The organism is Microbulbifer regidiadema (SeqCode) (assembly GCF_052467605.1).
The window spans coordinates 861,907-919,577 of record NZ_CP174316.1 but is presented as its reverse complement, the minus strand read 5'-3'; the positions used below and the strand labels follow the sequence as shown (position 1 = coordinate 919,577).

At 49.3% G+C, this 57,671-nt stretch carries 46 protein-coding genes (2 of these 46 only partly in view); 32 read left to right on the top strand and 14 right to left on the bottom strand.

What is annotated here, in order from left to right:
- The 6 genes from ACJJIF_RS04695 to ACJJIF_RS04670 form a co-directional block, all read left to right on the top strand.
- Positions 1-890: the 3' portion of an anthrax toxin-like adenylyl cyclase domain-containing protein gene (locus ACJJIF_RS04695; RefSeq protein ID WP_444931088.1), read on the top strand. It extends 361 nt beyond the left edge of the window; 890 of the gene's 1,251 nt are visible here — the last part of the coding sequence; its start codon lies off the left edge, out of view; the stop codon is at positions 888-890.
- A 269-nt stretch (positions 891-1,159) separates the two neighbouring features.
- Positions 1,160-1,612: a MerC domain-containing protein gene (locus ACJJIF_RS04690; RefSeq protein ID WP_444931087.1), complete on the top strand. Its 453-nt coding sequence runs from the start codon at positions 1,160-1,162 to the stop codon at positions 1,610-1,612.
- 332 nt (positions 1,613-1,944) lie between these two features.
- A complete protein-coding gene (locus tag ACJJIF_RS04685; protein WP_444931086.1) occupies positions 1,945-2,412 on the top strand; it encodes a Fur family transcriptional regulator in 468 nt (155 codons plus the stop codon).
- Positions 2,412-3,449, top strand: coding sequence for a CobW family GTP-binding protein (locus ACJJIF_RS04680; protein ID WP_444931085.1), 1,038 nt, complete (start codon positions 2,412-2,414; stop codon positions 3,447-3,449). The genes ACJJIF_RS04685 and ACJJIF_RS04680 overlap by 1 nt, the downstream gene beginning before the upstream one ends.
- 125 nt (positions 3,450-3,574) lie before the next feature.
- Positions 3,575-5,938, top strand: a complete 2,364-nt coding sequence (locus ACJJIF_RS04675; RefSeq protein WP_444931084.1) for a M1 family metallopeptidase — start codon at positions 3,575-3,577, stop codon at positions 5,936-5,938.
- Positions 5,939-6,049: 111 nt separating this feature from the next.
- The gene (locus ACJJIF_RS04670) at positions 6,050-6,535 is read left to right on the top strand and encodes a DUF6702 family protein (RefSeq protein ID WP_444931083.1); all 486 of its coding nucleotides are present in this window, start codon (positions 6,050-6,052) and stop codon (positions 6,533-6,535) included.
- A 72-nt stretch (positions 6,536-6,607) separates the two neighbouring features.
- Here the strand turns inward: ACJJIF_RS04670 and ACJJIF_RS04665 are convergent, their stop codons facing one another.
- Entirely contained in the window at positions 6,608-7,330 is a 723-nt protein-coding gene (locus ACJJIF_RS04665) for a DUF1826 domain-containing protein (protein ID WP_444931082.1), read from the bottom strand.
- A gap of 626 nt (positions 7,331-7,956) precedes the next feature.
- Between ACJJIF_RS04665 and ACJJIF_RS04660 the strand changes: the two genes are divergently transcribed.
- The 3 genes from ACJJIF_RS04660 to ACJJIF_RS04650 all read left to right on the top strand — a co-directional run bounded on the left by ACJJIF_RS04660 (position 7,957) and on the right by ACJJIF_RS04650 (position 12,291).
- Positions 7,957-10,182 carry a S46 family peptidase gene (locus tag ACJJIF_RS04660; RefSeq protein WP_444931081.1) on the top strand — a complete coding sequence of 742 codons (2,226 nt, stop codon included), beginning with the start codon at positions 7,957-7,959 and terminating at the stop codon, positions 10,180-10,182.
- Positions 10,183-10,532: 350 nt separating this feature from the next.
- Entirely contained in the window at positions 10,533-11,630 is a 1,098-nt protein-coding gene (locus tag ACJJIF_RS04655) for an IS630 family transposase (protein ID WP_444928468.1), read from the top strand.
- A gap of 55 nt (positions 11,631-11,685) precedes the next feature.
- Positions 11,686-12,291 (top strand): cytochrome b, encoded by a 606-nt coding sequence (locus ACJJIF_RS04650; RefSeq protein WP_444931080.1) that lies wholly within the window; start codon positions 11,686-11,688, stop codon positions 12,289-12,291.
- A 266-nt stretch (positions 12,292-12,557) separates the two neighbouring features.
- Here the strand turns inward: ACJJIF_RS04650 and arsJ are convergent, their stop codons facing one another.
- The 4 genes from arsJ to xthA form a co-directional block, all read right to left on the bottom strand.
- Positions 12,558-13,805: an organoarsenical effux MFS transporter ArsJ gene (gene arsJ, locus ACJJIF_RS04645; RefSeq protein ID WP_444931079.1), complete on the bottom strand. Its 1,248-nt coding sequence runs from the start codon at positions 13,803-13,805 to the stop codon at positions 12,558-12,560.
- Positions 13,806-13,841: 36 nt separating this feature from the next.
- Complete coding sequence (locus tag ACJJIF_RS04640; RefSeq protein ID WP_444931078.1) at positions 13,842-14,846, bottom strand: ArsJ-associated glyceraldehyde-3-phosphate dehydrogenase; 1,005 nt, start codon at positions 14,844-14,846, stop codon at positions 13,842-13,844.
- 85 nt (positions 14,847-14,931) lie between these two features.
- Positions 14,932-15,276 (bottom strand): metalloregulator ArsR/SmtB family transcription factor, encoded by a 345-nt coding sequence (locus ACJJIF_RS04635; RefSeq protein ID WP_444931077.1) that lies wholly within the window; start codon positions 15,274-15,276, stop codon positions 14,932-14,934.
- A gap of 143 nt (positions 15,277-15,419) precedes the next feature.
- Positions 15,420-16,235, bottom strand: coding sequence for an exodeoxyribonuclease III (xthA, locus tag ACJJIF_RS04630; RefSeq protein WP_444931076.1), 816 nt, complete (start codon positions 16,233-16,235; stop codon positions 15,420-15,422).
- 665 nt (positions 16,236-16,900) lie between these two features.
- On the opposite strand from xthA, the gene ACJJIF_RS04625 reads away from it, so the two are divergent.
- On the top strand, positions 16,901-17,707 hold the full coding sequence (locus tag ACJJIF_RS04625; protein WP_444931075.1) for an LbetaH domain-containing protein: 807 nt from the start codon (positions 16,901-16,903) through the stop codon (positions 17,705-17,707).
- 167 nt (positions 17,708-17,874) lie between these two features.
- On the opposite strand, the gene ACJJIF_RS04620 is transcribed toward ACJJIF_RS04625, so the two are convergent.
- Positions 17,875-19,974: a carboxy terminal-processing peptidase gene (locus ACJJIF_RS04620; protein WP_444931074.1), complete on the bottom strand. Its 2,100-nt coding sequence runs from the start codon at positions 19,972-19,974 to the stop codon at positions 17,875-17,877.
- Positions 19,975-20,622: 648 nt separating this feature from the next.
- Between ACJJIF_RS04620 and ACJJIF_RS04615 the strand changes: the two genes are divergently transcribed.
- Both ACJJIF_RS04615 and ACJJIF_RS04610 read left to right on the top strand, forming a co-directional pair.
- The gene (locus ACJJIF_RS04615) at positions 20,623-21,186 is read left to right on the top strand and encodes a thioredoxin family protein (RefSeq protein ID WP_444931073.1); all 564 of its coding nucleotides are present in this window, start codon (positions 20,623-20,625) and stop codon (positions 21,184-21,186) included.
- 361 nt (positions 21,187-21,547) lie between these two features.
- A complete protein-coding gene (locus tag ACJJIF_RS04610; RefSeq protein ID WP_444931072.1) occupies positions 21,548-22,822 on the top strand; it encodes a hypothetical protein in 1,275 nt (424 codons plus the stop codon).
- Here the strand turns inward: ACJJIF_RS04610 and ACJJIF_RS04605 are convergent.
- Positions 22,819-23,481, bottom strand: a complete 663-nt coding sequence (locus ACJJIF_RS04605) for a TetR family transcriptional regulator (RefSeq protein WP_444931071.1) — start codon at positions 23,479-23,481, stop codon at positions 22,819-22,821. The genes ACJJIF_RS04610 and ACJJIF_RS04605 overlap by 4 nt on opposite strands.
- 272 nt (positions 23,482-23,753) lie before the next feature.
- Here ACJJIF_RS04605 and ACJJIF_RS04600 point away from each other — a divergent pair, with 272 nt between their 5' ends.
- The 9 genes from ACJJIF_RS04600 to ACJJIF_RS04560 all read left to right on the top strand — a co-directional run bounded on the left by ACJJIF_RS04600 (position 23,754) and on the right by ACJJIF_RS04560 (position 37,026).
- Positions 23,754-24,938: an efflux RND transporter periplasmic adaptor subunit gene (locus ACJJIF_RS04600; RefSeq protein ID WP_444931070.1), complete on the top strand. Its 1,185-nt coding sequence runs from the start codon at positions 23,754-23,756 to the stop codon at positions 24,936-24,938.
- Positions 24,939-24,949: 11 nt separating this feature from the next.
- Positions 24,950-28,132, top strand: coding sequence for an efflux RND transporter permease subunit (locus ACJJIF_RS04595; protein ID WP_444931069.1), 3,183 nt, complete (start codon positions 24,950-24,952; stop codon positions 28,130-28,132).
- A gap of 744 nt (positions 28,133-28,876) precedes the next feature.
- On the top strand, positions 28,877-29,722 hold the full coding sequence (locus ACJJIF_RS04590) for a hypothetical protein (protein WP_444931068.1): 846 nt from the start codon (positions 28,877-28,879) through the stop codon (positions 29,720-29,722).
- 31 nt (positions 29,723-29,753) lie between these two features.
- The gene (locus ACJJIF_RS04585) at positions 29,754-30,599 is read left to right on the top strand and encodes a hypothetical protein (RefSeq protein ID WP_444931067.1); all 846 of its coding nucleotides are present in this window, start codon (positions 29,754-29,756) and stop codon (positions 30,597-30,599) included.
- Positions 30,600-30,630: 31 nt separating this feature from the next.
- Positions 30,631-31,476, top strand: a complete 846-nt coding sequence (locus ACJJIF_RS04580) for a hypothetical protein (RefSeq protein WP_444931066.1) — start codon at positions 30,631-30,633, stop codon at positions 31,474-31,476.
- A gap of 350 nt (positions 31,477-31,826) precedes the next feature.
- Positions 31,827-32,600: a hypothetical protein gene (locus tag ACJJIF_RS04575; protein WP_444931065.1), complete on the top strand. Its 774-nt coding sequence runs from the start codon at positions 31,827-31,829 to the stop codon at positions 32,598-32,600.
- Between the two features lie 181 nt (positions 32,601-32,781).
- A complete protein-coding gene (locus tag ACJJIF_RS04570) occupies positions 32,782-35,217 on the top strand; it encodes a hypothetical protein (protein ID WP_444931064.1) in 2,436 nt (811 codons plus the stop codon).
- A 657-nt stretch (positions 35,218-35,874) separates the two neighbouring features.
- Positions 35,875-36,423: a cytochrome b gene (locus ACJJIF_RS04565; RefSeq protein WP_444931063.1), complete on the top strand. Its 549-nt coding sequence runs from the start codon at positions 35,875-35,877 to the stop codon at positions 36,421-36,423.
- A 159-nt stretch (positions 36,424-36,582) separates the two neighbouring features.
- A complete protein-coding gene (locus ACJJIF_RS04560) occupies positions 36,583-37,026 on the top strand; it encodes a hypothetical protein (protein ID WP_444931062.1) in 444 nt (147 codons plus the stop codon).
- Between the two features lie 152 nt (positions 37,027-37,178).
- Here ACJJIF_RS04560 and ACJJIF_RS04555 read toward each other — a convergent pair whose 3' ends face one another.
- Entirely contained in the window at positions 37,179-37,772 is a 594-nt protein-coding gene (locus tag ACJJIF_RS04555; RefSeq protein ID WP_444931061.1) for an FMN-dependent NADH-azoreductase, read from the bottom strand.
- A gap of 101 nt (positions 37,773-37,873) precedes the next feature.
- Here ACJJIF_RS04555 and ACJJIF_RS04550 point away from each other — a divergent pair, with 101 nt between their 5' ends.
- Both ACJJIF_RS04550 and ACJJIF_RS04545 read left to right on the top strand, forming a co-directional pair.
- Entirely contained in the window at positions 37,874-38,806 is a 933-nt protein-coding gene (locus ACJJIF_RS04550; protein ID WP_444931060.1) for a LysR family transcriptional regulator, read from the top strand.
- A gap of 209 nt (positions 38,807-39,015) precedes the next feature.
- Positions 39,016-39,843 carry an alpha/beta hydrolase gene (locus ACJJIF_RS04545; RefSeq protein WP_444931059.1) on the top strand — a complete coding sequence of 276 codons (828 nt, stop codon included), beginning with the start codon at positions 39,016-39,018 and terminating at the stop codon, positions 39,841-39,843.
- A 125-nt stretch (positions 39,844-39,968) separates the two neighbouring features.
- Here the strand turns inward: ACJJIF_RS04545 and ACJJIF_RS04540 are convergent, their stop codons facing one another.
- A complete protein-coding gene (locus tag ACJJIF_RS04540; protein WP_444931058.1) occupies positions 39,969-40,697 on the bottom strand; it encodes an SDR family oxidoreductase in 729 nt (242 codons plus the stop codon).
- A gap of 465 nt (positions 40,698-41,162) precedes the next feature.
- On the opposite strand from ACJJIF_RS04540, the gene ACJJIF_RS04535 reads away from it, so the two are divergent.
- Together ACJJIF_RS04535 and ACJJIF_RS04530 are read left to right on the top strand one after the other, a co-directional pair.
- Entirely contained in the window at positions 41,163-42,362 is a 1,200-nt protein-coding gene (locus ACJJIF_RS04535) for a M12 family metallo-peptidase (RefSeq protein WP_444931057.1), read from the top strand.
- A gap of 266 nt (positions 42,363-42,628) precedes the next feature.
- Positions 42,629-43,555 carry a metallophosphoesterase gene (locus ACJJIF_RS04530; protein WP_444931056.1) on the top strand — a complete coding sequence of 309 codons (927 nt, stop codon included), beginning with the start codon at positions 42,629-42,631 and terminating at the stop codon, positions 43,553-43,555.
- A gap of 136 nt (positions 43,556-43,691) precedes the next feature.
- On the opposite strand, the gene ACJJIF_RS04525 is transcribed toward ACJJIF_RS04530, so the two are convergent.
- From ACJJIF_RS04525 to ACJJIF_RS04515, 3 genes are all read right to left on the bottom strand, one after another.
- The gene (locus ACJJIF_RS04525) at positions 43,692-44,531 is read right to left on the bottom strand and encodes a mechanosensitive ion channel family protein (RefSeq protein ID WP_444931055.1); all 840 of its coding nucleotides are present in this window, start codon (positions 44,529-44,531) and stop codon (positions 43,692-43,694) included.
- 570 nt (positions 44,532-45,101) lie between these two features.
- Complete coding sequence (locus ACJJIF_RS04520; RefSeq protein ID WP_444931054.1) at positions 45,102-45,305, bottom strand: hypothetical protein; 204 nt, start codon at positions 45,303-45,305, stop codon at positions 45,102-45,104.
- 795 nt (positions 45,306-46,100) lie between these two features.
- Complete coding sequence (locus ACJJIF_RS04515; protein ID WP_444931053.1) at positions 46,101-47,108, bottom strand: tyrosine-type recombinase/integrase; 1,008 nt, start codon at positions 47,106-47,108, stop codon at positions 46,101-46,103.
- A gap of 193 nt (positions 47,109-47,301) precedes the next feature.
- Here ACJJIF_RS04515 and ACJJIF_RS04510 point away from each other — a divergent pair, with 193 nt between their 5' ends.
- Positions 47,302-48,360 carry a DNA-binding protein gene (locus tag ACJJIF_RS04510; protein WP_444931052.1) on the top strand — a complete coding sequence of 353 codons (1,059 nt, stop codon included), beginning with the start codon at positions 47,302-47,304 and terminating at the stop codon, positions 48,358-48,360.
- Positions 48,361-48,806: 446 nt separating this feature from the next.
- On the top strand, positions 48,807-50,501 hold the full coding sequence (locus tag ACJJIF_RS04505; RefSeq protein ID WP_444931051.1) for a BCCT family transporter: 1,695 nt from the start codon (positions 48,807-48,809) through the stop codon (positions 50,499-50,501).
- A gap of 144 nt (positions 50,502-50,645) precedes the next feature.
- Here the strand turns inward: ACJJIF_RS04505 and ACJJIF_RS04500 are convergent, their stop codons facing one another.
- Complete coding sequence (locus ACJJIF_RS04500; protein WP_444931050.1) at positions 50,646-51,686, bottom strand: methyltransferase; 1,041 nt, start codon at positions 51,684-51,686, stop codon at positions 50,646-50,648.
- 459 nt (positions 51,687-52,145) lie between these two features.
- On the opposite strand from ACJJIF_RS04500, the gene ACJJIF_RS04495 reads away from it, so the two are divergent.
- Positions 52,146-52,895, top strand: a complete 750-nt coding sequence (locus tag ACJJIF_RS04495) for an outer membrane beta-barrel protein (RefSeq protein ID WP_444931049.1) — start codon at positions 52,146-52,148, stop codon at positions 52,893-52,895.
- A gap of 121 nt (positions 52,896-53,016) precedes the next feature.
- Here ACJJIF_RS04495 and ACJJIF_RS04490 read toward each other — a convergent pair whose 3' ends face one another.
- On the bottom strand, positions 53,017-54,627 hold the full coding sequence (locus tag ACJJIF_RS04490; protein ID WP_444931048.1) for a (2,3-dihydroxybenzoyl)adenylate synthase: 1,611 nt from the start codon (positions 54,625-54,627) through the stop codon (positions 53,017-53,019).
- A 121-nt stretch (positions 54,628-54,748) separates the two neighbouring features.
- On the opposite strand from ACJJIF_RS04490, the gene ACJJIF_RS04485 reads away from it, so the two are divergent.
- The 4 genes from ACJJIF_RS04485 to ACJJIF_RS04470 form a co-directional block, all read left to right on the top strand.
- Positions 54,749-55,495, top strand: a complete 747-nt coding sequence (locus ACJJIF_RS04485) for a thioesterase II family protein (protein WP_444931047.1) — start codon at positions 54,749-54,751, stop codon at positions 55,493-55,495.
- 276 nt (positions 55,496-55,771) lie between these two features.
- Entirely contained in the window at positions 55,772-56,101 is a 330-nt protein-coding gene (locus tag ACJJIF_RS04480) for an isochorismate lyase (RefSeq protein ID WP_444931046.1), read from the top strand.
- Positions 56,098-57,513, top strand: a complete 1,416-nt coding sequence (locus tag ACJJIF_RS04475) for an isochorismate synthase (RefSeq protein ID WP_444931045.1) — start codon at positions 56,098-56,100, stop codon at positions 57,511-57,513. Before ACJJIF_RS04480 ends, ACJJIF_RS04475 begins: the two co-directional genes overlap by 4 nt.
- On the top strand, positions 57,491-57,671 hold the 5' portion of the coding sequence (locus tag ACJJIF_RS04470) for a non-ribosomal peptide synthetase (protein ID WP_444931044.1). It continues 6,443 nt past the right edge of the window; 181 of the gene's 6,624 nt are visible here — the first part of the coding sequence; it begins with the start codon at positions 57,491-57,493; its stop codon lies beyond the right edge, outside the window. The genes ACJJIF_RS04475 and ACJJIF_RS04470 overlap by 23 nt, the downstream gene beginning before the upstream one ends.

Sequence of the window (57,671 nt, the reverse complement as noted above, 5' to 3'; positions counted from 1 at the left end):
GGGTTGACTGGCTTATTCAGAGTGGAACGATCAATGTTACAAGAAAAACTCCAGATCGCTACGAAGGTGTAGCCAGCCATCTTAGCGGTATTACTTTTCATTATTCGCTTATCAGAGTGAATACATGTTTAGGAGATATGTGGGGTGTTTATATCGATAAGGAAAAGAGTCGGCAGGCGGGTTTTGTCCAGGAGCGCGGCAATATCGTTGTGCAGTATGACACCAAATACAAGGATATGTACGAACCTCTACTGGCGATGACCAATCCTGTGGAGCATCGCCATTTTCGCAATGAGCATCCGCTTAATGCGATTACTGGAGACTATGACTTATTTGCTATTTGGGCATTTAAGCAGGGGGCAAACAAATTTGATAGATATGGTGATGATCGCCGTGTTCTTGGTACTGCACAAGCTTGGTCACAGCGACAGCGTATCGAAACCCAACTGGAGAGAAATTTTACCACTCGGAGGCAAGGTACCAAGTTAGGCAATATCACTAACCGTATTTATGAAGTAAGCCAGACACTCAACGCCATTATTGGCAATGTGCGCAGTCCAGGGGGCGGGGCGGGCCAGTGGGGGCCATTCCCCAGAAGAAACGTACTGTGGCACAGCGATGAAGCCGCGCGTCCCTTTGTGAATGATGTGGACCTGCCTCTTATTGCATTTACTCCGGCACGCAGTGAAATAATCATCCAAAATTTGCAGGCTTTTAGAGAACTTATCGCAATGTGTACCATACATGGCGTCAAAGTCACTTTGGCTGAGGGCTGGGCAATGCCCCCCACCCATAACAAGCCCGATCGCCTTGGGCAGGGGTATAGCGCTCTTGTACCCCGCGATTGGCCCTTTGGGCAGAGACTGGTCCCACCTTGGTACAATGCTTAGTTGGCCGGCTAAGTGAAGTGAGGAGGGTTGGAAGAGGGGGCCCTTGTCTTCGCTTGCTGCAATTGCACTCTAGTATTTCCCGGCGGCCCTTCGGATCAAAGGAGAGTTCTGCGGTGGGCCCTAGTCGCGGGTGCCGCAGACCGATAGGGTCACCACTGATCTCGTAATAACCGTAACTACCCACTTAGCCTGCGGTGGGCACTCCCAGCAGCTCCTGCTTATTGTTCCGCAGCATTTCGTGAACCTTTAGTCATTTCAGTTAAACTGACTTGAATTCCTCTGTTTATGATATAACATATCTTAAGATTGATTGGAGCCTGCTTGGCCACCTTGAATACTCGAAGGTTAAAAGGGTTATTGTGAGAGATACTTTAGGAATTTTGGCTTCTGGACTTTGCCTGCTGCACTGTCTTCTAACGCCTTTGCTGCCGATTTTGGGTGGCGTGGGGATATTGGGCGCGTTGCAGGAGGACCAGTTTCTGCATCTACTTCTGCTTATACCAGTGGTGATCTTGGCCTTGACCAGCTTCCCGGCCTCCTGCCTACGCCACCAGCGCTATGCGGTAATGATTGTGGGATTCTCTGGGGCATTGCTATTGGTTGGCGCGCTTTACGTGGAGGGAATTTGGGAGCTGATTGCTAGCATTCTTGGTGCTGGTCTATTAATTGTTGCCCACTGGGTAAACCAGCGTTTGATATATCGGATCGCTCTTATCGACTAGGAGGGGCAATGCCGTTCAGCGGAACCCTACTGGTTGCGTTTGGCGGCCTAGTCACTAGAGGTATGGTGAGTCATGCTTGCGGTGAGGCCATGCACAGTTGGTCAGGCCTAATACCTGTAGCCCTCAAGGTCCGCAGAGAGGCTGCCTAATTACCCAGAGACTCCCTGGTTATGACTTCAAATGTGATAATCTGGCACGCTTCAACAGCGTCATTGTTACCCTGTTTGAGAGGCTTCCCGGTATTTATGGGGCGGCAATGCAGTGGATCAGCTCCGGCGATTGGAGTTGAGTTGCCTACTGTTAAAGATAACGAATTGCAAATGAAATAGGCTATGAAAGCATCCCAAATCAAACAGACACTGAGTGTGGCAGAACAAACCTGTCGCAGCTCAGGGGCTCGCCTCACGGAAAAGCGCAAGAATGTTCTTACCGTTTTGCTGCGCTCAAACACCCCGCTCTCTGCCTACGAAATAGCGGAGCACTACAATAGTGCTTTTGGTGACTCAATTCCCGCCATGTCAGTCTACCGAATGTTGGACTTTCTGGCCGCAGAGAACTTGGTTCACAAACTCAATTCAGAAAACAAGTACCTGGCCTGTGCGCATATTGCCTGTGACCACAGCCACCAAACACCGCAGTTTTTAATTTGCAACCGCTGTAGCAAAGTGCGGGAAATCGGTATCAAGCCGGAAGTTATCACCGCGCTGCGCGATACGGTTGAGAGTGCCGGATACCATCTCCAGACATCTCAGTTGGAGTTGGATTGTGTCTGTGATGAATGCAGCCGGGATGCAGCTTAGTGGCAGAGCATCAGTTGATACGCGGGGTGGCCGCCAACGTTATTACCGGTTTTCTGGGCGTTGGCAAGACGACAGCGATCCGCCACCTTCTGGAGGCTAAGCCTGAGAATGAGCGCTGGGCAGTACTGGTAAATGAGTTTGGAGAAGTGGGCGTTGACGGCGCACTTTTTGAACCGGATCAGGAGGGTAGCGTATATATCCGAGAGGTACCCGGCGGTTGTATGTGTTGTGCGGCCGGCTTACCAATGCAGGTTGCTTTAAACCAGTTACTGGTTAAAGCCAGGCCCCATCGATTATTGATCGAGCCCACAGGCCTGGGGCACCCCAGAGAGGTATTGGCAGCGCTGTCTGATGCTGTGCGCAGTGGTGTTTTGGACCTTCGCGGTACGCTTACTTTGGTCGATGCCCGCTGCATTGAGGACGACCGCTACTTGCGCAGTGAGACTTTTCGGCAGCAATTAGAGGTTGCTGACTTGGTGGTGGCTAATAAGTCTGACCTCTATGGCCCTGAGGACTTGCAAAACCTTCAGCGTTTTCTCGCATTCTTAGGTGAAGATACAGAAAAACCGCTGCAAGTGGTGGAGCAGGGGCGTATAGAGTTGGATTGGCTCCAGCTCCCCTGTAGCTTCCAAGTTTCTTCAGGAAGTGAGCACCACCACTCAGCTACTAAGGCGGTGGATGAAGTTGAGCTGTTGCCGGAGTGTGGTTATCTCCGTTCGGAGAATAGCGGAGAGGGTTACTACAGCTGTGGTTGGCGTTTTAGCCCTGAATTTGTATTTGACTATGATGCGCTCTTTTCACTGTTCAGCGGCGTTGAAGCTGAGCGAATCAAGGGGGTATTTATTACCGAGCAAGGTGTTTTCGGATTTAACAAGGCCGATCAAGTGCTCACCGTACTGGAGCTGGATGACACACTGGAAAGCCGTGTGGAGGTGATTAACCCGGCACCTTTACACTGGGAGGAGATGGAAAGGTCCTGGCTCCATGCCCTGGCAGATAATCCAGATGCCGAAACGAAAGCTTTTTATGAACCCTAAATAGCGGTTAGGCCTAAAACTTATCACAAACACTGGTAGAGACCCTGATCGCTCTTCTTGCGACCGAGCTCCTTTAGGAGCTCTCAGACAAAAAAGCCTTAAAGTTGTAACCCTGAAGTAACCCAATGACTATGAAACTACTTGGCCGCTTAGCAGTGGCGTTTCTTGCTGTATCCGGCATTTCGGATACCTTTGCCGCAGACCCCCTCAATGTTACCGGAGATAAGTTCCGCCAGCTGGAGGAGTTGTTGCCGACGCCTAATAGTTATCGTACGGCTTCGGGTGCTCCGGGTCATGCCTACTGGCAGCAGCAGGCGGATTACGATATCAAGGTTTCACTGGATGATAGCAAGCAACGGATAACTGCTTCAGAGACCATTACTTATACCAATAACTCGCCGGATACTCTGCGTTATTTGTGGGTGCAGCTGGATCAAAACCGCTTCAAGCCGGACTCCTCAGGCAATCTGGCGATGCCGGTTGATCTGGAAGCTATTGCTCCAGACACGATTCCATTTAAGAGCTTTCGCCGTGCTGTCGCCTCCAGTGAATTTCCCGGTGGATACCAGATCACCAAAGTCGCCGACTCTCAGGGAAGGGAGCTTCGCCATACTATTGTCGATACCGGTATGCGAATTGACCTGCCCCAGCCACTGGCCTCAGGCTCCAGTGTGAGCTTTCGGATTGACTGGGCTTACAAGGTGATTGAACAGAAAGCACTGGGCGGTCGTTCAGGCTATGAGTATTTTGAGCGCGACGATAACTATTTATACGAGATCGCTCAATGGTTCCCCCGTATGGCTGTCTATAACGATGTTAGCGGCTGGCAAAACAAGCAGTTTCTGGGGCGCGGCGAATTTGCGTTGGAATTCGGAAACTACCGCGTTGCTATCGAGGTGCCGGCGGACCATATCGTTGCCGCTACCGGGGTACTTCAGAATCCGAAGGATGTGTTGTCCTCCAAGCAGCGTGAGCGTTTGAAAAAGGCCCGCACTGCGAGTAGGCCAGTGATGATTGTTACTAAGGATGAGGCCCTGGAAAACGAAAAAAGCCGTTCCTCTAAACGCAAAACCTGGGTTTTTGAAGCGGAAAATGTCCGTGACTTCTCCTGGGCATCTTCGCGTAAGTTCTTGTGGGATGCGCAGGGTTACAAGAAGGGCGGAACTGATACTATGGCGATGTCCTTTTACCCGGAAGAGGGTACTCCGCTATGGGATAAGTACTCGACAGAGTCCATTATCCATACAATTGATGTCTACAACCGTTACAGTTTTGACTACCCCTACCCGGTATCCATTTCAGTCAACGGCCCTGTAGGGGGGATGGAATACCCCATGATCACCTTTAATGGCCCGCGACCGGAAATCGATGAGGCGGACCGCAGCAAGCGCACTTACTCCCGTCGCACCAAGTATGGACTTATCTCGGTTATCATCCATGAGGTGGGGCACAACTACTATCCGATGATTATCAATTCTGATGAACGTCAGTGGACCTGGATGGATGAAGGCCTAAACACCTTTGTACAGTTCCTGGCCGAACAGGAGTGGGAGGAAAAGTATCCATCTCGCCGTGGTGATGCACGAAAAATTGTCGAATACATGAAGAGTGAGAACCAAGTTCCGATTATGACGAACTCGGAATCAGTGCTTCAACTTGGTAACAATGCCTACGGCAAACCGGCAGCTGCGCTGAATATCCTGCGCGAGTCTATTATGGGACGTGAACTGTTTGATTTCGCTTTCCGGGAATACGCTCAGCGCTGGAAGTTCAAGCGCCCTATGCCAGCAGATTTTTTCCGCACTATGGAAGACGCGTCGGGTATGGATCTGGATTGGTTCTGGCGCGGCTGGTTCTACACCACGGATAACGTTGATATCAGCCTTGATGCCGTACACCACTATACAGTCGGTACAAAAAACCCTGATGTGGAAGGACCCTGGAAGCGTGCCCAGCATGAGCAGGAACCCGAGACTATTACTGTTATTGAAAATCGCGCGAAAAAGTTAACCCGCATCGTCGATGGTAAACCGGAGCTGGAAGATTTCTATAACCAGCACGATATGTTCGATGTCTCCAATGAGGATCGCAATAGCTACCAAGTTAAGCTGGCGGCACTGGATGATTGGGAAAAAGACTTACTTAAAGTTGAGAGTAATGTCTACGTGCTAGATTTTAGCAATATTGGCGGTCTGGTAATGCCCCTGTTTTTGCGACTTGAGTATGAAGATGGCAGTGTTGAGGATCTGCGCATCCCCGCTGAAATCTGGACTCGCAATGCCAAAAAGACTTCCAAGATGCTGGTAAGGGATAAGAGTAAAGTGCTCAAATCCGTAGTACTCGACCCCCACTGGGAGACAGCGGATGTCAATGTGGAGAATAACTTCTACCCACGTCGTATTATCAAATCGCGCCTGGAGCTGTTTAAGAACGAGAAGCAGCGCAACTTGATGAAGGACTGGGATGTAGAGCTTAAAGAGGCAGATTAAGTCTTGAAGAAGAGTGCAGCTCGCTGACAATTAGCGTGGGGGGCTGCACTTTGTGCTTTTGCCCCTCCCAAATATTCACCTGAAACACTCATAGTGTATTGGTAGTAGTTGATGAAAGTTTTATTTTCTTTGTTACTGACAGTAACGACCCTGGTATTTGCCTTACAGGCAAATGCACATCGCTATCATTTTGGTTTGACAGACCTTTCCGTAAACGAACGCACCCAAAGATTGGAAATTTCCCATCGTTTTTTTGTTGCCGATATTGAGAAGGCTCTGTCACTAAGTGCCAGTAAAGAATTGAGTGAGGCTCAAAAGCAGATGGAACACTATGTCAATTCAAGGTTCCAGCTCAGTCAGGAAGGCGATAGTGTGCTGAAGCCCAATTGGGTGGGCATGGAGGCTGATGTTCACGATATCTGGATATATCAGGAAGTGCCTTTGGCTGCTATTGTCAGTAAGAATTTGACGGTTAAGCAGTCAATGTTGATGGAGGTTGAGCGGGACCAAGTGAACACTGTCAATGTCAATAATGGCAGGGAAACCCAAAGCTATACCTTAAAGCCAGGAGAGAGTAGGGTCGAGTTCAGTTTATAAATTGGAAATTTATCGAAAGCGCGTAACCCCCCGTCCTTTAGGGCGGGGAGAATGTCAAATCCGGGGAGCCGGTTAGCCTTCGGCTGATCCAAAATCAAACGTGAGCAATAGTCGCAGTTGGCCGGACTCGACACTGGGCGAACGATGGATTAAGCCACCCCCTTCATTGCCTTCCCAAAGTTCGCCCTTGAGTAGAGCAACTGAGCCGTACGCCAGGCGATTGATGGAAGTTGCGGGGAATTCCTGCTGGGTCTTTAAATCGAGGTTGTCAGGGTCAATAGAGCCTGGTGCCAACCACTCGGTCCCAGCACCCAAATAAGTAGTAATCAGACGGCAGGGCACTCGGTCTACATGAAATTTGGGGCACATTGCACCGCTTAGGGTTGTTAACCGAATACCGATTCCACTTAACTCAAACAGGAAACTGAACATATCTGCCAGTAACTGAATATCAGCACGTAGATATGGATAGGGCTCAAGCTCTGGTAAGGCTTCAGCGAGATGATTTATCTTGGTAGTGGGTAATAGAATTCGGCGATTGGGGGGTATACGACTGCTCAAGAGAGACTGACAGTCATTAGCTATATCAGCGGATAGCTCTCTTTGCCAGATAGCCATATTGATATCGGCCTGGAAAATATCGGCGAAAACTTCTCCGCTATCCGCTGATATGGCCCGGCGGGTATTTGGTTGGTTTAGCGCGGATACGCCTTTGTCTGTGCGAATCAGCTCAGCATTGTTTACTTGTGCAGCAAGTGGCTTATAGCTTCTTTCGGTAGAGTAATTAAAACTCAAAACACTCTCCTTTTAGGTAATTTCGGCTAGTTCAGCCTTCTTCTTGGGGGTTTTACCTGTATTGCTTTCAATTTTCCGGGTAGAGCGGTAGCGCTACCCCTCATTGGCCGGTTCTCTTTCCTTTTGAGATATGATGCAACATATCATATTTGGCCTGCTGAAACTAGGCAATCTCCTGGCACTGAAGGGTAAGAGTGAGCTTGAAAGCAGAATCGCCAGGGTAATTTGGATAGCAAAATGGGGGTGGAAGGCCAGTGCCCACCGACACTAAGTTAGTCGGTACTACTTTGATGGGATGCAAAACAGCTTATCGCAGATTTCTTTCTTGCCGTCGACATAATCTATCTCTGCTCAAATTTGTTCGACTAAAAATGATACGGTATAACAATTGGGTTTTGATGGCTTACCCCATTTAGGTGGAAGAGACAGGGAAATATTGCCAATGATTAGCGGACTTGAAGTGGGGCCGTAGATTCGTGTCAGTTTAAAGCCAGGATTGGTGTGTTACCCTGTTGGTTTGCCGTGTTTACAGATAAATTTTCGGTGAATATGCTGTAAAAAGACAGGCTCAGTGCCGAGATGCATCCAATACTGAGCCGTTGTTAGGAAAATACTGTTGAGTAAATATGAAAATAAAAAAATCTATTGTTTACAGGTTCGCAACCACTGCATTACTTGCAGGAGTTAGTTACTCCAGCCTTGCTACTGGGAAAGAGAGTATTTCGACCGAGGGAATGTGGCAGCCGCACCAGTTGCCTGAGCTAGCCCAGGAGCTTCGCGGATATGGTCTTGAGCTAGATCCAGCCAGTATGACCAAGCTCACTGAATTCCCAATGAATGCAGTGATCAGTTTGGGGGGCTGTTCGGCCTCCTTTGTCTCTCCCAAAGGGCTGGTGATTACCAATCACCACTGCGCCTATGGCTCAATTTCTTATAACTCGACAGAATCCAAGGATTTACTGGCTGAAGGTTTCCTGGCCGGGGACTTATCTGAAGAGTTGCCCGCTGCACCGGGCTCCCGTGTCTATGTCACCGTGGCAATGAATGAAGTAACGGATAAGATCAACGGCCGTTTGACTGATGATATGGATGGTGCTGCACGTTTTGCCGCTATCGAAGACGCGGAGAAGGCACTGGTTTCCGAGTGTGAGAAAGATCCAGGGCACCGCTGTGAAGTCTATAGCTACTACGGCGGCTTGAACTACTACCTGGTTAAGCAGCTGGAAATTCGCGATGTACGTTTAGTCCATGCGCCGGCGTCCTCGATCGGAAAGTTCGGTGGTGATATTGATAACTGGATGTGGCCTCGCCATACCGGCGACTATGCTTTCTATCGAGCCTATGTTGGCAAAGATGGCAAACCGGCTGATTACTCCAAAGATAATGTTCCCTACGAGCCTAAATACTATCTGCCCGTAGCGGCAAAAGGCCCAGAGGAAGGTGATTTTGTGATGGTTGCCGGTTATCCGGGCCGCACAAACCGTTATCGCACGGCACAAGAAGTGGAAAGCAATTTCAATTGGTACTACCCAAATATGCAGCGGGTATTGCGAGAATGGTCCGAAACGATTGGTAGCGCTACCGCAGATAATAAAGATGCAGAGTTGAAGTATGCCAGTCTTGTGGCAGGCTTGAATAATTACTCTAAAAACTTTACCGGCATGATGGAAGGATACCGCCGCAGCGACCTGTTGCAGCGTAAGCAAAAGCTGGAAAAAGATTTGCAGGTGTGGGTGAATTCAGACAAGACCCGCCAGAAAAAATACCAATCGACGATCGATGACCTTGAAGCGCTGGTTGTTGAGCAAGAGTCAACTCGTGAACAGGACCTAGCTATCAATTACATGGATCGTTCTGCCATGTTGGGCGCTGCACGCAAGTTGTATCGCCTAGCAAAAGAGAACGAAAAACCTGATACCGAGCGCAAGCCGGGTTATCAGGAGCGCGATATGACTCGGTTTGCCGAGGGTATGCGTCGTATTGAACGCAGTTACGACCCATCGGTAGATAAGCAGATTTGGCTCTACTTCCTGGAGCGCTACCAGGCACTTCCGAAGGCACAGCGTGTAGCCAGCTTTGACCGTTTCTTAAATCTCGATAAAGGCAATACTGATTTAGCGGCAATGCTCGACAAGATGTATAAGGAAACAGAGCTTTCCGATGTCGAGGTGCGTGAAGCGTGGATCGGTAAAAAGCCTGAAGATTTCAAAGAGAGCAAAGATCCGTTTATCCAGTTGGCAGTGGCTATGTACGACGACATGCTTGCGCGAGAAGAGCACGAGGAGTCCATGAAAGGACGCTTTGCTCAGCTCCGCCCACAGTATATGGAGTTGCTGATCGACTATTACCATTCACTGGGCAAGCCGGTCTATCCCGATGCGAATAGTTCTCTTCGTGTGACCTATGGGCTGGTTAAAGGCTACCAGCCACCAGCTGGTACGATTAAAGAGGCTGCCGATGGCAATGACGGTAAGAACAGATTTGTACCTTTTACAACTTTGCGTGGTATTAAGGCGAAGTATACCGGTGAGGCTCCATTTGATGCCCCTAAAGGATTGATGGAGGCTATCGACAAGAAAAATTCTGGCCGCTACTACGATAAGCAGCTGGACTCAGTGCCGGTTAATTTCTTGAGTACTGTAGACATCACCGGCGGCAACTCCGGTTCTCCGACAATGAATGGTCGCGGTGAATTGGTGGGTGTTGTATTTGATGGTACCTACGATAGTATCAATGCTGATTGGGACTTCACCGATAATACTCGGGCTATCCATGTGGACATCGCTTATATTCTCTGGGTAATGGAGAATGTTGATGGTGCTGGCTATCTGGTTCGAGAGATGGGGCAGTAGTTAGGGTGTTCTATACGCTGGGAGCTGGCAATAGCTGAACAGCGCAAATAAGTATCCCCGGGGAGCAGGCCTCTCCGGGGATATTTGTCTTTATACGGGCGAATGCCCCTGGCCTTTATGCAGCTAACTGCAATTCTGAATTCTTTATCCTGTAGTCGTGCTCTGAGTAAAACCGCCATAATTTTTCGTTCAATGCGAAGCATTGAATCAAGAACCGCAGAGATACTAGGAAGTTATTCAAAGGCTCCCTAGTTATTGCTGGCAGGCAGATGGGCGGCGAACTAGTGTAGTGTATTAAATATATTGCTGATATATAATGTGAGCTTAATTTAGCGATTAAGTGAAGACCAATGCCAGCTCAAGTTGAAATCAATTTATCACCGGAAGAAAAAAAGCAGTTAGAAAAGAATATAAAAAGTCGAAAAATATCGGTGAGATTGGCTGAGCGGTCAAAGATTATTTTGCTCGCTGCCAAGCAGGTTCCCAACTACCAAATTGCGAAAAAGTTAAGCATTGATGTCAATACGGTGGGCCGATGGCGCAATCGTTTTGCAGAAAAGCGTCTGGCAGGTATAGAGAAGGATTTGCCCAGGGGGGCTAATCATGGCGGTAAGAATTCAGAAGAGCAGGCAAAACTCCGCTCGAAAATTATCAAGATGACGACAGGAAGTAAGCCAAAGGATGGGACACACTGGACAACGCGAGGCATGGCGAAAGTCTTAGGAATTAACCACTCTTTTGTCAGCAGGGTATGGCAGGAAGTGGGCCTTAAGCCTCATCTAACCGAAAAGTTCAAGGTGAGTAACGATCCTGCTTTTGAAGAAAAATTACGCGATGTTGTTGGCTTGTATATGTCACCGCCAGAAAATGCTGTTGTCTTTTGTGTGGATGAAAAAAGCTCGATTCAGGCCCTGGATCGGACACAGCCTGGACTACCCATGAAACCGGGGCGGTGTGGCACTATGACCCATGATTATAAACGTCACGGGACAAGCACTCTTTTTGCCGCCCTTAATACGCTGACTGGTGAGGTCATAGGTGAGTGTAGAAAGCGCCATCGTCATCAGGAGTTCTTAGGCTTTTTAAAGACCGTAGAAAAGCAAACACCTAAAGAACAGGATCTTCATCTTATCGTCGATAATTACGCGACTCACAAGCATGAAAATGTAAAGCGCTGGCTCAAGAGAAACAAACGAGTTCATCTTCATTTTATTCCGACCAGTTCATCCTGGCTAAATCTGGTAGAAAGATTTTTTGGATTACTCACAGAGAAGCAGTTGCGCCGAGGGGCATTCACCTCAGTCAAGGAGTTGGAAACGGCTATCGTGAAATTTATTGAAACACATAATGAAGCCAAGAAAGCTTTTGTGTGGACGAAATCTGCTGAGGAAATTTTATTGAAAGTGGAGCGTGCACGCCAAGCACTCTCAAATCAGCAATCTATTTAATACGGTACACTAGAATGCAGGTCATTGAATAATTTGCCTGACAGGGGGTATTGGAATGAGTCTTAGGAACCAGCCGGATAGTTATGGTTCTATAGCCAAATGGCTGCATTGGTTAACGGCCCTGTTATTCTTGGGCGCCTATGTTTCAGTATACTATCGGCATTGGTTTACTCAGGAAGAGACACCGGCGAACTGGACTGCCTTGCAGCTACATCTTTCCATCGGCATCACTATCGGAGTGCTTGTCATTCTTAGGATTGTTTGGCGCCTGACCAACCCAGTACCACGACCAGAGCCCGGGACGCCTCTGGAACACTTTGCGGCTCACGCCGGTCATTTCCTTCTCTACCTCATTATGATCATTGCCCCACTGACCGGCTATATCGGCACCGGTGCGGATACGGACTATTTTTTTCTGTTCGAGATTCCCAAGTTTGAGAGTACCCAAGCTTTTGTTGCAATAGTGCAGGAGCAGATGGGGCTAACGTTTGAAGAGTTTGAGAAGCCAGTCGACTTTATTCATAAAAAGGTTCTGGGAGAGTGGGTGGTGTGGATCTTGGTTTTGGGGCATGCCATGGCCGCCCTCTACCATCACTACGTGAAAAAAGATCGAACTTTACTTAAGATGACAGTGACTTCAAAGTCAAAAAAAAGAGAATAAATTTTGGCAGAAATTGTTGGCAAATAGTCATTGAGCGCCAAATCCAGACCTTTTACTCTCCAGTTTTGCAGGCTACCAGCAGCAGTTGGACTTGAGGTGAGAGTTATATGAGGTATTTGGCCCTTGCTTTGCCGCTATTTCTAATGGGGTGTATACCCGACTCCAAATTTTATCGAATCGCACAAGTTGAGATGACATCGCCGCTCGTCTGCCAGCAGTTGCTGGCAGACGAGCTGCAAATTGCTACAGAATTATTCAGAGGCTCCCTAGCTGCGACTTAAGCGGATGGCCTTCCGATCCCTGGTCTTATGCCTGGGTAGGGCCAGAGAAATAAGGGCAGTTAGCAGGAGAAATCCGCTGGAAATCAGCAGGCAAGCCACCAATCCCATTGTTTGAAATACCCATCCTGAAAGCAGTGTCCCCAGCAAGCGTCCAGCCGCATTTGCCATATAGTAGAAGCCGACATCCATAGAGACACCGTCTTCCCGTGCATAAGCGACAATCAAATAGCTATGCAGGGAGGAGTTTACAGCGAAGAGTACGGCAAAGAGCAAAAGCCCCCCCAAGACCGCAATCTGCGCGTCCATCCCTTTGTGTAGCGCGACTGCTATCGCGGCGGGCGCAATAGCAAGTACGGCTGCCCAGAGGAATGCAGCTCGGCCGTCTGGTGGTAGGGCTGAGCCTATTGAGGTGATTTTGGGGGCCTGAGTTTGCACAATACCGTAACCGATCACCCATAATGCCAAGAAGGCACCTACTTGCCAGTGACTCCAGCCGAATTGGCTGGCCAGGAAAATGGGCAGGGCGATAACAAACCAGACATCCCGGGAAGCAAACAGGAGTAGGCGTGCGGCCGATAGGATATTGACCGCAGGGCTCTTGGAAAAAATATCCCTAAAGCGGCTCTTTGCTTTAGCCTTGCCCAAGTCCTGCTTGAGGTATTTGAGGCTCAATAGCCAAACACCCCCAAGAGCGGCGGCCATTGTGGCAATTGCGCCATGAAAATCCAGTAAAGCGAGTAGGGCTCCACCAAGGAAAAAGCCCAGACCCTTTAAGGCGTTTTTCGAGCCGGTAAGCAGTGCGACCCATCGATACAAGGTACCACTGGCCCCGTCGGGTACCAGCAGCTTGATTGAGCTTTTCGCACTCATTTTATTTAAATCTTTGGCGATACCGGATAGGGCTTGGGCGGCCATGACCAGTGGGACGCTAAGATACTGACTGGGTACCAGCAGCATGGAAAGGGCTGCGACCTGTAAGGCCAATCCCAGATTCATGGTCCGATTGAGTCCAAATCGGGCCCCGAGCCAACCGCCGATAAGATTGGTGACGACACCAAAGAATTCGTAGAAAAGGAAGAGTAGGGCAATTTGTAAAGGACTGTAGCCGAGCTCGTGAAAGTGCAGCAGCACCAGCATGCGCAGGGCGCCGTCAGTCAGGGTAAACGCCCAGTAATTGCCCGTTACCAATAGGTATTGGCGCACCGGCGACGATAAGTTGTGAAGAAACTGCATGATCGTGTTCTGTATACTGCTACTCACTTGGGCTGCTTAGCCCATGGTGCCAATCATTCGGGCTAATTCTGCCGTGCGGTTGGCGTAGCCCCACTCATTGTCATACCAGGCATAAACTTTGACCTGGGTGCCGTTGACGACCATCGTGGAGAGGGCATCAATAACACTGGACCTGGGGTCGGTTTTGTAATCTACAGAAACGAGGGGCCTCTCTTCGTAGCCGAGGATATTTTTTAGTTCGCCCTCTGCCGCTTCTTTGAATAGCTGATTTACGGCCTCAGCGGAGGTGGCTGTTTCCACTTCAAAGACGCAGTCTGTCAGTGACGCATTGGCGAGCGGGACACGAACCGCGTGGCCGTTGAGGCGACCGGAAAGCTCGGGAAAGATAGTGGCAATCGCCGTAGCCGACCCCGTTGTTGTTGGGATCAGACTGGCTCCGCAGGCACGGGCTCTGCGCAGGTCTGCGTGGGGTGCATCAAGGATAGTCTGGGTGTTGGTGATATCGTGAATTGTAGTGATTGAGCCATGGCGAATACCCAGGTTTTCGTGAATCACCTTAACTACTGGGGCAAGGCAGTTGGTGGTACAGGAAGCGGCGGTAATAATCCGGTGCTGATCCGGCTGGTAAATATGCTGGTTTACCCCAAGGACAATATTGGGTACACCGGCTTCCTTAACCGGTGCAGAGACCAGTACTTTCTTTACGCCTTGATCGAGATAGGGCTGGAGCAGTTCGGTAGTTTTCATTTTCCCCGAAGCTTCTACCACCAGGTCACAGTTGCGCCAATCCGTATCTGCAATGGCAGTATTACGGCTATAGGCCATCGTTTTGCCATCAATTTGGATTGTATCGTCAACGGCTTTGGCCTCTCTATGCCAGCGCCCGTGGACAGAGTCGAAGTTGAGTAGGTGGGCGAGTGTGGCGGCATCGCCGGCGGGGTCATTGATCTGGATAAACTCCACTTCCGGCCAGTCCCAGGCCGCTCGCAATACCAGGCGGCCGATACGGCCAAAGCCGTTAATCCCAATTTTGATCGTCATTGTTACTTGTACTCCGTTTCCCTTTCGGTATATATGAAAAATCATATATGTTGAGTTAAATTGAATCTGTGATCGGCGGTAAATCTCAGCAGCACAGACTTGTGCGCTCAGGCCGGTCTCCCATTTGAATCAGGTTGTTAAGATCTTCGGTAATAAAATGCTGGTTGGCCTGCAAGGTGTCGAACAGTACAGATTTTGCCCAGGCACTCAGGTCTGGGTTAATTCGGTAAAATACCCACTGCCCCTGGCGGCGATCCTGAAGTAGATCAGAACTCCTTAGCAGCGCAAGGTGCCGGGAAATCTTGGGTTGGCTTAACTCGAGGGCTGTCGTTAATTCACACACGCAGAGCTCCTCCTCATGAGCGATAAGCAGCAAGGTGCGCAGGCGCGTATCATCGGCTAGGCATTTGTAAAACTGTACTGGGTTCATACCGCTCTTCTACGTCTATCCACCGTGGACAACTCCCTGCCCGAGTTAGGCCGAGCATCCACTTTCGCCCGCAATTATATATGGAAAACCATATATTCACATCCCTAAAAAAGCCCACTGGAGTAGTGGGCTTTAACGCCTGTTTAGAGCTTAAATTCGGCCCAAACCGGGGCATGGTCAGAGGGTCGCTCCATAGCGCGGATATCATAATCCACACCGGTGGCTACGCACTTTTCCAATAGCGGGTTGGTGGCGAGGATCAGGTCGATGCGCAGGCCGCGTCTGGGCTCGCGATCAAATCCACGGCTGCGGTAGTCAAACCAGCTGAATACGTCATCTGTTTCCGGGTTTTGTGCGCGGAAGGTGTCGGTGAGCCCCCAGCTTTCAATTTTTTGCAGCCATTCGCGCTCTTCTGGGAGAAAGCTGCATTTGCCGTCGCGCAACCAGCGCTTGCGATTGGGTTCGCCAATACCGATATCCTGGTCGCTGGGGGAGATATTCATATCGCCGATCACCAGTACCGGGGCTTCCGGTTTGCAGGTGGTTTGCAGATAGCTATCCAGATCGGCGTAGTACTTCTGCTTGGCGGGGAACTTCACCGGGTGCTCACGACTTTCACCCTGGGGGAAATAGCCGTTGATAACCGTGAGGGGTTCGGGGCCGCCGATATCAAACTTGCCAGCAACCATGCGGCGCTGGGCATCGCTGGGCTCACCGGGAAAGCCGTATTCACGGTCAATAAATGGCAGGCGTGAGAGCAGGGCAACACCGTAGTGTGTTTTTTGGCCAAAATAAATCAGCTCATAGCCCAGATCTTTAATCGCATCTACTGGGAAATCCTCGTCGGTAACCTTGGTTTCCTGTAAGCCGATAATGTCGGGTTGGTGGCTGTCCACCAAGGCCTGCATCTGGTGCAGACGGGTGCGGATACTGTTGACGTTAAAGGAAACTACTTTCATTGCTTCTGATCGGTCCTGTATGGTCGTGTTCACTAGACTCATTTAAAGTCAGTGTTATGTTTTTATTTGCTGTTTAGTGTCGCTACTGCCGGTTGCTGTCATGTTGTTTTCAGGTAGCCAAGAGGGCGAAATTGACTTCTTCAGTAAGGTATAAGTATGCCATAATTTGCTCGATACTTTGATTTCTAAGTATTCTTTGCAGTTGCGCGATCCGACAAACACTTTCCTGAGCCTGAACGCTGTCTTGTGGCCAAATACTCCCGGATATCTCGCCAAGATGGTAAAACTACCAAGTGAGGTGAAGTATGACAACTATCTTGAAAAATACCGGGGACAAGCTGGAGTTCAAGAAAGGTGCTGTAGCACTTGTCTCTGACAAGGATATTTGAGGCTGTAGGGCCATTGTCAACAGCTTGCGACGTTGGATAAAGGGGGGGAGTGGAGTAAGGTTGGGTGCAGGTGAGCGCGCTGAATTGGATTGATTCCGGTGTGAAAACAAGTAGTTGAGGGTGGAGAGGGAAATCCTAAAAAGGACCAACGCCTTGAAGCTTTTAAAATTGGGCGCTATCGAGTCCGCAAGCTAATGAAAAGCTAGGCTTGACGGCAAAACGTAAGAAGTATTTTACGTTGATGGCAGATGACAAACACCAAATATGGATATGTATATGAGTTTAAGCGACTTGATTGGTGAGCTTTTTAATTCAGATATTAATGATTTCTTTTTTAATACCAAGCATGTTTCTAGCATAAGGAAGATCGATGATGCTGTTGTATCGAGATATGTAAGGTTTACAACTCAATCTAACAGTTCTGACATTGATGTGTACACAACAAATCCAAATTTCAAAGTTGAATCATTAAGAAAAATCAAGGTTACCAACCCTACCAATACTCACCGGCTCCCTTGTAGAATAATAATCTGTTCAAATGTGGCGAGTTCTTGTGATTTGCTGGTTAATGGAGAGCCGCACAACATAGTGTTGTGCACGCCAGCTGTCAAATTAAGTCTTAAATTGAATAAAAGCTGCAACATTATTGTTGGACAAGGTACAACATCCGGAAATATAGCCATACATGGAGGTTTGTTCTCTTTATCTATAAAGAAAGATTGTCTCTTTTCAGACGGGATAAATTTTCAAATGAGAGATCAGCACCCTTTGTTTGATATCAAAACTGGACAAAATATAAATGATCATGACGCTTGGGGGGAGGTTAGTGTTGGGATACATTCGTGGATTGGGAGGAATGTTACAATCTTAAAGAATTCATCAATTGCGGATGGTGGGGTTGTTGGGACCAGCTCAGTTTTAACTAAAGATATAGTGCCTTTTTCAGTTTTTGCTGGTGTTCCAGCAAAATTAAAGAAAAGTGACGCAATTTGGCTTAGGTTTAATAAAATAAGCGCTGTAGAGAAGAAGATTTTTTCAGAGCTTGGAGAAAAGCATGATGTTGATTTTAGTAAGTTTTTATAAGAGCTAAAAAGTTTTGGAGAGTATTAAGGTGACCCCAAAACAGTAGATACAATCGGTGCTTTAGTGAAAGGTTGATAATACCAAAAAGATAAAAAGGCCGGGCTAGCCCGGCCTAAAAATTAGTTCGCGGACTGGGTGCATGCCGCGCACCCAGTACCTATCAATATTTAGAAATTGGCAACTTGGGGCGGGGCCTTGCTGGCCTTAGTGGCCAGGCCGATAAAGTCCGCCATTATATAGCCCGCTTCATTCAAAATAGGATCTTTTTCCAACTTGATTTCTACAGGGCCACCAACGCTGGCGACTTCCTCAGATTCGCTCTCCTCGTATGCCTCAAAGTTTTCGTAAACTTCCAGACCTTTAGCCTTGCGGCGACGATTTTCCATATCCAGCAGACGCTGATTAACAGATTTACGCTCTTGCTCGCGAGTTGATTCATTTAGGGAGACAAATTTTTTGTCTGCCCGCTCGGAATCAAACTTGAACTGGTCGCGCAGGAAGACGAAATCCGGGTCTACTTCTGTGCGCTTGGCATGCTTGTTGATCAAGCTTGGAATCAGCAATTTCAGGTTGAAGTACTTCGCGTGAGGTACTGCGTGGATACGATCCCAGGGTAGGGCGGTATCGTAGGCGCTCTCACCTACGTTCTCGGCATCGATCAGCTGTGGCATATCGATATCCGGCTTCACCCCTGCGTGCTGGGTGCTGTCACCGGAAACCCGGTAGAACTTGGATTGGGTGATTTTCAGCTGACCTTCCTTCAGTGGTGCCATCGTTTGCACGGTACCCTTACCGAAAGACTGGTTGCCTACCACCAGGCCACGATTGTAATCCTGGATTGCGCCGGCAAAGATCTCAGACGCAGAGGCCGATAGGCGGTTGATCAGCACCATCAGCGGCCCACGGTACATGGCGCGGGAGCGCGAGCGATTGTGGCGAGAAATTTGCTCGTTAGCGTGGCGAATCTGTACTACCGGACCCTGATCGATAAACAGATCGGTAAGCATTGTGGCTTCTTGCAGCGAACCGCCACCATTGTTGCGCAGATCCAGGATAATGCCATCGACATTTTCCTCTTTCAGCTCACTCAGCAGGCGAGCTACGTCCCGGGTGGTGCTTTTGTAGTTGGGGTCGCGACGGCGGTAGGCATCGAAATCGATATAGAAGGTCGGCAAGTTAATTACCCCGATCTTGTAGCTCTTGCTACCGTCGGAGAATTCAAATACCGCTTTCTTCGCCGCCTGATCTTCCAGCTTCACTTTACTGCGTTTGATCAGGATGGTCTTGTGGGTGCCGTCACCGCCTGTGGGAATGGTTTCGAGGCGCACATAGGTGCCCGCCTTGCCGCGAATCAGGTCTACGACGTCATCCAGGCGCCAGCCTACAACGTCGACCATTTCGCCTTCCTTATCCTGGCCAACACCTACAATTTTGTCGTTGGGTTTGATCTTGCCAGTGCGATCGGCAGGGCCGCCATGGACCAAGCGTGCAACTTTGGTGTACTCCTCATCCGCTTGCAGCACTGCACCGATCCCCTCCAGCGAGAGGGACATGCTCATATTAAAGTTTTCCAATGAGCGCGGTGACAGGTAGTTACTGTGTGGATCGTAGAGGCGAGTCAATGAGTTCATATAGAGTTCGAACACATCGTCACTCTTTTGCTGTTCAAGACGCTTCTTCTGGCCTTTGTAGCGGCGCACGAGCAGATCTTGGATTTCCTCATCAGTTTTGCCGGTAAGGCGAAGATTGAGGATGCTGCTCTTTAGGCGCTTGCGCCATAGCTCATCGGCAGCACTGATAGAGGTGGGCCACTGACTCTCTTCCCGGTCCAGCTCTAGGGTCTCATCCCGAGAGAAGTCAAACGCGGGAAGGCCTTTCTCCAGTTGGGACAGAATACTGTCGAGGCGATCCCCCATCCGCAGGCGGAAGCGGTTGTAGATACTGAATCCTGCGGTGACGTCACCAGCGCGAAGCTGATCATCCATCGTCGCCTGCCACTCGCGGAATTCGTTGATGTCAGAGGCGAGGAAGTAACTTTTGGTGGGGTCGAGTGCATCGATATACTCGCTCCATAAGTCCTCGGACATTTCATCGCCGATTTTAATTTTGTTGTAGTGCAGCATTTCCAACTTGCTGACTATTTCCTGTGCGGTACTACCCTGACCCTCTTCGGGGGCCAGTCGCTCTGGTTCTGCCAGAGCACTTGTGGAAAGAAGGCCAATGACCAATAAGCCGGAAAAGTAAGCGGCGATCCGATTGGTAAGCATAGGGAGTCTCTTTATACGTCCTACTTCATAGGCACCGAGCCCTTATGGCTTGGCGACTTATAGCTTAGGACAAGTATAAAGGCTGAAAGCTCCAAAGGGCATGAAATACATCTAATCAGAGATGAACCTTTCCCTTATTGCTGGGATTTAGCAAAATATCTTTTCTTCCTGGTCTGTTTCTTAGGGGTTTTTTCTGGTTTTTACAACTTTACTATGCATGGCCATCACTGTAGTTGTGTCACCTTGAAGGTAAAAAAACGTTAAATGCGAGCATTTTGACCTGATGGTCAGAACCATTTTGTGACTTTTGTAGCTTTTGAGGTCACAAGGGGCTGTGATCGAGTGCCGGTATGGGCGGGTCTTATAGAGCCTTCACACAGGCCTACGGGGGAAACTTTCTGGGCGCAGTCAAACCTTAGTCCGAGCAGGGGGCTCAAGTCATCAGTGTTATTGCCGGACCAATCAAGACAGATATGGCTGATGCAGCAGGCATGGGTGAGTCCCGCTTGATGGTATTTTGAAAGCGCTCAAAACCGGTGACTTCTCTGTTTACCTGGACGATATGGCGAAAGGCGTTGCGAAGATTTACGGCCCCTTTGCCAAAGCTGTACTTGAGGTCGATGCCTAAATTGAAGAGAGGACTTGGTAATGTTACTTGACACCCCACTGTGCGATTTCGGTTGGAAGGCGCCCGACTTCACTTTGAAAGATCCTGGCGGCAAGCGCTATCGGATGTCAGATCACCTGGGCGATAAAGGGCTCTTGATCGCATTTATTTGCAATCACTGTCCTTACGTTCAAGCGATAGCTGACCGTCTTGCAGAGGATGCTCGGGATTTGCAACGGGAAGGCATTAATGTTTTGGCTGTTATGTCGAATGACTATAGAGACTATAAGATCGATAGTCCTCCTTATATGGTGAAATTTGCCCGTGATCATGGATTTACTTTCCCCTATTTGGTCGATGAGGATCAGTCTGTAGGGCGGGGGTACAAGGCGGTCTGCACACCGGATTTCTTTGGACTCAACAAAAACGGCGAGCTTCAATATCGCGGTCGAATTGATGATGCAGATATGGGCAGCCCTATTGGGCGTACCAGGGAACTCGTCAACGCAATGAGGGAGATTGCAGAGACCGGGCAGGGTCCGAGAAAACAACAGGCAAGTATAGGGTGCTCTATTAAGTGGAGCGGCAGCTACGCCCAGTATTGATCTGCATACATCTTCCACCGCAACAGACTGAAGTTACTACTTATCTAATAAATTACATTATGTATATCTCGCAACTCATTGATATGTAAGTATTTTTTATTTGTTAAAGTGATTTGTAACCCACCCCCTGTGTCAGGATAGTTGCCGCCTTTGGACTTGCACGAGAGGGGGTTATCTCTGTGCCTGATCTCCGTGAGTTCGAGCATCATCTGGTTGTGGGGTGTAGCTCAACCGTGCCGCAAATGAGTTGCCCAATTTCGTGCCTGAGCTGAACTTCAAAGTGAACCGGAGCCTGAGAAGTTGACAGGATGGCAGCCTTTGCTTAAGTGGTGATAATTCAATTTTTGCTCCGGGGCAGGCTATGACTAAAGCGGTAGAGGTAGACATTCTGGTGCTGGGTGGTGGCATTCAGTCGGTCTCACTGTTGCGCGAGCTATCGACAGAGTTTTCTGTGGTCGCGATAGACCAGGGGTTGGACGACGCCGAGTCATTACATTTCCATGGTTACTTTTCGTCCGGTTGGAATGCCGCACACCCAAGTGCGGCAAAGGCTTACCGGCAGGCAGCACAATCTTGGCGCGCACAATTGGAGAGTGATGGTGTTAATAGTCGTGTGACGGACTTCTACGCCGCGCTTCCCAGGGAGTTTTTGGACGTTGTACAACCCAATTGGGCTGCGGCGGGCATTTCTGTTGAGGAGGTGCCAATACCCGCTCCGCTGATTACAACTAGCCTGCCATCCCATCAGTGCTTTCGGTTTGACGATGACCTTATGTTTGATGGTGCTGAAGCCTATCGGCGTTTTAGTGCCCCGGTAAATGAGCAGATCGCGAAGGGATATGTTCGCAGAATCAATAAAGAGGAGGGGGAGATCATTGAGGTCTCTGCGGATATCGGAGACACCTCTCACCGGATAAAGCCCAAGCTAGTGCTTTCAGCTTGTGGGGCGGGTAATGCCGCAATACTGGGGGGGCTGGGGGTGCCCAATCAAATTGTGCAGGATGCTCAAATTGTTCGCCCCCTGCATATGTTGCTGGCAAAGGGGACCAGTGTGCCTCCAGTTTCGGCATTCCTGATGGACCTGGTTGTGGCCTATCACCCGCTGGAAACGGGGGAGGGGCTTTGGATACTCACCTTAAACCCGCAACAGCCCAGATTTCGCCCCGGTGTCATTGATATGAGGGTGCCCCCGCCGGTAGAGAGAGGTCTTATTCGCGACACATTGGCGCGGTTGGCAAACTGCATGACCGGTTTTGAGGACTGGGCTGCCAGTTGCCACTGGAGTGTTTACGCAGGCTGGAAAACAGATGCGCCGGGGCCGAATGGTGAGGCTCTGGTTCAACTGAGCTACCCGTGCCCATACCATTTACACAGTTTTGATATCAGTAACTTTCTCTGTATCTGGCCCAATCACTGGGGGCTTGCTATGGGTGCCGCGCAAGAGGCCGGCCAGTGGGTGAGGGCGCGGATACAGTCTCTCAGTTCTCAGGACTCGGTGAAGCAAGCGTTGAAGCTGGAGGGGGAGAGCGGCCCGGCGGTCCAGAACAAGTGGCAGAGTTGCGACTTGCCCTGGTCCCCCTGGGAGATGTTTTGTCGGGAAATGGGTTGCGATCCCAAAAGCGGCGAGTCCGGCTAGTGAAGGACTCGTATATGTTCTCGCCCCCGGCGCATAGTGGGGGAGAAGCGGATCATATCAATTAGAGCGTCGATATAGCGCTCGCCCAATTCACCGATATCCTCAATTCTTGAGGATAACAGCCAGGTTTCAATCACCCCGAACAGGCCCCCGTGTAACATCTGCAGGGCGAGATCTACATCCAGGTCCTCAGGCAGCTGTTGCTCGGTGACCGCGAGGGCGATCAATTGGCTCATCCGCTCGAGCCCTCGAGTGCGCCCCTGCTTCATGCGCCGGTGAATTTCACTACTCTCTGTAATTTGTTCTTCACAGGGGTGGAAGATAATTTCTAGTACCTGCTGCCACTCCGGGTTGCAGGCAATCTCTTGGAACAGCCACACCCAGCGCGTCCGCAATGTCCCAAGTGGATTGATGTTGAGTTGATCACCGGCATTATTGCAAAGCTGCTCACCGGGTAGCACCATGCGTTCTGTCAGTGCTAGGAGCAAACCGGTTTTGCTGCGAAAGTGGTCGGTCACAGCCCCGTCACTGACCCCGGCCAGTTTTGCGACTTCAGAAAGGGATGGGCGGCACACGCCATATTCATGAAACACACTGAGTGCAGCGTTCAATATACGCTCACGAGTGGTTGAAATTTGCTCATTTCTGCGTTTGGTCATAGGGGAACAGCAGCTTCTTTAATCAATTATTAGTTTCGCTCTGGCTCATTTTTGCAGCGTCTAACCGCAAGCTGGCAAAGGGAGTTTATGTGCAAATCCTTGAATATACAGGGTGAAAGTGCATGTTAGATGAAAATTGCACGATTATGAACAGTTGATCCCGCCTCCTGCGAGCCCATAAAATGCCACGCCTCTTTATTTAGATTTTCCTGTCACTTAAAAATTCCATCACCTGCCAGTCTTTTGCCTGTGTAGTCATTTTCGAGGTAGTCATGTTAAAAGCCCGAGTCCTCACCAGTTTTTTGGTTGCTGCCGCATTGCTGGCGGGATGTAGTGAGGAGGCCTCGGCGCCACCGGGCATGGCTCCCCAAGTGACGGTGGTCACACTTCAGCCTGAATCAGTCACCCTGACCAGAGAGCTGCCCGGGCGCACCGCGCCGTTTAAGGTAGCCGAAGTGCGCCCGCAAGTTAGCGGCATCATCAAACGCCAATTGTTCCGTGAAGGCGGTCAAGTTGGTGCAAACCAGCCGCTTTATCAGCTGGATGACGCCCTTTACCGCGCTGATGTCGATAGTGCCAAAGCGAGCCTGCAAGGTGCCAAAGCGGCTATGAATATCGCGCGGTTAAAGGCCGAGCGCACCGCCAACCTGGTGAATAACGGCGCGGTCAGCAAACAGGAAAACGATGCTGCGGAAGCGGATCTACAGGAGGCCCGAGCCTCCGTAGCCAGCGCTCGGGCGGCGTTGCAGCGAGCGGAAATCCAATTGGAGTACGCCCAGGTCACCTCTCCGATTAGCGGTCGTATCGGTAAATCCACAGTCACTCAGGGCGCCTTGGTAACGGCCAATCAGGCCGGGACTTTGGCGACTGTGCAGCAGCTCGATCCTATCTATATCGAGGTCACCCAGTCGGCAGCAGAGCTTGTCAGCCTGCGCCGCGCTCTCCAGGCCGGCACCCTGGCAGATGCGACTCACCTGCCGGTGACCATTCTGCTGGAGGATGGCAGTGAATATGAGCACCCGGGCAAGCTGGAGTTTGCCGAAGCTAGTGTAGACCCCTCCACTGGCAGTGTGCTGCTGCGAGTAGTTGTGCCCAACCCGGATACCATGCTGTTACCGGGTATGTATGCGCGCGCCATTGTCGGCAGCGGCGTCCGTGAAAATGCCATTTTGGTGCCCCAGCAGGGGATCGCGCGGGACCCCAAGGGCAATACTTCTGCCATGGTGGTTAACGCAGAGAGTATCGTTGCCCAGCGTTCCGTACGAGTCAGCCGCACAGTGGGCAACCGCTGGCTGGTGGAAGAGGGGCTTGAAGCCGGAGACCGGGTAGTGATTGCCGGTTTGCAAAAAATTCGCCCGGGGGCCCCGGTGCAGGCCAGTGAGCGTGCAGACGAGCAACCGCCAGCGGCTGAAAGCGATCAACAAGCTGGCGCAGAGCCCGCTGAACAGGGTTCCTGAGGGTAGGGGTTATGGCGAGCTTTTTTATCAATCGGCCCATCTTTGCCTGGGTTCTGGCAATTATCACGATGCTGGCAGGTGTACTGTCCATCGGTGACCTGGCAGTGGAGCGCTATCCCAATATTGCCCCGCCCTCGGTCAATATTGAGGCCAATTATCCGGGCGCCTCGGCCAAGGTGGTTGAGGATTCGGTGACCCAAATTCTTGAGCGCAATATGAAAGGCCTCGACGGCCTTCTTTATATGTCCGCCACCAGCCAGTCCAACGGTGGTGTTTCCATCTCCCTGACTTTCGAGAACGGTACTGACCCGGATACAGCCCAGGTTCAAGTGCAAAACAAAGTGCAGCTGGCGATGCCACTGTTACCCCAGGAGGTTCAGCTACAGGGGGTCAGTGTCAGTAAGTCCCGGGGTGGTTTCCTGATGGTTGCCGGCTTTGTTTCTGAAGACGGCAGCATGAACCGCAATGATATTGCCGATTATATCAACTCGGCCATTGTGGACCCCATCAGTCGGGTGCCCGGCGTGGGCAACGTACAGGTGTTCGGCTCCAAGTACGCGATGCGGATTTGGCTCGACCCCAACAAACTCACCACCTACGCTCTTACCCCGGGCGATGTGGCCGCTGTAGTGCAGGCCCAAAATGCCCAGGTGACGGTGGGAAGCCTCGGTGCCGCACCGGCGATTCCAGGGCAGCAGTTGAATGCATCGATTACCTCCCAGGGGCGCCTGCAAACCCCAGAGCAGTTTAGGGATATTGTCGTCCGCGCCAATGATGACGGCTCCCTTTTACGCCTCGGCGATATTGCCCGCGTTGAACTGGGGGCGGAGAACTACGAGTTTATCTCCCGCTACAACCGCCAACCCGCTACAGGTATCGCGATTAACTTAGCGACCGGGGCCAATGCCCTGGAGACGGCTGAGGGAGTGAAGGCCAAGCTGAAAGAATTGGAGACCTACTTTCCCCGGGGCCTGACTTCGGTAGTGCCATTCGATACGACCCCCTTTGTCGAGGTTTCGATTAAAGGTGTTATCACCACCTTGGTCGAAGCGATTGTCCTGGTATTCCTGGTGATGTACCTGTTCCTTCAGAACTTCCGCGCCACTTTGATACCGACTATTGCCGTACCGGTAGTGCTGATGGGCACTTTTACCGTGCTCGCCTCACTGGGGTTCTCCATCAATATGCTCACGATGTTTGCCATGGTGCTGGCGATCGGCCTCCTTGTCGATGATGCCATTGTGGTAGTGGAAAACGTTGAGCGCGTGATGCGGGAAGAGGGGCTGTCGCCGAGAGAGGCCACTCAAAAATCCATGCATCAGATTACAGCGGCCCTAATCGGGATTGGTGTAGTGTTATCGGCTGTGTTTGTGCCTATGGCATTTATGGACGGTGCCACCGGTGTGATCTACCGTCAGTTTTCCGTAACCATTGTTGCGGCCATGGCGCTATCGGTACTGGTGGCCATTATCCTGACACCGGCGCTCTGTGCGACACTGCTAAAGCCCATTGCCAAAGGAGAGAACCACGCGGAGAAAGGCTTCTTTGGTTGGTTCAACCGAAGCTTTGAGCGGGGCAGTCAGCGCTACCAGGGTAGTGTGCAGGGAATTTTGAGCCGCAGTGGCCGCTTTATGCTGTTGTTTATCGCACTTTCCGCCGTGATGGCCTTCCTGTTTCTGCGCCTGCCGAGCTCTTTCCTGCCGGACGAAGATCAGGGTGTGCTGTTCTCCATGGTGCAAGCCCCCGTGGGAGCAACCCAAGAGCGCACTATGGAATCCATCCGCAAAGTGGAGGATCAATTCCTGAACAATGAACAGGGCACGGTAAAGTCGGTATTTGCCGTGCAGGGCTTCAGCTTTGCCGGTAGCGGACAGAATACCGGTATTGCTTTTGTAAACCTGGAAGACTGGTCTCAGCGGGAAGAGGAATCCCAGAGTGCCGGATCCGTTGCCATGCGGGCAATGGGTGCCTTGATGCAAATTAAAGATGCCATGGCTTTCGCCTTTGCGCCGCCACCACTGCCTGAACTGGGCTCATCTGGTGGTTTTAACTTCTACCTTCAAGACAATGGCAACTTGGGCCATGAAGCCCTAACCGCAGCCAGAAATCAGTTCTTGGGGATGGCGGGGCAGAGTGAACTTTTGCTCAATGTTCGCCCCAACGGCCAGGAGGACACCCCGCAATTTCGCGTAAAAATTGACAACGCAAAGGCCGCAGCCCTCGGTCTGTCTATTGACGATATCAACAGCACCCTGAGCACGGCGTGGGGTGGTTCCTATATTGATGACTTTATCGATCGCGGCCGGGTAAAGCGGGTATACATGCAGGCCGACGCTCCTTACCGGATGGTTCCAGAGGACTTTCAGCGGTGGTCGGTGCGCAATGATAAGGGCGATATGGTGCCGTTGTCCTCCTTTGCCAGCTTCGCATGGGAGTACGGCTCCCCCCGCCTGGAGCGCTACAACGGAGTTCCCTCCATGCAGGTTAACGGGCAGGCTGCACCGGGAGTCAGCTCTGGCGAGGCAATGGAAGAGGTGGAGCGCTTGGTGGCCCAGTTGCCTGCCGGTGTTGGTATGGAGTGGAGCGGCCTCTCTTACCAGGAGCGCTCAGCCGGAGCCCAAACGCCCTTGCTATACACCCTGTCTCTTTTAATCGTGTTCTTATGTCTGGCCGCGTTGTATGAAAGCTGGACAGTGCCGACAGCGGTACTGTTAATGGCACCTTTGGGTATTCTCGGTGCGGTACTGGCCAATAGTTTGCGAGGGATGGAGCGCGATATTTATTTCCAGGTGGCGATGCTGACAACGGTGGGGCTAACCAGTAAAAATGCCATTTTGATTGTGGAGTTCGCCAAGCAGAATCTTGAAGAAGGCATGGAGCTGGTGCAAGCCACAATGCGCGCTGTGCGCGATAGGCTGCGCCCCATCCTGATGACATCCCTCGCTTTCGGTCTGGGGGTGTTGCCTTTGGCCATAGCAACCGGTGCTGGTTCCGGTGCCCAGCGCGCTATTGGTACTGGTGTGTTAGGCGGTATGGTCGTCGGCACTCTGTTGGGGATTTTCTTTATCCCGCTGTTCTTTGTAGTGGTACAGCGATTGTTTGCTAAGAAGGTGCACAAGCAGGATGCGGAGCTTGTTGAAGGCGGTGGGCCCTCGGTAAAAAGCGCGCAAACGGAGACAGCTGAAGCGCTTTAATACCTTCTTCCTCAGTAGAGCAGTAAATAAAGCCAGGCCGGGCACACCGGCCTGGCTTTTTACTTTTTGGATATCCACTAGTCGCAAGCTCTTTTAATCGAGGGCTGCCTGAGACTATACGGCTAACCTCTTTGCTTTCAGTCAAGTGGGGCTGGGTTTTACTGTCAAGAAAAACAGAGTGGAACACAGGTACCTGATATGAAGGCTGTGTAAATTGGTACCTTTGAGGTGGTGCCAAGGACTCCAGTGTTGAATGGTTATTCCGGGGCTTATTGCTATATGTTTATCTGCTTTGAGTGATTGGTAAACTGGAGTTCTTAAGGGTGTATTTATTTCCAGTATATATTTTTGCAAATTCCCGTATAAATTGATGGGGTTGTTCCACCCCCCCTTTGTCCATTCAATTTTATCTTGGTTGGTTGGTGGGTTGTTGAGGAAGACTTCTTTGGGGCGAAGGTGTGAGGTCGGATATTAAACCCCCAGAAATACATTTTAAGTTATGAGACGCTGACCCCAACAAAAGGTGGGGATTTAAATATTATTTAATAGAGCTGTTTTTTTGTGAGATAAGTCACGTAGGGTTATCTTTAGAGAAAGGTTTAAGCCGGTGGGTTCTCCACCATTTATGATATTATCTTCTTCAATATTTTTTAGGTCGTTACTAAATATAGACGCTGCAAAGTATATTGCAGATGAGCTTCAAGGTTTCGATGATGGATGGAGTTCGGAGGCGAAGGGGTAATTATGGCTCATATAGATTCAGTAGATACAAATCGCCCCCTTATCGAGCAGCTTGAGGATATGTACTGGTTGCCTTTTAATATGGCGCCAGTGCATCACTACGACCTAGGCCTCTGGCACCTGTCATTGACTGGTGAACTAGAGGCACTAATGCCCTGGGACAATGGTAGTGACTATGCCTCATATGTCACGCCTATTGACAATGAGAATAGTTATCCAAGGTTCTATGGTGGTGAACCGCTTTGGGATAGTGAAAGCCCCTATATCTGGCTTGATTTTCACCCCATTATAGCTAGTTGTAGAGCCGAAGTGGGGCCGGATGAGACCTGGATTGTCGGGTGTGCATTCTTTAAGATAAGAGTGGTTCAGGTTCGGGAACCAAGCAAATCTGGAGTTTTTGATCTCGCTGACAGCAACCAGTTAAAGCAGTTTATCTTTAAAAAGCACAAAGATGTTTCGGATCGCCTTCTAGAGTTGGGATATAAAGATCGCTTTAGCGCCTGGAACCCCGACGAAATCCAGGAGTATAAGATTAAGGGAAGGTGCTGGTATGAACTTATTGATGGAAATCATGGTGTAGGCTGGTGCTTTAATCTATATACCCCCTTGTCCGATAAGCATCTCCTGCATATTGCATATGAGCCCAGCGAGTTCTGGCCTCTATACCACACCCCTAGTGAAAAGGCCCTACAGGTCAGCAAGTCCCCTTTATGGGATTTTTTGGATAATTTAGAGCTTTCTAAAATGGAGGAGGGAAGCGAAGTGATCACCGGTACCTTGAGGCGAGAAAATGATAGTTCAGAGGAAGATGAGTGTGGCTGGGGCGCCTGGGGCAGCGAGGGGTGGTAATCAGCTTTGATGAGTGGGCGGGGAGGTAGTTATGGCTCATATAGATTCAGTGGATACAAGCCGCCCCCTTATCGAGCAGCTTGAGGATATGTACTGGTTGCCTTTTAATATGGCGCCAGTGCATCACTACGACCTAGGCCTCTGGCACCTGTCATTGACTGGTGAACTAGAGGCACTAATGCCTTGGGACAATGGTAGTGACTATGCCTCATATGTCACGCCTATTGACAATGAGGATAGTTATCCAAGGTTCTATGGTGGTGAACCGCTTTGGGATAGTGAAAGCCCCTATATCTGGCTTGATTTTCACCCCATTATAGCTGGTTGTAGAGCCGAAGTGGGGCCGGATGAGACCTGGATTGTCGGGTGTGCATTCTTTAAGATAATAGTGGTTCAGGTTCGGGAACCAAGCAAATCTGGAGTTTTTGATCTCGCTGACAGCAACCAGTTAAAGCAGTTTATCTTTGAAAAGCACAAAGATGTTTCGGATCGCTTTCTAGAGTTGGGATATAAAGATCAATTTAGCGCCTGGAACCCCGACGAAATCCAGGAGTATAAGATTAAGGGAAGGTGCTGGTATGAACTTATTGATGGAAATCATGGTGTAGGCTGGTGCTTTAATCTATATACCCAGTTGTCCGATAAGCATCTCCTGCATATTGAATATGAGCCCAGAGAGTTCTGGCCTCTATACCACACCCCCAGTAAAAAAGCCCTACAGGTCAGCAAGTCCCCTTTATGGGATTTTTTGGATAATTTAGAGCTTTCTAAAATGGAGGAGGGAAGCGAAGTGATCACCGGTACCTTGAGGCGAGAAAATGATAGTTCAGAGGAAGATGAATGTGGCTGGGGCGCCTGGGGCAGCGAGGGGTGGTAATCAGCTTTGATGAGTGGGCGGGGAGGTAGTTATGGCTCATATAGATTCAGTAGATACAAATCGCCCCCTTATTGAGCAGCTTGAGGATATGGATTGGTTGCCTTTTAATATGGCACCAGTGCATCACTACGACCTGGGCCTCTGGCACCTGTCATTGACTGGTGAGCTAGAGGCACCGACGCCTTGGGGCAATGGTAGAGACTATGCTCCATATATCACGCCTATTGATAATGAAAATAGTTATCCTAGATTCTGTGGCCAAATGCCGCGCTGGGATAGTGAAAGCGCCTATATCTGGTTTGATTTTAAACCTATTCGCACTGGTTGTCGTGTGGATGTGGGGCCAGATGAGACCTGGGTTGTCGGGAGTGCGGTCTTTGCAGTAAGGGTGATCCAAATACAGGAGCCGGCTAAATTTGAAATCTTTGACGTCTCTGACGGCAATCAGTTAAAGCAGTTTATCTTTAAAAAGCACAAGGATTTATCAGACGAGTGGTTAGCGAGCGGAGATAAGGACCGTTTTAGCGCTTGGACTCCTGATGAAATTCAAGAGTATAAAATTAAAGGCAGAATTTGGTATGAGCTTATTGATGGAAGTCGAGCCTTAAACTGGTGCTTTAACCTATACACCCCCTTGTCTGACAAGCATCTCCTGCGTATTGCATACAAGCCCAGCGGGTTCTGGCCTCCAGACCACACCCCCAGTAAAAAAGCCCTACAGGTCAGCAAGTCCCCTTTATGGGATTTTATGGATAATTTAGAGCTTTCTAAAATGGAGGAGGGAAGCGAAGTGATCACCGGTACCTTGAGGCGAGAAAGTGATAGTTCAGAGGAAGATGAATGTGCCTGGAACGCCTGGAGCGGCGAGGGGTGGTAATCAGCTTTTAAATAGGTGCTTTAACCTATTTTAGTTAAGGAGCCTCTGAACAACTCCGTAATACCTCTGCGAGTTTTGAAGGCTACAGATATTAGGCGCAGTTCACCGCGAATGGCCCTAGTCCTTTGCAAGAGCTGCAATGCAGCAGCTGTGGGCCCTTCGGGCTCACAGAGCGATTCACACTCTGCGTTGCAACTTCTTGAGAGGTCTAGACATTCCTGCGAAGCCGCGCCTTGATTGTGACCGCTTTGTAAGCCAGAGGCAAATCATTAAGAGACTCAGTTCTACAGGCAAGTGCTGCCATGCAGTCGAGATCATCACGACAACTCCAATAGCGGCGAGAGATAATTATGGCCAATATAAACTCACTAGACTTAGATCACCCCATCATCGAGCAAATAGATGATATGTATTGGCTTCCATTTTGTAAGGCATCACAATTTCAATATTACCTGGGTGATTGGAGCCTCTCATTTTTTGGCGAGAGGCGGCAAAAAAATTTTGATAACAGAAAATATGTGTCAGATGTTATTCCTATCGATCAGGACTGTAGTTATTCAAAGCGTGATCAAATGAAACCCCTGTGGGGGAGGGAGTTTTCTTACATTTCGTTTCGCCTATGCCCGCTGTCAATGATCTGTAGTGCCAAATTAGGGTTGGCAGATTCCTTAATTGTTGGGGCTGCTTCCTTTGATCTTCGAGTAATTCAGGTGGAGGAATCATCTCAATCTAGGCTTTTCAATGTTTCCGATCATAATCAATTGAAACAGTTTGTCTTCAAAAAGCATAATGATAGTCGCGATGCATTGCTGAAAAAGGGGTATCAGGATTCCTTTACCGCATGGAGCTTGGATGAGATTCAAGAATATAAGATCAAGGGAGTGAGCTGGTATGAAATTGTTGATGGATGTCGAAATCTAAATTGGCATTTTAATCTATATACTCACCTATCAGATAAGCACCTTTTGCATATTGCCTACGAGCCAAGCCAGTTCTGGCCGCCTCACCATGTTCCCAGTAAAAAAGCTTTACAAATTAGCAAATCTCCCTTGTGGGATTTTATGCATAACCTGGAGCTTTTCAAGCTGAAGAAAGATTCCCCTGTAATAGAGTCGATACCCTAGGGTGAGGGCTTGGTGACCGTTAACTTGCTCAAGTGGATGGCGATATAAGTTATTCAGTGACTTTTCTTTAAAAGGGCACTGCTGATTAATAAAGCCTAACGCAACCCCATATGAATATAGTTATAGTAATCGCACTTGTGTGAGCAGGGCTAAATAAATTTAAAATTGGCTGGAGCTGACTATGCCTGATGTGAATTCTCTAGACTTAAGATACCCAATTATCGAACAAATATTTGATATATATTACTGTCCATTTGAATATTCCCAGAAGCACCAGTACGATTTAGGTGGCTGGCATCTATCATTTCATGGGGAATCAAGGGCGCAACCTGGTGAGGATTCTCAATATGCCTTATATTCTACGCCTATTCACAGTGAAAAAAGTTATTCAAAGCTCAATGGTGAGGAGCCTCAGTGGAATGATGAGAGCCCCTATATTTGGTTTAATCTCCATCCCCTGGCGGCGATTTGCAGCTTGGGAGAAGACTGGGATGATGCTTGGACAGTAGGGACCATTGCCTTGGATCTCCGAGTTATCCAGATACGAGAACCGGAAAAATCTGGGGTATCCGATATTTCAGATCATAACCAGTTAAAATCTTTTATTTTCAAGCAGCATAGTGATAACCGAGACTTGCTACTGAATATGGGGCATAAGGGTTGCGTTAGCACGGGCTGTTTGGATGGATTTAGCACGGGCTGTTTGGATGAATTTCAAGAGCATGAATTCAAAAAAAGGAAGTGGTATGAAATTGTTGATGGAAATCGAGGCTTAAATTACTGTTCTAACCTATACACGCCCTTGTCAGATAAGCATCTTCTCCATGTTGCATATATAGTTAACCAATTCTGGCCGCCACACCATATGCCCAGTGAGAGCGCTTTACGAGTAAGTAGGCAGCCCTTGTGGGACTTTATGCGATATTTGGAACTCTCTAGTACCGATAAAGATTTGCAAGTAGAAACCAACACCACACACAAAAAGGCGGTCAGGACTGAAAGTGAGTGGCCAAAGGGCGTGGCTAGCTTGGGTTCACTAGATTTAAATCGTCCAATTATATTGCAGGTTGATGATCTCTATTGGCCACCATTTGATAGAGCACCCATGCACCACTACGATTTGGGTGACTGGCATCTCTCATTTTCGGGGAAGAGGAATCTACAGGCTCAAGAGGGTATTAGTTATGCCCCCTATACTACGCCTATTCAAGATGATAAAAGTTATCCGAAGTTTTATGGTCGGGAGGATGAATATGCATACATATGGTTTGATTTTCATCCGATTATGGCTCAATGCAGCGTCGAGTTTGGGAGGGATGGCGCTTTTGCTGTTGGTAGCATTTTCCTTGATATACAAGTGATTCAGTTACGAGATCCAGGAATTGTTAACGTTCACTGTCTTTCTGACTCTCACCCATTCAGGCATTTTATACTTGACATGCTCATTCCCCACTCAAAAGGTGATGAAAGTCATGGTTTCAATATCAATGGAAGGACCTGGTACAAGGTTGGACGTGACGATTGTGGAACCATTAACCTTTATACCTGTTTGTCAGCCAGGCATTTCCTTCATATCACCTACAAAGATAGTCAGTTCAATATAGATGGGTCGGTTAATTGTCATACTAAAAAGTCTCAAAAGCTTGCTAAATCCCCCCTTTGGGACTTTATGGAAAACTTGACGCTGTCTAAAATTGAGGAACACAGCCAAGTTATAACCGGTACGATAGAGAGAAAGACGGTCAGTTCGTGGGAAGAAAATATAGATCACCAGGATACGGTAGACGGGCTGGACTTAAGTCGTCCTATTATCGAGCAGGTTGATGACATTTATTGGATACTATTTAATCGTGCGCCGCAGCATTATTACGATTTGGGTAGCTGGCGCCTATCATATTTTGGAGCGTCCAGGCGGAAAACCGAAAGGGATAATATGGGTAGCTGGAATAGTGAGAAGGTTCTTGATTGGGGGGAGTTGCATTCGGTCTCGGTAGATCTCTATGTGGAACTGGCGTCGAACCATGTATTAAAGGCAGGAGCTGCTTCCTTTTGTATAGACGTCGCTCAGCCACGTGGCTACAAAAATCTCGACCTCTTAGATGATTCCCAGTTTAAGAATTATCTATTTGATTGGCTTGGGGGATGGGGGGAATCGGGAGACATACTTCAAAAACATAGTATTAAAGGGAAGGTCTGGTATGGAATTTATAGTGGGGATAATGAGCGTTCAGAGCTTTTTACCAGTCTGTCAGATAAGCACTTCCTCCATATTACTTATAAGGAGGAACAGTTTACTCCTCGTGGTTACAAACCTGATGCCAGTGAAAAATCTTTAAAGCTTAGAAAATCCCCTCTGTGGGATTTCATAGACAACTTGGAGCTTTGCAAAATAGAAGAGGGCAGCCAAGTTATATCCGGTACTGTAGGGCACGAAGGCGCTAATACTGGGGTGGGTGCGCTAGAAGAGTTATCTAGTTACACCAAAATGAAGGCGGAGGGCAAGGTGATAGCTGGCACTATTGAAAAAGAAAGAGATTCAGTAGAGTTGACCAGATCACCTTGGTCTTCGTCTGAAGAGTCTTGGTCTTGGTCTGAAGGGTCAGAGTCAGGCTGGTGAAACATTGAGATCGCCTTATTCAATTCAACTTTGATACTGTAGCGGTCTGTAAAACCCAAGGGCCCATATGCTCTACTTGAGGTAGAAGGGGGGAGAAATTGCTCCCCCAAGCTAGGTTTCATATAAGCTCAGTTATGCGTTTTCTCGCCACAGCTTTTCCCTTCGCTAGGCCCTCCGCATAGACAAACTCGACAATAATCGCCAGGAACTGCCGGAGATAATTACTTTGAGAATGCTTATCGCCGTAGACACCACTCCGTGCAATAAGGGCAACGGCCCTCTTGTTCTTTAGCGGGCCACAGAGCCACTCTCGGTATATCGGAATGTCACCCCAGCACACGCAATACAGGCAGGTCCGGCAAAAAGATTTCCTCAATCAGCCGATTTGAAAATTCAGCAATTTCCTGCTGCTTTCTGAGTGATTATCGGCCGGCTCAAGGCGGGGGCAATTGAAAATTCAGATAAGCTTCTGCTGCAAACGCATTTTGGCGTATAGCGCGGGTTAAGTCGCTGATGAGCGCCCCCCAAGAATCTATTAGGCGCATTGTTATAGCTGCCGTTTTTCTATTTGAACGCTTGAATCGTGTTTTGACACCCCCTCCAAGCCATACTAAAAAGAGTGTGGTTAATAAGAATAGCCCGTTTGAAAGGATGACAATGGATACAAGAAACAAGCTCTCTCCTTGGACACTGTTATTACACTGGTTCATTGCAATTTATATCATCGGGATGCTGAGTTTTGGCTACTACATCGCAAGCCTGCCGGATGGCCCGGAGACGTTCAAACTGATACAGGTGCATAAGTCTTTTGGTGTGATCCTCCTGTTCTTGGCCTTGATTCGTTTGATCTGGCGATGGGCCAACGGGTGGCTGGAATACTTAAAACCTCAACCTGCCTGGCAGTTTTACCTGATGCGATCAGTTCAGGGCCTGTTGATCATTGCGTCCATTGTCATGCCTGTCAGCGGCATTCTGTCTTCATACGCTGGTGGCCACGATATTAAGGTCTTTGGATATCTTTTTATTACAGGTGCAGAGCCTGAGCTCAAAAATCTGGGGGATATTGCATGGCTGACGCATAAAATAACATCATATTTATTCGTTGCGCTTATTGCTATTCATATCTCGGCTGCAATCAAACACCACTTTTTTGATAAAGACACAGTTCTCAGGCGTATGCTGGGTATGAAGATAGAAGTTGATTGAGTAAAGTCTGCTGAAATCATTCTTTGAGTTCGTTACTATGGCATGAAAACACAGCAACTAACACGTTCAGCCAACAATGGCAGATTAGGCCGAAAAAACATCTTACAATGATAAAGACGTCAGCATCGCAAAACAGGCAGTCTGCAGCGGAGTAGGTCATTGTCAACCTCCACTTTGATCCCGACGAACCAATTTTCTCTAGAAGCGCAATTTGATAAACCATCTCAATTGCGCAACCTTGCCAACGGGGCTGTTTTCCCAGTGCCTGCCACGAGTCTGCGGGCCCAATATAGCTTCGGCGAGCATTATCTTGTGATCCTTCATGATTTCTCTTCCCTTGATGAAAGCGCCGTGATTTATTTTCTGTCTCCAACCACTGTGCTGGATAGTGCCAAGACAGTAGAAATCGGACTTTGGGGAGATATGGACGACATTGAAATCCTTCAGTCAGACACACTGCGTTTCTCGTATCCAAACCATATAAGCTGGCGATTGCGCTGCCACACCCGACCCCGATTTTGCCTTCACGTGTCAACCCCCTACATGCTCTGGATGTACCGTCATACGTTCCAGTCTTGGTTCACACTCAAGCGTGAAAAATGATGAATCATATGGTAATTCGCGATGGAAGCCGTCATCGACAATAAGTGACTCTCTGGTGGAATTGACACTGGATAAAGGAGCTGAAGCGGGAAGAGAGCGGAGTAAGATTGGATGCAGTAGAAGGGGGAGGAGCTGTCCCCCCAAGCCACGCTTCACACAAGCTCAGCAATGCGTTTTCTCGCCGCAGCCAGAGCCTTTTCTTTTACCTCCTCTCCTTTCGCCAAGCCCTCCGCATAGACAAGCTCGACATCGGTAATACCAATAAACTCCAGAAACTGCCGGAGGTAGTTGCTCTGAGAGTGCTCATCGCCGTAGACACCAGCCCGTGAAATAAAGGCAACGGCCCTCTTATCTTTTAGCAGGCCTACGGGGCCACTCTCGGTATATCGGAATGTCACCCCAGCACGCGCAATATAATCAAAGTAGGAATGTAAATTAGAGGGAATATTGAAGTTATACATGGGGACGCCCAATACAAGCAGGTCTGCCGAAAAGATCTCTTCAATCAGCTGATCTGAAAGTTCAGCAATCTCCTGCTGTTTTTCTGAGCGATTCTCGATAGATGTATTGTGAGCCTGAAAGTGCTCCAGGCTGAGATGCGGTACTGGTTCAGCCACCAAATCGCGATAGATAATCTCATCTTCTGGATTCTTGGCCTTCCAGCTTGCGATAAAACTGTCTGCAAGCTGGGATGACTGGCCGTTCTCTTGAAAGAGACTGGACTGGATGTAGAGTACCTTTGCCACGATGACTTCCTCACAACTAACTTCGTATAAAGTTATTGAAACATTCATTAAGCTGATTGAAAATTAGAATGAATTGCTTATATCTATCGAAAAATTCGATTATGGATCAACAGTCATCACAACTCTCAAACCCAAAGATCACGCTAGAACAGTGGCGCTGTCTAATAGCAGTGGTTGAAGGAGGAGGGTATGCCCAAGCGGCTGAGCTTCTGCACAAGAGCCAGTCTTCTGTCAGCTATTCGGTACAGAAATTAGAGTCCCTATTGGCGGTAGCGGTTTTCACCATTCGTGGGCGAAAGGCAGTTCTGACGGTAGCAGGAGAGATGCTCTACCGCCACGCAAAGCAGTTGCTGGAAGATGCCTCCGCACTAGAGCAGGCCGCCAGCCGGGTATCTGCTGGGTGGGAGTCCCAGATTGCAATTTCAGTAGAAGTGCTTTTTCCAATGTGGCTGCTGCTGGATTGCCTGGCTCTTTTTGGCGAGGAGAGTCCCCAGACTCGTGTTGATGTTCATGAAATGGTCATCAGTGGAACTTTAGAGGCTTTAAATGAAGGGCAGGTTGATTTTGCAATCAGCCCCAGAATCCCCCTGGGCTATAATGGTGAGCTACTACCGGCCCCCGCTCGCCTAGTCCCAGTGGCCCACCCGAGCCATCCCCTGCATAGCCTGGATCGCCCGCTGGCAATGAATGATCTCCGCAATCACCGGCACTTGGTGGTTCGGGATAGCAACCCCCAGAGTGGCAGTAAAACTCTCACGGTTGAAGTGGCCAAGCGCTGGACACTAAGCAGTATGTCTTCCTTGATCGAAGCGGCTTGCAAAGGCTACGGTTTTTCATGGTTACCGGAAGACAAAATCCTCAGGGAGCTGTCCGAGGGAAGCTTAAAGCCACTATCGCTGCAAGGGGGGAGCAAAAGAGAGGTTCCTATGTACCTGATTTTCCCCAATCGGGACGATACCGGCCCCGGTGTGCAGCGATTGGCGGACATTATTCGAGAGCGTTTGCAGGGGCTGGCTTCTTCAGGGGGGCCTTAAGTTAGCAATACCTTGGCCGACTGGAGCAACGTTTTTAGATCGGCGCTATACGTAGAAATACAGACCCTATATCTCTCTCAAGAGATAGTGATTGAAACTTGTTTTTCTATTTGAGATGGTAGCTGTTCGAAGGATTTGACCCTACCCAACAATAGGCACGGCGTTAAGTGGTTAGTCCTCAAACGCTTCAGGATTAAGATGTACTTTAAATGAAAGAATACGATGATCAGTTTAATCTGCGTAAGCGACACCCTCTTGGCAGAGTCCATATACTCGTTAATGAATTGCAAAGCTATATTGCTAGGAAGACCCTGGATAGATCGATAGATGTTAGCTACGGCAATAGTCCAGGTGAAAAATTAGATATATTTCCCGCCCAGCACCGGGATGCACCGGTATTTGTTTTTATTCACGGTGGATATTTTAGAGCGCTGGACAAAAAACAATACAGTTATATTGCGAAGCCTTTTGTCGAGGCGGGATGCGCGGTGGCTTTGGTCAACTATGATTTGGCGCCTGCGGTCAGTGTTAAAGATATTATTGAGCAGAATATAAAGGCATTCTTATGGATATATGAGAATATCGATCGCTGGAATGGCAATCCCAATAATATAGTTATTTGCGGCCACTCTGTTGGAGCGTTTCTAGTCGCTAAGATTTTGACGTTTGAATGGGCACCTGAGATTCGACAATCAATTAACGGCGCCATTATGCTGAGCGGCCTTTATGACCTGACTAAAATGAGGCTATCTTTCTTAAATGAATCTCTGCATTTGTCAGAAGATGATGTTGCTAGCTTGAGCCCAATCTTTGGTAATATTCAGTGTCTCCCAAAAGCGATTGTTGCTGTAGGTGAAGATGAGACAGAAGAATTCATCGATCAATCAAAAAGATACGCTGGGAAACTGCAGGAAGCGAATAGCCCATACGAATATCTACTGTTAAAAGATAAAAATCACTATACCGTATCGCGTATGTTAAGTAATCGGAACAATGATCTAATGCGCAAAATCTTGGATATCTGCGGTGTGGATTGAGGCCGGCCAAATCATATCAGCTGTGACTTGATTCCTCATTTATAGGCACTGAAGACGCCTCACCAGTGCCTATTGTAAAAGCCGGGAAGCCCCTAAAGCTTTTACAGGATGAGCTTTAAAGACCCTCAGACAACGCCACCGTTGGCACGTATCACTTGTCCATTGATCCAGCCTCCTTGCTCACTGGCTAAAAAAGCAACGGTATTCGCAATATCTTCAGGGGTGCCCAGTCGCTCAAGTGGCGACATCTTGGCAAAATTGTCCAGCATTTCTTCCGTCTTTCCAGACAGAAATAGCTCTGTAACGGTGGCCCCAGGGGCAACGGCATTCACAGTGATATCCCGTCCCCGCATTTCCTTGGAGACTACCCGGGTCATAACTTCTACGGCTGCCTTGGTCGCCGCATATACGCTGTAATTTGGCAGGCATAGACCGACGATACTTGAAGACAGGTTGATGATGCGGCCACCCTGGCGAAGTCGTTTAGCGGCTTCGCGCATAACATTGAAGACTCCTTTTAGATTTACGGCAACCTGGAGGTCAAAGTCAGCTTCTTCACTCTCCGCCAATGGGGCCAGCTTGGCTATGCCCGCGTTATTGATTACGGTATGGATGCCGCCAAAGGCGGCTTCTGCCGAGTTGAACAGGCGTAAAACTGCTTGTTGATCGCTAACATCAGCCTGGGCGGTAACCGCCTTACCACCTTTGGCTTCAATTTTCTTTACCAAATTCTCCGCAGCTGCAACATTGCTCACAAAGTTGACCATAACGGTGAACCCGTCCTCTGCCAGTCGAGAGGCAATTGCCGACCCAATACCACGGGAGGCGCCTGTTACCAGTGCCACTTTTTCCATAATGATTTCCATAGTGATGAGTGGAGCCACTCTTGCAGCTCTCTGATTTGGCCGTGCTGTCACACCGATTGTATTATTCAGATAAATAATCTAGCCAAAATGGGGGATATTGCTCTGCATAGATAAGTAATAGGGCGGCACGATGGCGGCGTTTGTGCAAGCAGGACTATGGAGTGCTCAGAGTTAGGTGGCCAAAAAAAGTTGAGTACAATATTCAAGATCGAACTAAATGGCTGTGTATACACCTTGTAACATCTGTCTTTGCCAAAAAAGTATGACTAAAAATCATTGCTTGGCGTCTGAATGGTTTTTCTGCCAGAAATCCTATAGAGTACTCCCCGCACTTTAGATCTCAATAAATATACCGGCTTGGTCTTTTGCAGGCTTTGCTAAACGGTGTATTTCCAGCTTGGGTGCTTCTTTTATAGGTTGATATTCTCAAATACAGATATAGGGAGTGTGTCTGTGAAAAGTTTTAAGTTATTGGTGCCTTTTGTTTTATTGTTTACTGCGTTAAACGCCTCCTCCAAAGAAGAATCCCATGCAATCTTCTTTGAGCCCGCCAAGGTTGAAACTAAAAAGCTTTTAGCTTCACGAGTACTCAAAAGAAAATTTAACCGAGAAATCCTTAGATTGAAGCCGGGGAGCACCCTTGAGGTCCCAGGGCAAGGCAAAAAACAAAAGTTTATCCTGCAAAATATTCGCTCAAGGCAGAACGAAACTTCATTGTCCGCGTTCTCCGAAGACGGCAATAGCTTTGTTACTTTGGCAGAAAACAACGGGAAGATCGTTGGTTCCATTCAATCCGAGGGGAGGCTCTATAAGGTCAGGCCCGCCGGGCATGGTGAAGTAACCATTAGCGAAGTTCCCAGCAGCTCTCTTATCGACCATGATGACGGTTATTTTGAAGACGTTAGCTCCACTCTCAATGCAAGGACGCTCGACACTACTTCTGTAGATACAGTGTCAGATTCTGGTGGGAAAATTACCGTTATTGTCACTTACACTGAAGCCTTTGAAACTGATGCCGGAGACGTTTCGGCCTATATGGATCTATTGGAAGAGGAAACCAACGTTTCTTTTGTCAATAGCGATATCGATACTTCGGTTGAAATTGTCCACGCTTATAAAACCAGTTATACCGAAAGTGGCAGTTTCTATACCGATCGGGAGTATTTTTCCAACAGTGAATACCCAGAAACTCAAGAACTGTACGAATTGAGAGATTTATATAGTGCTGATGTAATGATGGTTTTAACGGGTAATGAGTTATACAGCGGGTCTTGTGGCTTGGCTAAGGCTATCTATGCATCCGAATCAACAGCACTGGCTTTTGCTAGGGAAGGGTGCGCAACAGGGTATTTCAGCTTTGCCCATGAAATCGGCCACTTACTGGGAGCCCGCCATATTATCTACAGTGACTCAAGTACGACCCCTTTTCGATATGGCCACGGTTACTGTAATACCACCGCTTCAACCTGGAGAACCGTGATGGCCTACAACTGCCCCTCAAACCGAGGTGGGCCGAGGATTCAGCAGTGGTCCAATCCGGATATCACAATAGATGGCGATCCGACAGGTACCACCTATTTAGAGGACAATGCCCGGGTTATCCGTGAACGAGCCTGGGATGTGGCCAACTTCCGGGTCGATGGGGAGAGTTAAGGCCAGAGCAGAATAACCGCTAGTGACACTTGATCGCTAGCGGCCTCGGCTACTGATCTTCCTTTTCTGAAACACGTCAGGCGAACTATAAAAGAGCTCCTTCACCAGTGCAGAGGCTCTAGTTTGCAGGGGGTAAGGGTGGCATAAGCCACCTAACCCCTCTCCAATCCTGTGCAGATCCCTGTATTGCTGATAAATTGAACAGATTAACCCTGGGGGCAATACATATACAGGGTTTGAGTATAGCTTTAGGAGGTAGGATCGGCATGGAGCACAGCAAGTACGACATCATTGGCGATATTCATGGCCACGCCAGCGCATTGATTGAGCTGCTCGAAGTTCTGGGTTATCGGGACACCGGCAGCGGCTATGCGCACCCAACGCGGAAGGTCATCTTTCTTGGCGATTTTATCGATCGCGGTGAGCACCTGGTAGAGCACCGCAAGCTCCTAAAGATAGTAATGAGCATGGTGGAAAATGGTCATGCCAAAGCGATTATGGGTAATCACGAGTTTAACGCCCTGGCTTATCACACCGAAGTCAATGGCAAGCCCCTGCGTCTGCATACGGATAAAAACACCAAGCAGCACCAGGCTTTTCTAAATGAGTACCCCAGTAGCAACCCTGAGAAATTCCAGGTCCTGAACTTCTTTAGGTCATTGCCTCTATGGCTTGACCTGGGACCACTGCGAGTAGTACACGCTTGTTGGGATAAGGAGAGCGTTAACTTTTTGGCATCGAGAACTGATAGGGGCAAGCTAACCCCCGAGCTTTTGTTGGAGGCCAGCTCCCCGGGCAGTGATGCCTTTAAAGCGGTAGAAACCTTGCTCAAGGGGTGTGAAATTGAGTTGCCTCAGGGTGTAAGCTTTCTCGACAAGGATGGCAATTGCCGCTCTGCCGTTCGCGTTCAATGGTGGAGCTCTTGTGCAAAAACGCTCGGTGAGATTGCGCTGCCACTGGGGGTTGATATTGGCTCAGCCGCTAGATTACCGCTACCTTTTGGTATTCCTCACTACTCGAAAACGAATAAACCTTGTTTTATCGGTCACTATTGGTTGAGCGGCGAGCCTGCCCCCTTGACTGACAATGTGGCTTGCCTCGATTACTCGGTGGCGGGAAACGGCAAGCTTGTAGCTTACCGCTTTGACGGTGAGCGGGTATTGCAAAAAGACAAGTTTGTGTTTGCTGAATAGACGCTAGTCGGGTACAACAATATAGAGTCTTAGCTCTGGCCTGAGAGAGGTGCCCCCTTATATTGAGCGGGAGCCGTAGTGGTCACCATCTTATGGCAACCACTCTAAAGGGGAGTATTATGGGTGATCTCGCATCCTAAGAGTGCGAGGTGTTGGTCTTCTTAAACCAAAAATTATAGAAGTCTTCAGTCACCAGTTGCTCTATATGAGTGGCTTCCTCCCGGGGGCAGAAAACGGTTACGGTAATTACATCATGGCCGAACTCGTTCGTCGTGATGCAGACCTTGGCATCTGGGCCAGATAGTTCAACCCCCATACGATTCTCGATCAAGTTGCAGTAGCGCTCGGCCACTTCCCGGAAGGATTCACAGTGCTCCTTGAGTCGCTCAGAAATAAACTGCTTGGCTTCAAAAGGGTTTACGCCCTTGCTCTCCCGGGTAATCGAGAATGTGTGCTCGATATAGCGGCGCATAAAGTTCAGGTTCTTTACCGGTTGGGTAAAGAATGCGTTGTTGGGTATGTACAGTGTTGTGCCGGTATAACCATTGCCCAAGCCGTGGGGATCTATTTCCAAAAGAGTTGTGCTCAACCAGTCACTATCGGTGACCTCACCAAATTGATCGCCCACCTTAATCCAGTCGCCCACTGTAAATGAGCGCATATTGGCCTGGTACAAGCCGCCAACAAGGCATTGCACTCCCTCTCTCAGGGCCAGAACAATCGCTACAGAAAAAGCGGCAATGGATAAAGCAAACTCCCTGAGTTCACTTATCCAGATCACCATCAAACCGACAACCAGCAGGAGATTGCCAATATTATGTACGGTATTGATACGGCGGCGCTTATCCGCCTTCTGCCAGCGACTGCGCGCAATCGCCAGTGTGAGCAGGCCGCGCAACAGCATAACGGCACTGATAAGGCATACAGTGATAAACAGCTTGCTATCCAGGATATGCTCCAAGAACTCTGGCTTCATTCGGGGTAGGGACCTCGCAAAAGTAGTAGTGCCACCACACAAAACAGGTTCCCCCCGGGAGCCTCAGGAAAGAGCCGGGTATGTGAGGGGTGGGTGGCAGGGTTGACGAAAATCAAGAAGACGGGCAATGTATCCCTATGGGCCCAGGCTTGTAAATATCTTTAAGAAGATACAAATAAACCTAATAAAAATGCTATTTTTTAAGGCGCTTCTCATATGATTTGGGTATCTTGTTAGGATGGTTTTATCGGCACCCTGGCCCCGGGAGATTTGACCCCCGGTACGACAATCTTCTGAGGCCATACCTACGGATTGGCACAGGTGTCGAGGTGATGCAGCTCTCAGGTTAAGAAAGAGCTTCTGAATACGATTCAGGGGGATATCCTGCATTGCGCCAGGTGCCTACCCTTGTTTTTCAGTGCCTCTGGCCGCTCACTCTGAAATGACTAATAGGGGCAAAAATGGTCACAGTTGTCGAGTGAGATTGGAGCAATAAACACTTTTGATTCAACCTTTGCGAAAGGGCAAAACACTCGGTCTTGCCCTTCCAGGTTTGGCGGGGGGGGGCGGCTAGCAATTGTGCCCGTCTACATCAGCCCCATCTTCAACCGCATTGCAGTTTGGGCACTGAAATCCGCCACCGGGTATATTTTTGTAATTGACATATGTCCAGCCTTTGGGCGGATTATCCGGAGAGTACTTCCCGCTAACAGGCCCCGGGGCTGGGGTTTCGGGCTCTAAAGCGCCTTCACTGCTTGTGCTTTCAATTTCCATATTGCTATTCCTGAGTTAAATAAGACGGCATATTTTGGGAAGGTGTGAACTGCAATACTTGGATTTATTCCTCTGGAGGAATAAACATCGTCATTATATGGGTAAGCGCTCCAGGGTATTAAATTGATATTCTGACGCGCCCTTACAGTTGATATTCAGTACTTTGATTGGCCTGGCTCTCGGGGCAGACCGCAAACAAGAAGAGACTTTTTAGTCCTTTGGCTATGGGTGGTTTTGTCGATATTTTGATTAGTGATAAGGGGTCCACCTAGTGCGATTGATCCCCTTTTTGGTGAGGTGTTGTCGGCGCCGCTCGGCAATAGCCGCTCTTTTCGTGGGGCGCTTCCGATCATAGGGATACCCAGTGCGTCGAGCCGCAGTCAGCATTGCGCGATTGGCGCCATCGTGGCAGCTATTGAGCAAAGATCTGTGAACTGGGTACAGATATAAGCCAGTTCTTTGACGCTATCGACCACGGTTGGCTATTACACTTTCTCGTGCACCATATTTCTGACCGACGCCTGCTACACAGTTCGCTATGTGGATAACAGCGTGATGGGCTTCCAGTACAGCTCGGATGCTCAACACTTTCAGAAGGCACTATCCTAACGCCTGAAAAATTTGGCTTGAAACCCAATACAAATAAAATCCAGTTGCTGGAGTTTGGCCGCTTCGCAGTCTGGCGTAGTAGCTGCCGGAAACGACTCGGAATTATGCTCAAGGAAATCAACAGTAGCAGTTGAGTTGCCGGGCGCAGTAGGCTCAAGCCCCGCAACAGCCGCCCGCTCAGCTGGCTTAAAGTAGCTCGGCCACCTTTTTCATCAAGATAGCCGAGGCGTTATCTGTAAATTGCTGCCCCTCTTCAATGTACTCCCACACCGTGGCATCACTTTTCCAGCCACCTTGCTTCTTGATCAGCTCAAAGCCGACCTTCTCCCGCGCCGCAGAGGTGGATAAGCCTCGGCGGAAGCTGTGACTGCTAAGCTCGGCAACAAAGTCGAAACCGCAGGCATTGCCAAGACTCTTGAGTAGATCATTGACTGCCGTTGGATTCAGCTGTCGGGCCTGAACGGTATCCCAGCGGTTAACTGCACGAAATACCGGCCCAGCTGTAGTACCGCTTACTTCCAGCCAGGATTTTAGCGCCCGTGCGGGGCAGATTTCAGCGGCGCCGAAGGGGAGGGCGCGCATCATTCCCTCGCCGCTTTGATCTGTTTTTGATTTGGGGAGGCGGATAATCAAGCCTTCCTCCTCCCAAATCAGGTCTTCTACCTGAATTGCCACCAGCTCACTGCGCCGAAAGGCGCCAAAGAAGCCCACCAACACTAGCGCCAGGTCTCGCGCCTTCTTTTTTGAGTCCGCCTGGGAGCGCAGTTGGCGGGTGAGCGTCGCAATGTGTTCGAGGCTCAAGGCCTTGGCCTTTTGTTTGGGTTTGCCGTGGGTGCGGCGAATACCGCGCATGGTCTTTTGCACCAGCGGTTCAGCTACCGGATTGGGGATGCCCTGATATTGGTGCCACTGGCCTATAGCGGTTAGGTGTAGATCCAGGCTGCGGGGATTCAGCTGCTCGGCCCGGGCCAGTAGGTAACTCACCAATGAGTGACTGTCGGTGGGCAATCTCCCCCCCCACTTCTCAAACTGGCGGATAGCAGACCGGTAGGCCTTGCGGGTGCTGTCTGAGGTGGCCGCGCGCAGGTATTTCTGGATGTCATCTTCACTCAGCAGTGACCCGGCGCCATTGAGTGTACTGCTGGGTAGGGGCTGGGACTGTGTTGGGGTTGGGTTTGAGGGCTGTTTTCTCATGAGTTCCGTGTCGTCCAGAAACCGCTACTTGTACTGAGGGTACGCTAAATGCGGCTTTTCTTGTGTATATAACCTGCGATAAGAATCATTATCGAAGGTTATGCAGGTTAATTCAAGGATTGGTTTATTTTTCAATATTATGTATTATTACGTAATACGTAATTTGGTACAAAATAATCTGAGGAAGCACTAAATGGCGCGCACAGGAGTCACGTATCTGGATATCTTTGAGGCGGCAAAGGCGATTAAGGCCCGGGGGGAGGAACCCACGGTTGATAAGGTGCGCGCCCACTTGGGGACGGGAAGTAAAAGTACGATCGCACCACTCCTAAAACGCTGGAAGAATGAGGCTTCCAACAGCACCGATATCAGCGGCTTACCCAAGGATTTGGTGGAAGCATTGAAGGGGCTCCACCAGCGTATACAGGGCGATGCAGATCAGCGGGTTGAGCAGGTTCAACAGGAGTTTGAGGCTCGGGAGGAGGAGCTCAATAAGAGTCTGAGCGCAGCGCAAGAGACTAACAGTAAGCAGACAGCGTTGATTCGAGAGCTGGAGCAAAAGCTATCCGCTTCAGAAAGCGAGAAGCGTCGCCTCAAGATTGCGCTGGACGAGGCTCAGTCGGACTTGGACAAGAATGGATTCCAGCTGGAGCAGGCTGGGGCCCGAATTGAAGAGCAAAAGGCTTCAATTGAGGAGATGAAGGGGGAGAATCGCGATATACGCGAGCATTTCGAGCACTTCCAGCAACGCACCGCTACCGATCGTCAGCACGAGCGAGACCAATATCGGGCCTCTAGCGAGCAGCTTAAAGGGCAGGTGGCTACGCTGACTGAGCAGCTGGGGCTGGCCGAGCAAAAATTCTCTGAGCAGGGGTTGTTGTATAAGCAGGGCCAGGCCCTAGTTGTAGAACTCAACCGCGAGAAGCAGGAGTTGCGTGAGAGTATAGGCGCCGCGCAGGCTGAGGCGGCCAGCTACAAACAGCAAACTGAAGAGCAGTCGAAACAGTCTGAAACTCAGCGCCTGGAGCTTGATAAGCTGCTAAGGGAGCTTGCCCGCCTTCAGAGTGATGGCTCGGCAAGTGCCAAAGAGGTTCAGCTCCAGCAGCAGGCCCTTGAGAAGCTGGAATCGGAGCTGGTATCAGCAAAGAATCAAGTAGAGCGCCTATCGGATGAAAACCGTATCGTTCTACAGGAGAAAGCGATGCTTCAAGGGCAGTTTGCTCAGCTGGAGAGCGCTTTAAGCAAGCGGTAATCTGAGTTTGGCGAGAGCGGGCGCCACTCGATCACCGTTGGTTGGTGTACGTAACTGTGATCTCTGTCAAATTGAAATACTTTGGCTAGCTGATACTATGAAAGTAAGTAAAAGCAAATTTAGCAGTAGTTGAGAGACCCGGGATTAATTCCGCAATAGCCCTACAGGCCTTGAAAGCTGTGGGGGTTAGGCGTAGCCGCAACTGCGAGGCTGTGCAAGTTGCCGCTATAGCCCAAACCCCAGACGGTCCACGCTCTAAGTTGTGGTTGGGCTGCAACCTGATTGATGCCCTCTAGGCTGGGGGCATCAAGGAATTGAGCCAAGGCTTCTCAACTCTATCTATCCTTATATAAGCTCTATCACTAATACCGCATAACAAAGCTCCTTATATAAAGTCCCCCTTGCTTTTATTTGCCGCGGTTTACAAGGCATTTGGGAGGCAAGTGTTGTCTAGTCAATTCAGAGAGATCATCGATAAGCCCACTTTTTTTGGTTCATTGGCGCTACTACTGGCGGTGACAATACCCTTGGTACTGTTCCCCGAAGTGGGGGCCGCCTGGGTTTTAGCTGCCAAGAGTTTTGTTACCGACAAGCTGGGCGTTTTCTATCTGGCCCTCGGTGTTGGGGCGATTCTTTTTATGGTCTATATCGTATTTAGTGATATTGGCCAGATCAAGCTGGGGACACCGGAGGAAAACCCTGAGTTTTCCACGCTATCCTGGGCCTCCATGCTTTTTTGTGCTGGTATCGGCGCATCGATTCTCTACTGGTCCATGGTCGAGTGGATCTACTACTACCAGACCCCACCTTTTCAGGTTGAGGGCGGCACCCCTGAGGCGGCGCGCTGGGCGGTAGCCTACGGCATATTTCACTGGGGGCCACTGGCTTGGTCTATCTATCTGATACCCGCCCTGCCTATTGCCTACTTCTATTATGTTCGAAACCACAGTGTGCTGAAAATCAGCGAGGCACTGATGCCCGTTCTGGGAGAGCAGCGCGCTCAGGGTGGGCTCGGCAAGTTAATCGATGTGCTGTTTATCTTTGGTATGTTGGGTGGCGGCGCTACGACTTTAGGGATTGCTGCGCCACTGATCACTCAGGGCGCTCATGAGTTGATGGGTGTGCCTACGGGGCTGGCGACTCAGGTTGTGGTGCTAATGATATGCACGGCGATCTTTGGCTATAGTGCTTTTGTTGGCCTCAAGAAAGGCATCCGCGCACTGTCCAATCTGAATATGTCGCTGTCCATTTTGCTTCTTCTGTTCGTTTTCCTCGCTGGCCCTACCTTATTTATGCTGAATACAGGCTTAGATGCCTTGGGCCGCGTACTGGATAACATCTTCCATATGGCCGCCTGGACAGAGCCGTTTGCAGAGTTTGAGCAGTTCCCGAAGACCCATTTCCCGCAAGACTGGACCATCTTCTATTGGGCTTGGTGGTTGGTTTTTGCTCCCAGTGTCGGCTTATTTATTGCGCGTATCTCTCGGGGGCGAACTATCAAGACCATGGTGGTCGGCTCCATCTTCTACGGCACTCTCGGTTGCTTTTTGTTCTTTATGGTGCTTGGCAATTACGGCGTCTATCTACAGTTTTCTGGAGAGCTGGACCTGGTACAAGTACTGAATGAGCAGGGTGCTACCGCCGCAATTTTTGCCACGCTCAAGACGCTCCCTGGCAGTAAGCTGGTGATCCTGGTGTATACGGTGCTCGCCTTGATCTTTACTGCCACCACATTCGACTCCATCTCATACATACTGGCTGCTGTTGTACAAAAAGAAGTCGATGAAGAGCCTGCACGCTGGAATCGGCTGTTTTGGGCATTTGCGCTTTCAGTGATGCCGATAGCGCTGCTGTTCCTGGGGGGGCTGGAGACACTGCAAACCGCCAGCGTTATCGGTGGAGTTCCACTACTGATTGTCGCTCTGCTGCTATGTATATCGATTGTAAAAGCTGCGCACTATGATCTGCGCTACCAGCCGAGCTACGAACAGAAAGAAATCTATATTGAAGAATTTCCAGTGGATGACCCCTGGACGAAAGAGGGGGATTGGGAGATTCCCGTTCAGGGCGAACACAGAGTCTCCCACGATGACAAACCCCATATAGAGGGTGACCCGGGGAGTCATCCATCCCGGCTCTAATTGCTGAGCCCACTGGAGAGTAGCGCCTATTTCTGCTGCTCTCCAGCATTTCAAGGAATGATCATAATTTGATCTCCAGCTATACGCAGATTACAGAGGTATCGAGAGAGGAGAGGGTGGCCAGCGAAGTAGCAGCTTCGCTGTTTATGGCTTTCTTGCAGATACCACAAAGAAATAACCGAGAGCCTGCCCGCACTGAGGCTCTATAAATCCGGCTTTATCCAGCATTTTATACAGCTCATCTCTAGAGTAGAGCTGGGAGCCGTGATTCATAAATAGATGGAAACAAAACAAACTCGGGGTCAGGTGGGCTTCATCGCGGAGCATATCGTGAATAAAGAGCTGCCCCCCACTTGGCAAGAGCGCAAAGGTTTTGTCGATTAGCCGTTGGCAGGTGGCCGGGTGCCAATCATGCAAAACATTGCTCAGGCAAATTCCGTCACAACCTTCTGGCCACGGACCAGTGAAGAAGTCCCCAGCGACGACTTGAACCTGCTCTTTTTGACCAAAACTCTGCACATACTCGTCAGCTACCCTACACACGGGCGCCAAGTCAAATAGTATGGCCTTGCGCTTGGGGTAGGCATCACTAAACGCTAGGGCAATTGTCCCCGAGCCACCGCCGGCATCCAGCATGCATTGAACCTCTTCAAAAACCCCACTAGAGACCGCCGCAACCGCAGAGGCAAACCCTTGAGAGTGCATTAGATGGGTAAAGGCGGCCGCAGATTCTAAGTCCATATCGTTGTTTTGCCACATATCGGTTACTGAGCGGCCTTTGCACTCCAGCTCATATTCCCGCTTTAAGCTACCAAGTAGCTTTTTATCCAGGTGGTTGACGTTATAAATATGGAAGGGGTCGAGCAACACTTCTCCCCAGTAGTAGTCGCTGCCTTTTGCAAGGTAGCAGTGACTCAGCTCTGTGTTTTTTAACCTCCGGTTATCAAGATGGATATAGCCTAGATGGCTCATGACCAAGAGATAGAATTCCATCCCTTTGTTGCTGAGTTGTAACTTTTGGCTGAGTGATTCGCAGGTGTCATAGCCCTGATCAATAAGCCCGGTGATGTCCAGCTGTGCTGAAACCATTACACAGGCAAAATTATAGTTTCCCATCAAGCGGTCCCACATGGGGCCATCGGACACTGTCGGCGATGTTAGCTTGCGGGTTTTACTATTATTCATCAGTCGTTACCTAAGGAGCCTTGTTGATGCATGAAGTTCGCTTATTTTGGGCAAAGCCAAACGGCGGACTAATTAAGGCGCTCAGATCATCCTGAGAGAGCAAAGTCCTTTTCTGAGCGAGTGCGGCTCTCGCAATTGTAGTAACAGGGCCCCAGGGGGAGGTGCTATCGGCACAAATACGACGCACATTTAAGGAATTTTGCTAATATTTTTCCTAGTAAAAAAGTACCAAGCAGGTAGGTCTAAATCTACTTAAAGTTGGCACTAAAGTGTTAACGTTGTCACAGAATCGGTTTTTGCGTATCGTTGGCGCAGAATGTTGGGGCGTTCTGTAGGTGGCAGAATAGGATTTCTGAGCCAATCATCGACTGAGGCGCAGTATGGAAAATCACTTGTTGCCTATCTGCAATCTAGGGAGCCTCTATCCCCAAAAAGCGTAGTAATCACAAGGAGGATATTATGCGTTTTCAGTTTGCCGCAATTCTCGGCGCCAGCCTTATTTCCGTACAAGCTACTGCTGCCGGCTATAGTTATGAAAATAGCTCGTTAAGTTTTCACCCTTTTGTCTCTTTGAATGCGGGCTACAACAAGCTCGAAGTGAATCAGGATTATCGGGGAACCGCTATAACAGAAGACGGTGACCTTTACGGATTTAGCTACTACGAACTTTCTAGTTCTGACAGCGAGCTTTGGAGCAGCTTTGCTATTGGAGCTGACTTTGATAATTATCCCCTTGAGCTTCGTATCAGCTATGGCACCACCAGCTCAGAAGAACCCCACTCAATAGACACCTTTGATATTGATGCAGTCACTGATGTAGTGACAATTGTAGAGAGATACAATATCAACCAAAAGTATGATTTAGATGTGTTCTCTATTACTGGAGTTTTAGAGCTGTCCAAACATTGTGGCCGGGCCTGTATGTATTTACTGGGGGGGTATAGCTTCGGGCAGTTGGATTGGTCGTATACCATGAATGAATTATACGGAGGTGGGCGCTACCAGGGGTCGAAGAAGTTCAGCAAGAGCTACCTCCATGTGGGTGCAGGTGTTCGCTATAACCTTACTGACTCTCTGCGAATGAGCGCCGAATATATGTTGCACAATATTGGTAAGTTGGGTGATTACGATGTGAACGATTATGAGCACGTCGAATTCGATATGAAAAACTTGGATATTTGGCAGGCAGGGGTTTCTTACACTTTCTAACTTTAAGATTGCGTCCACGAGGGAGTGGCTTTTAATCCTCTCCCTCGTGGGCGAGCAGTTTAGCTTGTGTACGGCAACAGCTGTGGCTCTCAAGGCCCGCCCTGCGGATTTACGGAATTGTTCAGTGGCTCTTAGCTACTGACTTCAGTTTCCTTTTGTCCACTTTACCTACGGCGGTAAGTGGTAGGTGGGATAGCACTTTAAGTTGCTCTGGTAGTTTAAAGGTGGCCAAGCCTCTTTCACTCAAGAAATCACGCAATATCTGTAGAGAGGGCGCTTTATCTGCACATACGATAGCGGCTCCAACTTGCTCTCCCAGCTCTTTATCAGGCAGAGGAATAACAGCTGCTTGTTGGATACTGGGGTGGGCAAGTAGATGCTCTTCAATTTCATCACATGCAAAAGTTTCTCCACCCCGGTTCACAACATCTTTGAGTCGCCCGGTAACTACAATATTACCGTTGTCGAGAATGCGTACACGATCTCCGCTGCGATAGAAGCCATCGGGAGTAAAAGCACGGCGATTATGTTGATCCGCTCGGTAATAGCCTCGCAATGTATAGGGGCCACGAGTGAGAAGCTCTCCCTCCTCCCCGGTTTTCACTTCTTGTCCGCAATCATCGACCACTCGCAACTCATCGAGAGGGCTCATAGGACGGCCTTGAGTCTCAGTGATAACCTCGGCACTATCTTCGTGTCGGGTGCAGCAGATCAATCCTTCGGCCATACCGAACACTTGCTGTAGCGCACCGGGAAGTGCATTTATTGCAGCTTTAGCATCAGTTTGGCTCAGCTTTGAGCCACCAACTTGCAACAAGCGGAGGGAGCTTAAATCGGCATCTTCCCATTCTGTCGCAGCAGTCCAGACCTGAGCCAGTGCCGGAACTAGGGCTGTGGCGGTTACGCCGAAGCGCTCTATCAGCTCGAAGCTATAGTCTGGGCTTGCATCTTGGGTGAATATTACCTGTCCACCCACAGATAGCGTACCCAGGATGCCGGGGCAGCCCAATGGAAAATTATGGGCGGCGGGGAGTACCGCCAGGTAAATGTCATCTTTGCCTAGATGGCATGCAGCCGCAGCGCAGGCGATATTGTAGCGATAGTCGTTGTGGGTGCGTGGAATAAGTTTTGGCAGCCCCGTAGTGCCACCTGAAACGAGAAATAGAGCCGGAGTGTTCGGGTCTGCGAAGGCTGGAGTGAAGTCTTGGCTCTCTCCTCTGGGTAGCGGGGGAAACGAATCCTGTACATCGGCACTATATATGCCTCGCAGGCTTGTAGATTGCGAGGCAACTTGCTCTATCATGCAGTGACGGTTTTCATCTCCTTCAGTTCCTGAAGTGATGTAGATACTGGCATCTGAGACCTGTGCAAAATGACATATTTCATTTTGGCGATGTGCAGGTAAAGCTAATACAGGAACCAGTCCCGCTCGAAATAAACCGAGTAGGGTTGTAATAAAACTGACTTGGTTGCTCCACTGGAGTATTGCTCGCTCCCCAGCTTTGTAGCCTTGCTCCACCAAGCCTGCGGCAATGCTGTCGGCCTCATTAACCAGTTCAACGTAAGTTAATTGGCCTACTTGATCCCGAACTGCGCAGCGATTGGGGGAGTTTTTCGCATTGCGTGTAATCAGCTCCCAAATAGGTCGGTTATCCCAAGTCCCTTGTTGCTGGTAGAAAAGCTCTAGCTCTTCACGGTGGGGTATGTAACCGTTTAGTAAATTTTCTTCCATACTGGTTTCCTAAAATTTTAAATGGGAGCTGGTGTGTGCATCCGGTGAACCTGTTTAGATTTCTAAATTAAGAATTAACAGTTAGTATTCACGGCATTAAATTTCCGATTGAGATTAATTTATGTCCGGTGCTTGGCTACAAATTCCCGACCCTAAACCTAGTGCGGCCATCCGACTTTTGTGTTTGCCTCACGCGGGTGGTACGGCATCGCTTTACCGGCCCTGGGTGAAATTATTGCCTGATTCCATAGAATTGGTTCTCGTGTGCTTGCCGGGCAGGGAGCAGCGCTGTAATGAAGTCATGCCCGCAGATATGCAAACTTTAATTGCTTTATTGAGTCGGGCTGTCAAACCTATCCTCGATAAACCCTGGGCTGTATTTGGTCACAGTATGGGGGCGACAGTTGCACATGAATTAGCTCTCTTCTTGTATAGTGAAAACCTGTCTGGTCCTGAACATATATTCGTCTCTGCTCGTGAAGCCCCACAGTTTCAAAGAGGTGGGAGCGTACATAAACTGGATGACGAGTCTCTGTGCCGACAGCTCGTTAAGCTTGGCGGTACTGCTCCTGAATTATTGGAGATTCCCGAGCTGAGAGCCCTGTTGCTTCCCGCCATACGTCAGGACTACCACTTGATCGAAACCAGTAAGGTGTCTTCGGTTCAACCTTTAAATTGCCCGATCACCGCGCTGGTGGGGCGGGATGATCCTGAATTGAGTACCGATGACGCTCAAGGCTGGCAGCAATGGACCAATAGTGAATTTCACCTGAAAGAATACTCAGGTAACCACTTTTATCTATCAGATTGCCCTGATTTAGTGGTTGCTCATATTGTTCAGAAGCTCCACTTGGCTTATCCGCTTTAGTTTCTCTCTCCCGCAACATTATCGAAATCAATTGATGGGAGAATAGAGCACCTTAGAGGCCTATTCTCCTTCAGCTCGCAGCTTGCAAACCTTTGCCTTGCCTCATTTAAGTTTTTACTTTTCTGATCTTCGAATTATTTCATCTTTGTAGCAAACAGCAGGTTTCTTCAAGATGAAGTTCAAATCCAAAAGAAACATTCCGTTGATTTTCAAAATGATATGTTATAACGTTTCCTCATTGATGGAAAGACGAACTGCTTAGGTGATGGAGTTTCTATGCAAGCGACGAAGCTGCCAGTGGAGTGTGAAAACCTGGGTGAGATCCGCCAAGGTATTGATTCTATTGATCGCGAGATCATCAGGTTGTTGCAGCAGCGTATGGATTATGTCCTGTCCGCAGCCCAGTTTAAGCCGGATGAAACCAGTATCCCCGCTCCAGATCGAGTTGTAGCGATGTTGGTAGACCGCCGCCGCTGGGCTGAGGAGGAGCAGCTACCCGCAGATTACATAGAGAGCCTTTTTACTGACATCATCCAGTGGTTTATCAAGCAGCAAGTACTGCATTGGCGCACCGAGCGCGGTTTGCCCATTGAGGGCGATGCATGAAAGGTCGCTCTAAGTACACCGGCCTGGAAGCCTGTTTGCAGGAAGCCAAGTCCAGGCTAAGCCAAGGGCAGTCAGAGGTTTTGGCGTCATTCTCATTTCCGTGTCATAGGCGTAACCCAATTAGTTTGTTCGCCGCCAACTATCGGCATGAACGAATCGCCTCTCTGTGGGGTGCCCCTTGTGGTGATGATTTTTCTGCAAGCTTTGGTTCTGCCCGAGAGTTTAATTGTGCTCCTGGGGAGCCTTGGTCTGAAATCCAAGCCAATTGGCAAAAATTACTGGCCTCCGCTGTGATAAGTGGGGGGCATCGGCCGGTTTTATGCGGCGGATTTGCTTTTGATTGCCAAAAAGCTCCCTCATCGCTGTGGCAGGACTTCCCCTCAGGGGTACTTACGCTACCCGAATTGGCTCTTTACTGTGAAGGAGATCGCAGTTATCTGGTAATGAATTTTATTGTTACCGGTCAAACTGACTGCAACTATATTGCGAAGCGGGTGAAAGCGCGGTGGCAGCGTATTTTATCCCGTAGCTCCAACCTCTCTGCGAATGACAGTTTACTGTTGGTGGAATCTGACTTTAGCCAAAATTATGCAGACCAAATGGCTTGGCAGCAGCGTGTGGCTGATGTAGTTGAGTCAATCAAGCGCAACGAGTTTCAAAAATTAGTCCTCGCCCGGTCGGAGTCTCTGGCCGTAGATTGTTGCCCCGGAAGTATTCTCGGATATTTGCAAGAATCTTACCCCGATGCCTATTTATTTGCCTTTTCCCGCGGAAAAAGTTGCTTTCTTGGGGCTTCGCCTGAGCGCTTAGCGGCTGGTAAAGACGGGCGTATTAGCACAGTGGCTTTGGCCGGTAGCGCACCTCGGGGAAAAGACCCGGCAACTGATTATAAATTGGGGATATCTCTGCTTGACAGCGATAAGGACCGATTTGAACACGACCTGGTTGTCCAACACCTCCTTTCTATTTTGCGCAAATACTGCCACAACCTAGCGGAAGCAGAGCCACCCCAACTCTGTAAGTTAAAGCAAATTCAGCATTTGCTTACGCCGCTAGAAGGCTTGGTGAAAGATGGCGTAAATCTATTGGATATCTTATCGGATTTACACCCAAGTGCTGCGGTGGGAGGCCTGCCGAGGAAAAAAGCACTGAAGTATATCCGTGAAAATGAAGACCTGGATCGCGGTTGGTATGCCGGACCTGTTGGTTGGCTCAATGCCGAGGGGGAAGGGGAGTTTGCTGTTGCGCTGCGTTCTGCACTTATTACTCCGGGCAAGGTAACACTATTTGCCGGTTGTGGCCTGGTTGAGGCTTCCCTTCCTACCCACGAGTATCGTGAAAGTTGTATCAAAATGCGTGTTATCCGAGACGCAATAAGGAGCGTATCTCTTGTCGCCGAAGCCGCAGAATAAATCAGAGCCAATCAGTCCGGCCAGTTTGTTAAAGGATTTAGTTTGTCAGGCTATTGATGCCGATATTAATGGCATTCATCCGCAGGCTGACTTAATTGCACTGGGGCTCAACTCAGTACAAATCATGAAGATAGCTGGTCAATTAAGGCAGAAAAAGA

Coding starts and splice junctions, on each gene's coding strand:
- ACJJIF_RS04685 (WP_444931086.1), top strand. CDS start 1,945: ATGAAAGCATCCCAAATCAAACAGACACTGAGTGTGGCAGAACAAACC.
- ACJJIF_RS04675 (WP_444931084.1), top strand. CDS start 3,575: ATGACTATGAAACTACTTGGCCGCTTAGCAGTGGCGTTTCTTGCTGTA.
- ACJJIF_RS04670 (WP_444931083.1), top strand. CDS start 6,050: ATGAAAGTTTTATTTTCTTTGTTACTGACAGTAACGACCCTGGTATTT.
- ACJJIF_RS04660 (WP_444931081.1), top strand. CDS start 7,957: ATGAAAATAAAAAAATCTATTGTTTACAGGTTCGCAACCACTGCATTA.
- ACJJIF_RS04655 (WP_444928468.1), top strand. CDS start 10,533: ATGCCAGCTCAAGTTGAAATCAATTTATCACCGGAAGAAAAAAAGCAG.
- ACJJIF_RS04650 (WP_444931080.1), top strand. CDS start 11,686: ATGAGTCTTAGGAACCAGCCGGATAGTTATGGTTCTATAGCCAAATGG.
- arsJ (WP_444931079.1), bottom strand. CDS start 13,805: ATGCAGTTTCTTCACAACTTATCGTCGCCGGTGCGCCAATACCTATTG.
- ACJJIF_RS04640 (WP_444931078.1), bottom strand. CDS start 14,846: ATGACGATCAAAATTGGGATTAACGGCTTTGGCCGTATCGGCCGCCTG.
- ACJJIF_RS04635 (WP_444931077.1), bottom strand. CDS start 15,276: ATGAACCCAGTACAGTTTTACAAATGCCTAGCCGATGATACGCGCCTG.
- xthA (WP_444931076.1), bottom strand. CDS start 16,235: ATGAAAGTAGTTTCCTTTAACGTCAACAGTATCCGCACCCGTCTGCAC.
- ACJJIF_RS04625 (WP_444931075.1), top strand. CDS start 16,901: ATGAGTTTAAGCGACTTGATTGGTGAGCTTTTTAATTCAGATATTAAT.
- ACJJIF_RS04620 (WP_444931074.1), bottom strand. CDS start 19,974: ATGCTTACCAATCGGATCGCCGCTTACTTTTCCGGCTTATTGGTCATT.
- ACJJIF_RS04615 (WP_444931073.1), top strand. CDS start 20,623: ATGTTACTTGACACCCCACTGTGCGATTTCGGTTGGAAGGCGCCCGAC.
- ACJJIF_RS04610 (WP_444931072.1), top strand. CDS start 21,548: ATGACTAAAGCGGTAGAGGTAGACATTCTGGTGCTGGGTGGTGGCATT.
- ACJJIF_RS04605 (WP_444931071.1), bottom strand. CDS start 23,481: ATGACCAAACGCAGAAATGAGCAAATTTCAACCACTCGTGAGCGTATA.
- ACJJIF_RS04600 (WP_444931070.1), top strand. CDS start 23,754: ATGTTAAAAGCCCGAGTCCTCACCAGTTTTTTGGTTGCTGCCGCATTG.
- ACJJIF_RS04595 (WP_444931069.1), top strand. CDS start 24,950: ATGGCGAGCTTTTTTATCAATCGGCCCATCTTTGCCTGGGTTCTGGCA.
- ACJJIF_RS04590 (WP_444931068.1), top strand. CDS start 28,877: ATGGCTCATATAGATTCAGTAGATACAAATCGCCCCCTTATCGAGCAG.
- ACJJIF_RS04585 (WP_444931067.1), top strand. CDS start 29,754: ATGGCTCATATAGATTCAGTGGATACAAGCCGCCCCCTTATCGAGCAG.
- ACJJIF_RS04580 (WP_444931066.1), top strand. CDS start 30,631: ATGGCTCATATAGATTCAGTAGATACAAATCGCCCCCTTATTGAGCAG.
- ACJJIF_RS04575 (WP_444931065.1), top strand. CDS start 31,827: ATGGCCAATATAAACTCACTAGACTTAGATCACCCCATCATCGAGCAA.
- ACJJIF_RS04570 (WP_444931064.1), top strand. CDS start 32,782: ATGCCTGATGTGAATTCTCTAGACTTAAGATACCCAATTATCGAACAA.
- ACJJIF_RS04565 (WP_444931063.1), top strand. CDS start 35,875: ATGGATACAAGAAACAAGCTCTCTCCTTGGACACTGTTATTACACTGG.
- ACJJIF_RS04550 (WP_444931060.1), top strand. CDS start 37,874: ATGGATCAACAGTCATCACAACTCTCAAACCCAAAGATCACGCTAGAA.
- ACJJIF_RS04545 (WP_444931059.1), top strand. CDS start 39,016: ATGAAAGAATACGATGATCAGTTTAATCTGCGTAAGCGACACCCTCTT.
- ACJJIF_RS04540 (WP_444931058.1), bottom strand. CDS start 40,697: ATGGAAAAAGTGGCACTGGTAACAGGCGCCTCCCGTGGTATTGGGTCG.
- ACJJIF_RS04530 (WP_444931056.1), top strand. CDS start 42,629: ATGGAGCACAGCAAGTACGACATCATTGGCGATATTCATGGCCACGCC.
- ACJJIF_RS04525 (WP_444931055.1), bottom strand. CDS start 44,531: ATGAAGCCAGAGTTCTTGGAGCATATCCTGGATAGCAAGCTGTTTATC.
- ACJJIF_RS04520 (WP_444931054.1), bottom strand. CDS start 45,305: ATGGAAATTGAAAGCACAAGCAGTGAAGGCGCTTTAGAGCCCGAAACC.
- ACJJIF_RS04515 (WP_444931053.1), bottom strand. CDS start 47,108: ATGAGAAAACAGCCCTCAAACCCAACCCCAACACAGTCCCAGCCCCTA.
- ACJJIF_RS04510 (WP_444931052.1), top strand. CDS start 47,302: ATGGCGCGCACAGGAGTCACGTATCTGGATATCTTTGAGGCGGCAAAG.
- ACJJIF_RS04500 (WP_444931050.1), bottom strand. CDS start 51,686: ATGAATAATAGTAAAACCCGCAAGCTAACATCGCCGACAGTGTCCGAT.
- ACJJIF_RS04495 (WP_444931049.1), top strand. CDS start 52,146: ATGCGTTTTCAGTTTGCCGCAATTCTCGGCGCCAGCCTTATTTCCGTA.
- ACJJIF_RS04490 (WP_444931048.1), bottom strand. CDS start 54,627: ATGGAAGAAAATTTACTAAACGGTTACATACCCCACCGTGAAGAGCTA.
- ACJJIF_RS04485 (WP_444931047.1), top strand. CDS start 54,749: ATGTCCGGTGCTTGGCTACAAATTCCCGACCCTAAACCTAGTGCGGCC.
- ACJJIF_RS04480 (WP_444931046.1), top strand. CDS start 55,772: ATGCAAGCGACGAAGCTGCCAGTGGAGTGTGAAAACCTGGGTGAGATC.
- ACJJIF_RS04475 (WP_444931045.1), top strand. CDS start 56,098: ATGAAAGGTCGCTCTAAGTACACCGGCCTGGAAGCCTGTTTGCAGGAA.